Source organism: Micromonospora sp. NPDC049139, assembly GCF_055586845.1.
In genome coordinates this window covers 449,708-505,964 of the sequence record NZ_JBVJHK010000002.1, presented here as the reverse complement: position 1 = coordinate 505,964, position 56,257 = coordinate 449,708, and the positions used below count along the sequence as shown (strand labels likewise).

General features: G+C 72.5%; 49 protein-coding genes and 1 pseudogene (2 of these 50 cut by a window edge). 26 read left to right on the top strand and 24 right to left on the bottom strand.

Annotated features, from left to right (window positions below):
• A protein-coding gene (locus ACZ6Q9_RS05865; protein ID WP_396827960.1) for a M1 family metallopeptidase crosses the window boundary here: on the top strand, nt 1-413 show its 3' end. 1,057 nt of this gene lie to the left of the window's left edge; only the last 413 of its 1,470 coding nucleotides appear in the window; its start codon lies off the left edge, out of view; its stop codon occupies nt 411-413.
• 6 nt (nt 414-419) lie between these two features.
• Here ACZ6Q9_RS05865 and ACZ6Q9_RS05860 read toward each other — a convergent pair whose 3' ends face one another.
• Nucleotides 420-1,547, bottom strand: coding sequence for an LCP family protein (locus ACZ6Q9_RS05860; RefSeq protein ID WP_396827958.1), 1,128 nt, complete (start codon nt 1,545-1,547; stop codon nt 420-422).
• 135 nt (nt 1,548-1,682) lie between these two features.
• Here ACZ6Q9_RS05860 and ACZ6Q9_RS05855 point away from each other — a divergent pair, with 135 nt between their 5' ends.
• Both ACZ6Q9_RS05855 and guaA read left to right on the top strand, forming a co-directional pair.
• Nucleotides 1,683-3,380: an FAD-dependent oxidoreductase gene (locus ACZ6Q9_RS05855; protein ID WP_396827956.1), complete on the top strand. Its 1,698-nt coding sequence runs from the start codon at nt 1,683-1,685 to the stop codon at nt 3,378-3,380.
• A 144-nt stretch (nt 3,381-3,524) separates the two neighbouring features.
• Entirely contained in the window at nt 3,525-5,078 is a 1,554-nt protein-coding gene (guaA, locus tag ACZ6Q9_RS05850; protein ID WP_393450611.1) for a glutamine-hydrolyzing GMP synthase, read from the top strand.
• Between the two features lie 7 nt (nt 5,079-5,085).
• Here the strand turns inward: guaA and ACZ6Q9_RS05845 are convergent, their stop codons facing one another.
• Nucleotides 5,086-5,418 (bottom strand): PspC domain-containing protein, encoded by a 333-nt coding sequence (locus ACZ6Q9_RS05845; protein ID WP_393450614.1) that lies wholly within the window; start codon nt 5,416-5,418, stop codon nt 5,086-5,088.
• Between the two features lie 144 nt (nt 5,419-5,562).
• On the opposite strand from ACZ6Q9_RS05845, the gene ACZ6Q9_RS05840 reads away from it, so the two are divergent.
• The 3 genes from ACZ6Q9_RS05840 (at nt 5,563) to ACZ6Q9_RS05830 (ending at nt 8,883) form a co-directional block, all read left to right on the top strand.
• Nucleotides 5,563-6,510: an NUDIX domain-containing protein gene (locus ACZ6Q9_RS05840; RefSeq protein WP_393261507.1), complete on the top strand. Its 948-nt coding sequence runs from the start codon at nt 5,563-5,565 to the stop codon at nt 6,508-6,510.
• A 122-nt stretch (nt 6,511-6,632) separates the two neighbouring features.
• Entirely contained in the window at nt 6,633-7,541 is a 909-nt protein-coding gene (locus tag ACZ6Q9_RS05835; protein WP_393261699.1) for an NUDIX hydrolase, read from the top strand.
• A gap of 424 nt (nt 7,542-7,965) precedes the next feature.
• Complete coding sequence (locus tag ACZ6Q9_RS05830; protein ID WP_393261504.1) at nt 7,966-8,883, top strand: CDP-alcohol phosphatidyltransferase family protein; 918 nt, start codon at nt 7,966-7,968, stop codon at nt 8,881-8,883.
• 71 nt (nt 8,884-8,954) lie between these two features.
• Here ACZ6Q9_RS05830 and ACZ6Q9_RS05825 read toward each other — a convergent pair whose 3' ends face one another.
• The 3 genes and pseudogenes from ACZ6Q9_RS05825 to ACZ6Q9_RS05815 form a co-directional block, all read right to left on the bottom strand.
• Nucleotides 8,955-10,208, bottom strand: a complete 1,254-nt coding sequence (locus ACZ6Q9_RS05825; protein ID WP_393261501.1) for a phosphatidylserine decarboxylase — start codon at nt 10,206-10,208, stop codon at nt 8,955-8,957.
• Nucleotides 10,209-10,787: 579 nt separating this feature from the next.
• Nucleotides 10,788-10,971 (bottom strand): annotated as a pseudogene (locus ACZ6Q9_RS05820) (hypothetical protein); the annotation flags it as partial.
• Nucleotides 10,968-12,629: a PspC domain-containing protein gene (locus ACZ6Q9_RS05815; protein WP_396827952.1), complete on the bottom strand. Its 1,662-nt coding sequence runs from the start codon at nt 12,627-12,629 to the stop codon at nt 10,968-10,970. The gene ACZ6Q9_RS05815 and the pseudogene ACZ6Q9_RS05820, both read right to left, overlap by 4 nt.
• 172 nt (nt 12,630-12,801) lie before the next feature.
• On the opposite strand from ACZ6Q9_RS05815, the gene ACZ6Q9_RS05810 reads away from it, so the two are divergent.
• From ACZ6Q9_RS05810 to ACZ6Q9_RS05800, 3 genes are all read left to right on the top strand, one after another.
• A complete protein-coding gene (locus ACZ6Q9_RS05810) occupies nt 12,802-14,067 on the top strand; it encodes a PspC domain-containing protein (protein ID WP_393261495.1) in 1,266 nt (421 codons plus the stop codon).
• Nucleotides 14,067-14,753, top strand: coding sequence for a response regulator transcription factor (locus ACZ6Q9_RS05805; RefSeq protein ID WP_350704013.1), 687 nt, complete (start codon nt 14,067-14,069; stop codon nt 14,751-14,753). The genes ACZ6Q9_RS05810 and ACZ6Q9_RS05805 overlap by 1 nt, the downstream gene beginning before the upstream one ends.
• Before the next feature lie 189 nt (nt 14,754-14,942).
• The gene (locus ACZ6Q9_RS05800; protein WP_396827950.1) at nt 14,943-16,097 is read left to right on the top strand and encodes a thioester domain-containing protein; all 1,155 of its coding nucleotides are present in this window, start codon (nt 14,943-14,945) and stop codon (nt 16,095-16,097) included.
• A gap of 76 nt (nt 16,098-16,173) precedes the next feature.
• Here ACZ6Q9_RS05800 and ACZ6Q9_RS05795 read toward each other — a convergent pair whose 3' ends face one another.
• Nucleotides 16,174-16,908: a PIG-L deacetylase family protein gene (locus ACZ6Q9_RS05795; protein ID WP_393261488.1), complete on the bottom strand. Its 735-nt coding sequence runs from the start codon at nt 16,906-16,908 to the stop codon at nt 16,174-16,176.
• A gap of 429 nt (nt 16,909-17,337) precedes the next feature.
• On the opposite strand from ACZ6Q9_RS05795, the gene ACZ6Q9_RS05790 reads away from it, so the two are divergent.
• The 5 genes from ACZ6Q9_RS05790 to ACZ6Q9_RS05770 all read left to right on the top strand — a co-directional run bounded on the left by ACZ6Q9_RS05790 (nt 17,338) and on the right by ACZ6Q9_RS05770 (nt 23,162).
• Nucleotides 17,338-18,981, top strand: coding sequence for a peptide ABC transporter substrate-binding protein (locus ACZ6Q9_RS05790; RefSeq protein WP_393450626.1), 1,644 nt, complete (start codon nt 17,338-17,340; stop codon nt 18,979-18,981).
• 146 nt (nt 18,982-19,127) lie between these two features.
• The gene (locus ACZ6Q9_RS05785; RefSeq protein ID WP_357455435.1) at nt 19,128-20,054 is read left to right on the top strand and encodes an ABC transporter permease; all 927 of its coding nucleotides are present in this window, start codon (nt 19,128-19,130) and stop codon (nt 20,052-20,054) included.
• Nucleotides 20,055-20,129: 75 nt separating this feature from the next.
• Entirely contained in the window at nt 20,130-21,107 is a 978-nt protein-coding gene (locus tag ACZ6Q9_RS05780; RefSeq protein WP_350704004.1) for an ABC transporter permease, read from the top strand.
• A gap of 26 nt (nt 21,108-21,133) precedes the next feature.
• A complete protein-coding gene (locus tag ACZ6Q9_RS05775; protein ID WP_393261696.1) occupies nt 21,134-22,156 on the top strand; it encodes an ABC transporter ATP-binding protein in 1,023 nt (340 codons plus the stop codon).
• Nucleotides 22,149-23,162 carry an ABC transporter ATP-binding protein gene (locus tag ACZ6Q9_RS05770; RefSeq protein ID WP_393261481.1) on the top strand — a complete coding sequence of 338 codons (1,014 nt, stop codon included), beginning with the start codon at nt 22,149-22,151 and terminating at the stop codon, nt 23,160-23,162. Before ACZ6Q9_RS05775 ends, ACZ6Q9_RS05770 begins: the two co-directional genes overlap by 8 nt.
• 137 nt (nt 23,163-23,299) lie before the next feature.
• Here the strand turns inward: ACZ6Q9_RS05770 and ACZ6Q9_RS05765 are convergent, their stop codons facing one another.
• On the bottom strand, nt 23,300-23,689 hold the full coding sequence (locus ACZ6Q9_RS05765) for a chorismate mutase (RefSeq protein ID WP_393261478.1): 390 nt from the start codon (nt 23,687-23,689) through the stop codon (nt 23,300-23,302).
• A gap of 265 nt (nt 23,690-23,954) precedes the next feature.
• Nucleotides 23,955-25,805: a bifunctional metallophosphatase/5'-nucleotidase gene (locus ACZ6Q9_RS05760; protein WP_393261475.1), complete on the bottom strand. Its 1,851-nt coding sequence runs from the start codon at nt 25,803-25,805 to the stop codon at nt 23,955-23,957.
• A 326-nt stretch (nt 25,806-26,131) separates the two neighbouring features.
• Between ACZ6Q9_RS05760 and pcrA the strand changes: the two genes are divergently transcribed.
• Nucleotides 26,132-28,537, top strand: coding sequence for a DNA helicase PcrA (gene pcrA, locus ACZ6Q9_RS05755; RefSeq protein ID WP_393261472.1), 2,406 nt, complete (start codon nt 26,132-26,134; stop codon nt 28,535-28,537).
• A gap of 58 nt (nt 28,538-28,595) precedes the next feature.
• On the opposite strand, the gene ACZ6Q9_RS05750 is transcribed toward pcrA, so the two are convergent.
• Both ACZ6Q9_RS05750 and ACZ6Q9_RS05745 read right to left on the bottom strand, forming a co-directional pair.
• Nucleotides 28,596-29,345, bottom strand: coding sequence for a M23 family metallopeptidase (locus ACZ6Q9_RS05750; RefSeq protein WP_396827944.1), 750 nt, complete (start codon nt 29,343-29,345; stop codon nt 28,596-28,598).
• A 296-nt stretch (nt 29,346-29,641) separates the two neighbouring features.
• Nucleotides 29,642-30,337 carry a M23 family metallopeptidase gene (locus ACZ6Q9_RS05745; RefSeq protein WP_393261466.1) on the bottom strand — a complete coding sequence of 232 codons (696 nt, stop codon included), beginning with the start codon at nt 30,335-30,337 and terminating at the stop codon, nt 29,642-29,644.
• Between the two features lie 442 nt (nt 30,338-30,779).
• Here ACZ6Q9_RS05745 and ACZ6Q9_RS05740 point away from each other — a divergent pair, with 442 nt between their 5' ends.
• The 3 genes from ACZ6Q9_RS05740 (at nt 30,780) to sucD (ending at nt 33,752) form a co-directional block, all read left to right on the top strand.
• Nucleotides 30,780-31,184, top strand: coding sequence for a cobalamin B12-binding domain-containing protein (locus ACZ6Q9_RS05740; protein ID WP_350684229.1), 405 nt, complete (start codon nt 30,780-30,782; stop codon nt 31,182-31,184).
• 499 nt (nt 31,185-31,683) lie between these two features.
• The gene (gene sucC, locus ACZ6Q9_RS05735; protein ID WP_396827942.1) at nt 31,684-32,862 is read left to right on the top strand and encodes an ADP-forming succinate--CoA ligase subunit beta; all 1,179 of its coding nucleotides are present in this window, start codon (nt 31,684-31,686) and stop codon (nt 32,860-32,862) included.
• 2 nt (nt 32,863-32,864) lie between these two features.
• On the top strand, nt 32,865-33,752 hold the full coding sequence (sucD, locus tag ACZ6Q9_RS05730) for a succinate--CoA ligase subunit alpha (protein ID WP_350684227.1): 888 nt from the start codon (nt 32,865-32,867) through the stop codon (nt 33,750-33,752).
• Nucleotides 33,753-33,798: 46 nt separating this feature from the next.
• Here sucD and ACZ6Q9_RS05725 read toward each other — a convergent pair whose 3' ends face one another.
• Nucleotides 33,799-34,065: a hypothetical protein gene (locus tag ACZ6Q9_RS05725; RefSeq protein WP_357694308.1), complete on the bottom strand. Its 267-nt coding sequence runs from the start codon at nt 34,063-34,065 to the stop codon at nt 33,799-33,801.
• Between the two features lie 156 nt (nt 34,066-34,221).
• Here ACZ6Q9_RS05725 and ACZ6Q9_RS05720 point away from each other — a divergent pair, with 156 nt between their 5' ends.
• On the top strand, nt 34,222-35,526 hold the full coding sequence (locus ACZ6Q9_RS05720) for a cell division protein PerM (protein ID WP_396827939.1): 1,305 nt from the start codon (nt 34,222-34,224) through the stop codon (nt 35,524-35,526).
• Between the two features lie 64 nt (nt 35,527-35,590).
• Here the strand turns inward: ACZ6Q9_RS05720 and ACZ6Q9_RS05715 are convergent, their stop codons facing one another.
• The gene (locus ACZ6Q9_RS05715; RefSeq protein WP_396827937.1) at nt 35,591-36,253 is read right to left on the bottom strand and encodes a hypothetical protein; all 663 of its coding nucleotides are present in this window, start codon (nt 36,251-36,253) and stop codon (nt 35,591-35,593) included.
• A gap of 20 nt (nt 36,254-36,273) precedes the next feature.
• Nucleotides 36,274-36,576 (bottom strand): CD225/dispanin family protein, encoded by a 303-nt coding sequence (locus tag ACZ6Q9_RS05710; RefSeq protein ID WP_393261458.1) that lies wholly within the window; start codon nt 36,574-36,576, stop codon nt 36,274-36,276.
• Nucleotides 36,577-36,758: 182 nt separating this feature from the next.
• Here ACZ6Q9_RS05710 and purN point away from each other — a divergent pair, with 182 nt between their 5' ends.
• Both purN and purH read left to right on the top strand, forming a co-directional pair.
• Complete coding sequence (gene purN / locus ACZ6Q9_RS05705) at nt 36,759-37,379, top strand: phosphoribosylglycinamide formyltransferase (protein WP_393261457.1); 621 nt, start codon at nt 36,759-36,761, stop codon at nt 37,377-37,379.
• Complete coding sequence (purH, locus tag ACZ6Q9_RS05700) at nt 37,376-38,947, top strand: bifunctional phosphoribosylaminoimidazolecarboxamide formyltransferase/IMP cyclohydrolase (RefSeq protein WP_357455469.1); 1,572 nt, start codon at nt 37,376-37,378, stop codon at nt 38,945-38,947. Before purN ends, purH begins: the two co-directional genes overlap by 4 nt.
• Nucleotides 38,948-39,084: 137 nt before the next feature.
• On the opposite strand, the gene ACZ6Q9_RS05695 is transcribed toward purH, so the two are convergent.
• The 5 genes from ACZ6Q9_RS05695 to ACZ6Q9_RS05675 form a co-directional block, all read right to left on the bottom strand.
• Nucleotides 39,085-40,113 (bottom strand): ABC transporter ATP-binding protein, encoded by a 1,029-nt coding sequence (locus tag ACZ6Q9_RS05695; RefSeq protein ID WP_393450644.1) that lies wholly within the window; start codon nt 40,111-40,113, stop codon nt 39,085-39,087.
• Nucleotides 40,097-41,134, bottom strand: coding sequence for an ABC transporter ATP-binding protein (locus tag ACZ6Q9_RS05690; RefSeq protein ID WP_393261449.1), 1,038 nt, complete (start codon nt 41,132-41,134; stop codon nt 40,097-40,099). Before ACZ6Q9_RS05690 ends, ACZ6Q9_RS05695 begins: the two co-directional genes overlap by 17 nt.
• Before the next feature lie 173 nt (nt 41,135-41,307).
• Nucleotides 41,308-42,264: an ABC transporter permease gene (locus ACZ6Q9_RS05685; protein WP_393261445.1), complete on the bottom strand. Its 957-nt coding sequence runs from the start codon at nt 42,262-42,264 to the stop codon at nt 41,308-41,310.
• 63 nt (nt 42,265-42,327) lie between these two features.
• A complete protein-coding gene (locus ACZ6Q9_RS05680) occupies nt 42,328-43,266 on the bottom strand; it encodes an ABC transporter permease (RefSeq protein ID WP_393450647.1) in 939 nt (312 codons plus the stop codon).
• Between the two features lie 85 nt (nt 43,267-43,351).
• The gene (locus tag ACZ6Q9_RS05675; protein WP_357694326.1) at nt 43,352-44,956 is read right to left on the bottom strand and encodes a peptide ABC transporter substrate-binding protein; all 1,605 of its coding nucleotides are present in this window, start codon (nt 44,954-44,956) and stop codon (nt 43,352-43,354) included.
• Between the two features lie 429 nt (nt 44,957-45,385).
• Between ACZ6Q9_RS05675 and ACZ6Q9_RS05670 the strand changes: the two genes are divergently transcribed.
• On the top strand, nt 45,386-46,246 hold the full coding sequence (locus ACZ6Q9_RS05670; protein WP_393261439.1) for a bifunctional methylenetetrahydrofolate dehydrogenase/methenyltetrahydrofolate cyclohydrolase: 861 nt from the start codon (nt 45,386-45,388) through the stop codon (nt 46,244-46,246).
• A 185-nt stretch (nt 46,247-46,431) separates the two neighbouring features.
• A complete protein-coding gene (gene mdh / locus ACZ6Q9_RS05665; protein WP_350703967.1) occupies nt 46,432-47,382 on the top strand; it encodes a malate dehydrogenase in 951 nt (316 codons plus the stop codon).
• A 59-nt stretch (nt 47,383-47,441) separates the two neighbouring features.
• On the opposite strand, the gene ACZ6Q9_RS05660 is transcribed toward mdh, so the two are convergent.
• Nucleotides 47,442-48,248 (bottom strand): MBL fold metallo-hydrolase, encoded by an 807-nt coding sequence (locus ACZ6Q9_RS05660; protein WP_396827931.1) that lies wholly within the window; start codon nt 48,246-48,248, stop codon nt 47,442-47,444.
• A 137-nt stretch (nt 48,249-48,385) separates the two neighbouring features.
• On the opposite strand from ACZ6Q9_RS05660, the gene ACZ6Q9_RS05655 reads away from it, so the two are divergent.
• The 3 genes from ACZ6Q9_RS05655 to ACZ6Q9_RS05645 all read left to right on the top strand — a co-directional run bounded on the left by ACZ6Q9_RS05655 (nt 48,386) and on the right by ACZ6Q9_RS05645 (nt 51,457).
• Nucleotides 48,386-49,603, top strand: coding sequence for an NADP-dependent isocitrate dehydrogenase (locus ACZ6Q9_RS05655; protein ID WP_350703963.1), 1,218 nt, complete (start codon nt 48,386-48,388; stop codon nt 49,601-49,603).
• A gap of 237 nt (nt 49,604-49,840) precedes the next feature.
• Nucleotides 49,841-50,827 carry a LysR family transcriptional regulator gene (locus ACZ6Q9_RS05650; RefSeq protein WP_396827928.1) on the top strand — a complete coding sequence of 329 codons (987 nt, stop codon included), beginning with the start codon at nt 49,841-49,843 and terminating at the stop codon, nt 50,825-50,827.
• Between the two features lie 105 nt (nt 50,828-50,932).
• Nucleotides 50,933-51,457: a DapH/DapD/GlmU-related protein gene (locus ACZ6Q9_RS05645; RefSeq protein WP_393450661.1), complete on the top strand. Its 525-nt coding sequence runs from the start codon at nt 50,933-50,935 to the stop codon at nt 51,455-51,457.
• A 347-nt stretch (nt 51,458-51,804) separates the two neighbouring features.
• On the opposite strand, the gene galT is transcribed toward ACZ6Q9_RS05645, so the two are convergent.
• The 5 genes from galT to ACZ6Q9_RS05620 form a co-directional block, all read right to left on the bottom strand.
• On the bottom strand, nt 51,805-52,932 hold the full coding sequence (gene galT, locus ACZ6Q9_RS05640; RefSeq protein ID WP_396827926.1) for a galactose-1-phosphate uridylyltransferase: 1,128 nt from the start codon (nt 52,930-52,932) through the stop codon (nt 51,805-51,807).
• On the bottom strand, nt 52,929-53,744 hold the full coding sequence (locus ACZ6Q9_RS05635) for a DeoR/GlpR family DNA-binding transcription regulator (RefSeq protein WP_393261426.1): 816 nt from the start codon (nt 53,742-53,744) through the stop codon (nt 52,929-52,931). The genes galT and ACZ6Q9_RS05635 overlap by 4 nt, the downstream gene beginning before the upstream one ends.
• 127 nt (nt 53,745-53,871) lie before the next feature.
• The gene (cysC, locus tag ACZ6Q9_RS05630) at nt 53,872-55,401 is read right to left on the bottom strand and encodes an adenylyl-sulfate kinase (protein WP_393450664.1); all 1,530 of its coding nucleotides are present in this window, start codon (nt 55,399-55,401) and stop codon (nt 53,872-53,874) included.
• A gap of 114 nt (nt 55,402-55,515) precedes the next feature.
• Entirely contained in the window at nt 55,516-56,070 is a 555-nt protein-coding gene (locus ACZ6Q9_RS05625) for a DM13 domain-containing protein (RefSeq protein ID WP_393450667.1), read from the bottom strand.
• Nucleotides 56,071-56,157: 87 nt separating this feature from the next.
• On the bottom strand, nt 56,158-56,257 hold the 3' end of the coding sequence (locus tag ACZ6Q9_RS05620) for a glycosyltransferase family 2 protein (RefSeq protein ID WP_393450670.1). The gene runs 1,415 nt beyond the window's last position; only the last 100 of its 1,515 coding nucleotides appear in the window; its start codon lies beyond the right edge, outside the window; the stop codon is at nt 56,158-56,160.

Genomic DNA, 56,257 nt, shown 5'->3' with positions numbered 1-56,257 from the left:
CGCTGGCGAGGTGGCAGGACATCTGGCTCAACGAGGGGCTCGCCACGTACGCCGAGTGGCTCTGGGCCGAGCACGACGGCGGGCGCACCGCCCAGCAGGCGTTCGACGACCGGTACGCCGGGTCGTCCGACCAGGTCTGGCGGACGCCGCCCGGCGAGCCGGGGGTGGCGAACCTGTTCAGCGAGTCGGTCTACCAGCGCGGCGGGATGACCGTGCACGCGCTGCGGGTGGCCGTCGGCGACAAGGCGTTCTTCGAGATCCTGCGGACGTGGGCGGCGCAGAAGCGGGACGCCAACGCCACCACGGCCGAGTTCGTCGCGCTGGCCGAGCGGGTCTCGGGCAAGAAGCTCGACGACCTCTTCGACGACTGGCTGCGCGGCACCGAGCGCCCCGCCCGGCCCGAGCCGCTGTGACGGCGGTCAGCCCTTGACGCGCAGCTCCGGGTGGGCGGCGAGGTACGCGTCCGCCCGGCCGGCGCGCAGCTCGGTGAGGAACTTTCGGCCGGTCGGCTCAAGCTGCTCGCCCCGGTAGGCGCTGCCCTGGCCCACCCCCTCGCCGGGCAGGCCGACCAGCACGAACCGGTCCGGCGACAGCCCGCCGAGGGCGTACGCGACGTCCACGATCCGCGGCCCGCCCGCGTAGACCAGCGTGTCGCCGAGCGCGTCCACCACCTGCTGGACGCGCTCCGGCTGCCGGGCCAGGTCCTCGTCGAGGATCTTGGTCACCAGCGCCTTGACCAACTGCTGCTGGTGGCGCTGCCGGGCGTAGTCGCCGCCGGTGATGTAGCGCTGCCGGGCGTAGTCCAGCGCCTGCCAGCCGGTGAGGTGCCGCTCGCCCTTCTCGTAGACCATCTGCGGCCCGACGTAGCCGCCGCCGCCCGGGGCGGGCTCCCGGTGCCGGCCGTCCGGGCGGCGGTGCAGCGAGACCACCCGCTGGTCGACGTAGAGGTCCACCCCGCCGAGGGTGTCCACCAGCTTGTCGAAGCCGTTGAAGGTGAGCACCGCGCCGGCGTCGATGCGCAGCCCGGTGTAGCCGCTGACCGTGCTGCGCAGCAGCTCGAACCCCTGGGCGGTGCTCGGCTGCTCGGGTTTGCCCGGCACCCGGCTGCCGTAGCTCATCGCGTGGGTGAGCTTGGTCCTCCCGCCGCCGTAGCCCGCCTTCGGGAAGGCGGGAATGTCGACCAGCAGGTCGCGGGGGAGGGAGAAGAGGTACGCCCGGTCGAGCCCCTTCGGCACGTGGACCACCAGCACGGCGTCGCCGTGCGGCTCCCAGCCGGGCACGCTGACCCGGGTGTCCACCCCGACCAGCAGGAGGTTGAGCGGGCCGGTGATGCCGGCGCCCGGCGGCGCCGTGGGGCTCGGGGTGGGATCCGCGTGCGGCGTGGCGCTCGCGGTCGGCGTGGCGGCGGTCGGGTCGGTCCGCCGTGACCCGTCGTCGCCGACGAGGCGGGTGACCACCAGCACGCCGGCGGCCACCAGCACCGCCGCCGCGAGGGCGGCGAGCCCCAGCACCCACCTCGGGCGCTGCGCCCCTGTCCCCTGAGCCATGCGACACCCCCGTGTGAGACAACGTTCGGACTCCGGGCCCGGGTTCGGGTGGGCGCCCCCGGATCGACGGACCGGAGCATGATCGCGCGGAAACCCGTGCTGGCGCGATGGCTACTCAGCGGTAATGATGCGTTCATGCGGTACGACGTGGTCGTCATCGGGTCCGGCTTCGGCGGCAGCGTCACCGCGCTCCGGCTGGCCGAGAAGGGCTATGCGGTCGGTGTGCTGGAGGCCGGGCGTCGCTTCGCCGACGACGAGTTCCCGCAGACCTCCTGGCGGCTGCGCCGCTTCCTCTGGGCGCCCCGCCTCGGCTGCTACGGCCTCCAGCGGATCACCCTGCTGCGGGCGGCCGACCGGAAGGCCGGCGGTGGGGTGCTGGTGCTCTCCGGGGCCGGGGTGGGCGGCGGCTCGCTGGTCTACGCGAACACCCTCTACGAGCCGCTGGACGCCTTCTACGCCGACCCGCAGTGGCGGGGCATCACCGACTGGCGCGACGAGCTGGCCCGCCACTACGACCAGGCGAAGCGGATGCTCGGCGTCACCGCGTACCCCGTCGTCACTCCTGCGGACCGGGCGATGCGGGCGGTGGCCGAGCGGATGGGGGTCGGGCACACCTTCCGCGCCACCCCGGTCGGCGTGCACATCGGTCGGCCCGGTCAGCGGGTCGCCGACCCCTACTTCGGCGGCGCCGGCCCGGAGCGCACCGGCTGCACGCACTGCGGCGCGTGCATGACGGGCTGCCGGTACGGCGCGAAGAACACCCTGGTCAAGAACTACCTCTGGCTGGCCGAGCGGCTCGGCGCCCGGGTGCACCCGCTGACCACGGTGACCGCCGTGCGCCCGGTCGAGGGTGGCGGGTACGCGGTGCACACCGTGCGCACCGGGGCCTGGCCGCGCGCCCGGCGGCAGGTGGTCCACGCCGACCAGGTCGTCTTCGCGGCCGGCGCCCTCGGCACGCAGCGGCTGCTGCACGCGATGCGGGCCGAGGGGGCGCTGCCCGCGCTCTCGCCCCGCCTCGGCGAGCTGACCCGGACCAACTCGGAGGCGATCCTCGGCGCCTCGGTGTCCCGCCGGCGGGCCCGCGCCGACGGGCTCGACTTCACCGAGGGGGTGGCGATCACCAGCTCGTTCCACCCCGACCCGCAGACCCACGTCGAGCCGGTCCGCTACGGGCGGGGCTCGAACGCGATGGGGCTGCTCCAGTCGCTGCTGGTCGACGGCGGCCCGCACCGGGTGCGTCGCTGGCTGGGCACGCTGCTGCGCCAGCCCGGCCCGGCGGCCCGGCTGCTGTCGGTGCGCGACTGGTCGGAGCGGACGGTGATCGCCCTGGTCATGCAGTCGGCGGACAACTCGCTGACCACCCGGTTGCGGCGCGGCCCGCTGGGGCGGCGCCTGGTCTCCGGGCCGGGGCACGGCGTGCCCAACCCGACGTGGATCCCCGCGGGCAACCGGGCGGCCCGGCTGCTCGCCGAGGAGATCGGCGGCACGCCCGGCGGGGCGCTGACCGAGCCGTTCGACATCCCGATGACCGCGCACATCCTCGGCGGGGCGGTGATCGGCGCCACCCCGGCCGACGGCGTGGTCGACCCGTGGCACCGGGTCTTCGGCCACCCGGGGCTGCACGTGGTCGACGGCGCGGCGGTCTCGGCGAACCTCGGGGTGAACCCGTCGCTGACCATCACCGCCCAGGCGGAACGCGCCATGTCCTTCTGGCCCAACAAGGGCGAGGAAGACCCCCGCCCGCCCCTGGGCTCCCCGTACGCCCGGATGGACCCGGTGCCCCCGCGCCACCCGGCGGTGCCTCCGCACGCCCCCGGCGCCCTCCGCCCCTGATCTCCCGCGATCGTGCACTTTCGGCCCCCGTTGTGCGGCTTTCGGGCCGCATGTCCGGGCGAAAGTGCAAGATCACGCGCGGCGGGGGTGACGTGTGGCGGGCCGTCGTGGGCGCGGGCGTGACGGTGGGTAGGCTTTCTGCACATGAGCACGCCTCGCCCCGTCCTCGTGGTGGACTTCGGAGCCCAGTACGCCCAGCTCATCGCGCGCCGGGTGCGCGAGGCCAACGTCTACTCCGAGATCGTGCCCCACTCGATGCCCGTCGCCGAGATGCTGGCGAAGGACCCGGCCGCGATCATCCTCTCCGGTGGTCCGTCCAGCGTCTACGCGCCGGACGCCCCGCAGATCGACGCCGGCATGTTCGACTCCGGGGTGCCGGTCTTCGGCATCTGCTACGGCTTCCAGGCGATGGCCCAGGCCCTCGGCGGCACGGTGGCCCGCACCGGCAACCGCGAGTACGGCGGCACCCCGCTGCGCGCTCGCCCGGAGGCCGGCGTGCTGCTCCGCGAGTTGCCGGATGACCTGCCGGTGTGGATGAGCCACGGCGACTGCGTCACCGAGGCCCCGGCGGGCTTCGCGGTGACTGCCGAGTCGGCGGGCGCGCCGGTCGCCGCGTTCGAGGACCTGGCCGGCCGCCGGGCCGGCGTGCAGTTCCACCCGGAGGTCGGGCACACCGCGCACGGCCAGGAGATGCTGCGCCGCTTCCTCTACGACATCGCCGGCATCGCGCCGACCTGGACGCCCGAGAACATCATCGACGAGCAGGTCGCCCGGATCCGCGAGCAGGTGGGCGACAAGGAGGTCATCTGCGGCCTGAGCGGCGGGGTCGACTCGGCCGTCGCCGCCGCGCTGGTGCACCGGGCCGTCGGCGACCAGCTCACCTGCGTCTTCGTCGACCACGGCCTGCTGCGCGCGGGCGAGGCGGAGCAGGTGGAGAAGGACTACGTCGCCGCCACCGGCATCAAGCTGAAGGTGGTCGACGCCGCCGACCGGTTCCTGGGCGCGCTGGCGGGGGTGACCGACCCGGAGCAGAAGCGCAAGATCATCGGCCGGGAGTTCATCCGGGTGTTCGAGGCCGCCGCGCGGGAGATCGCCGCCCACGGCGACGTGGAGTTCCTCGTCCAGGGCACCCTCTACCCGGACGTGGTCGAGTCCGGCGGCGGCACCGGCACCGCCAACATCAAGAGCCACCACAACGTCGGCGGCCTGCCGGAGGACCTGAAGTTCAGCCTGGTCGAGCCGCTGCGCACGCTGTTCAAGGACGAGGTCCGGGCGCTCGGTCTCCAGCTCGGGCTGCCGGAGGCGATGGTCTGGCGGCACCCGTTCCCGGGTCCCGGCCTGGCGATCCGGATCATCGGCGCGGTCGACCGGGAGCGTCTCGACCTGCTCCGCCAGGCCGACCTGATCGCCCGCGAGGAGCTGACCGCCGCCGGGCTGGACCGGGGCGTCTGGCAGTTCCCGGTGGTGCTCCTGGCCGACGTGCGCAGCGTCGGGGTGCAGGGCGACGGCCGCAGCTACGGGCATCCCGTGGTGCTGCGGCCGGTCTCCAGCGAGGACGCGATGACCGCCGACTGGTCCCGGCTGCCGTACGAGGTGATCGCCCGGATCTCCACCCGGATCACCAACGAGGTCGCCGAGGTCAACCGGGTGGTGCTCGACGTCACCAGCAAGCCGCCGGGCACCATCGAGTGGGAGTGATCCGGCCTCACGCCGCCGGCGGGTAGGTCGGCGGCGTGGGCTGCGCCACGGTCGGCTGCGTGGCGGTCGGCTGCGTCGCCGTGGGCGGCGCGGCCTGCGCCGGGTGCGGCCAGGCGGGGGCGTCGGCCGGCTCCTCGGGCATCAGGAACCACATGATCGGGTACGCGAGCAACGCGACCCCGGCGGTGAGCAGGCCGGCGACCGCGAAGACCACCCGGACGAGGGTGGGGTCGACGGCGAAGTAGCGGCCGAGGCCGCTGGCCACCCCGGCGACCATCCGGTCCGTGACGGGGCGGCGGAGCTGCTTGTACGGGGGCTGGGAAGAGGCGGTGGAAGTCATGCCTCCACCATCCGCGCGGCCGACCCGGCCGACCTCGGTGACCGCCCGGAGCCTTACCCTGACCTGCCCCTGAGGCGCGAGCATTGAGTCAGGAATCTGACTCTTTTCGATGCAGGTAACCGGGGCGGGGGAGAATTTGGCCCCGTGACCACCATGCTGGAGCCGCTCCGCAGGATCGCGGCATACGCAGTTTGTGCTGATTCAGTCGGCCGAGTGTTGCTGGTCCGCGCATCGGAGCGCTCCGGCACTCCCGGCACCTGGTCGCTGCCCGGCGGGGCGGTCGATCACGGTGAGGACCCGAACCACACCGTCGTCCGCGAGACCGCCGCCGAGACCGGCCTCTCCGTCACCGTCGACGGCCTGCACGACGTGCTGGCCGACATGCGGGCGCTGCCCGACCGGGGCATCACCATCCACACCGACCGCCTGATCTACCACGTCTCCGTCCGGGGCGGGACCCTCACCGACCGGGTCGACCGGCCGACCGACCTGGCCCGCTGGTGCACCCCGGAGGAGGCCCGCGAGCTGCCGCTGCGGTCGTTCACGGCGCGCGCCCTCGGGGTGCCCGCCTCGTCCGCCGACATCGTCCCGGAGGAGCCGCCGGAGTTCCCCTCGTTCTACGCCGTGCCCGGTCCGGACGGGCTGCACCGGGCCCAGCGCTTCGCCGCGTACGCCGTGGTGACCGACCCGGACGGGCGGGTGCTGCTCACCCGGGTCTCCGACGGCTACCCGGGCGCGGGCTGCTGGCACCTGCCCGGCGGCGGCACGGACTACGGCGAGCAGCCCGGCGCGGCCCTGATCCGGGAACTGGTCGAGGAGACCGGGCAGACCGGCCGCCTCGTCGAGCTGCTCGGCGTGGCCAGCCACCGGGACGCCGCGTCCCTGGGCCCGGAGGGTTACCCGATCGACTGGCACGGCGTCCGCGCGTTCTACCGGGTCGTGGTCGACAAGCCGGCCCCGCCCACCGTCGCCGACGTCGGCGGCTCCACCTGCGAGGCCCGCTGGTTCGCCCGCGAGGAGCTGGGCGCCCTCCCCACCGACCGCCTGACCGAGGTCACCGCCGAGGCCGTCCAGGCCGCCCGCCTGGCCTGACCCGCGCGCCCCCTTCTCCCACCCGTCCGCCGATCACGAGGTTGACCGGGCGGCACGTCGGCTCCGCTGCCGCTAACCTCATGATCGACGGAGCGGGTCGGCGCGGGCGGGAGTGCGGGCGGGTGGAGGAACGGCGGCGGGTCGGGGCGTACGGGGTGTGTCGGGGCGCCGACGGTCGGGTGCTGCTGGCCCGGGGTTCGGCCTCGTGCCCGTTCCCCGGTGTCTGGCAGCTGCCGGGCGGCGGGCTGGAGCACGCGGAGGATCCCGCGCACGCCGTGGTCCGTGAGTTCGCCGAGGAGACCGGCCTCACCGTGGAGGTGACCGGGCTCCGGGCCGTGCTCGCCGACGTGGCCACGTTCCATGACTCCGGCGTCGCGGTGCACACCGACCGCCTCGTCTTCGACGTCACGCTGCGTGGCGGCGAACCGCGGCCGGAGCCGGCCGGCGGCAGCGACGAGCTGGCCTGGTTCGCCCCCGACGAGGCGGCGGCGGTGCCGCTGATGCCGTTCACCGCCGAGGTGCTCGGCCTCCCCGTCACGCCCCTGCCGGCCGGCCTGCCCCGGGCGCTGCCCCGCGAGGGCGCGCCGTCGGCCGACCGGCGGCAGCGCTTCGGGGCGTACGGGCTGGTGACCGACCCGGCCGGGCGGGTGCTGCTCGCCATGATCGCCGACGGCTACCCGGGGGCCGGCCGGTGGCACCTGCCCGGCGGCGGCACCGACCACGGGGAGCAGCCGGTCGCCGCCCTGCTGCGCGAGCTGGTCGAGGAGTCCGGTCAGCTCGGCCGGGTGGTCGAGCTGGTCGGTGTCGACAACCTCCACAACCCGGCCGCGCTGGGCCCGGAGGGGCGCCCGCTGGACTGGCACGGCATCCGGGTGGTCTACCGGGTGGCGGTCGACGCGCCGACCGAGCCGCGGGTGACGGAGCTGGCCGGGGGCTCGACCGCCCGGGCCGCCTGGTTCACCCCGGAGCAGCTCGCCGGGCTGCGGCTCACCGAGATCGCCGCCCTGGCGCTGGGCCGGCTGTCCCGCTGACGACGGTCGCCGGCCCGCGCCCGGTACGCCCGGCCGGCTGTGACATCGATGACGGTCCGTAATCGGACATCGGGGCAGGCGGCGGTCGCTCGCCGAGCCGGTGGCGAGGGCGTCCGGTACATTCGATGTGGGGTTGGTGGAGGAAATGGGCGATGGAGCCCGGGTTGGGAATAAGAGGCGGTTCGCGCGGTTTAAGGGAGATATAAGTACCGCCGGCAGCTATCGCCAATCCCCGTTCCCCTATGCGATGGTGTACTCCGCAAAATGGCTGCCGGGCCAGAAAGGTCCGGCACGAGACAGCCGGACACCCGCCCCCGTGGCGGTCAGCCGATCCGGTGATGGAGGAAACGTGCCGAGAGCCCCATGGCGCCGGCGTCGTACCACTGACAGTCCGCGCCCCGCAGGGCGTCGCTGGGCGGGCCCCTTGCGCCGCAGCAGCACGTTCGCCCGGCAGGTGCTGCTGGTCCGGGTGGGCCGCCGCGACGGCGACCTGCGTGGTGCCACCGACCTGTCGCTGCCCGAGCACCGGTACGCCGACCGGCCGCGCCGCCGCTACGGTCTGAACCGGTTCGAGCGCGGCGACGTCGCGTCGATCGCCCCGGTCAGCCCCGCCCTTCCGCCGGCGGCCCCGGTCGACGAGCCGGCGATGGCGATCCCGCTGCTCCCCGGCGAGCGGACGGTCGCCCGCCGGATGAAGTTCGCGGTGGTCAACGCCTGCACGCTCAGCAGCCTGATGCTCGGCATGCTGGCGATCTTCCTCGCCATGCAGGGCGAGGTGCGGGTGGCCGCGCTGTGCCTGATCGCCTGCGTGGTGTTCGACGGCCTCGACGGCGCGCTCGCCCGCAAGTTCGGCGTGGCCAGCCCGTTCGGCGCGCAGATGGACTCGCTGGCCGACATGTGCTCGTTCGGCCTGGCCGCCCCCGTGGTGGTCTACGCCTCGCTGGCCGGGTCGGTGTCCACCGCGGCGGCGGCGGTGGCCTGCGCCCTCGTCGCGGCGTGCGCGGCCATCCGGCTCGCCCGGTTCAACGTCTCGCCGAAGGACGGCCGGTTCTTCTGCGGCGTGCCCACCACGATGGCGGCCGCCGTCCTCGCCCTCACCGTCGCCATCGGGCTGCCGGTGCCGGGCACGGTCCAGGTCGCCGGCGTGGCGCTGCTCGCCTTCGCCATGGTCTCCAGCTTCCCGTACGCGAAGCTGGCCCGCCTGGTCAAGCTGCCGCCGTGGGTGTGGCTGGCCCCGGTGATCGGCGCGCTGGTCGACATCCGGCTCACCTTCGCCCTGATCGTGGTCGGTTACCTGGTCAGCGGCCCGGTGCTCTGGCTCCGCCAGCGTCGCACCGCCTGACCCCCCACGTACGCCGAAAGGGGCGCCGCGATCCCGCGGCGCCCCTTTCGTGTCTGCCCGTGCCCGCCGGGTCAGCGCCAGCGGGCGATGACGGTGGAGCCGCCGACCACCTTGTCGCCGGGCCCGACGAGCGGCTCGGCGGCGTCGGCCGGCAGGTAGACGTCGGTGCGCGAGCCGAACCGGATCAGCCCGAACCGCTCGCCCCTGGCCAGCAGCGCGCCGATCGGTGCCCGCTGCACGATCCGCCGGGCGATCAGGCCGGTGCGCTGCGCCACGACCACCGTGCCGTGCGCGGTGTCCAGCACCGTGTACGCGGCGACGTTGTGCTCCGCCGCCGGCTTCATCGCGTTGGCGAAGCCGCCGTCGGCGACGAAGTAGTCGACCACCTTGCCGGCGACCGGGGCGCGGTTGACGTGCACGTCCAGCACCGAGAGGAAGACCGCGACCCGCAGCCACTCGCCCTCGCCGAAGCGCTCGTCGTGCAGCCGCTGGACCGACAGCACCTGGCCGTCGGCCGCGGCGACCACCGCCGACGGGTCCTCCGGCACGTCGCGCTCCGGGTCCCGGAAGAAGGCGGCCACCGGCGCGGCGGCCAAGGCGGGGAGCAGCCAGAGCTTCGACTTCGGCCGGGCGAGCCGGGCCAGCGCGGCCAGGCCGAGCGTGATGCCGGCGGCAGCCACCCCGTTGGAGTCGATGTGCATGCCGCGGGTCAGCGGCACGCTCGACGGGCGGTGCGCCGGGGCGAGCGACGCCGCCGAGGCGGCGTCGGCCGGGGTGAAGCGGAGCCGGTACACCCGCAGCGGCGGGTTGTTGCGCAGCACCAGGTCGGCGCCGACGCCGTACAGCGCGCCCTGCCGGTCCAGCTCCGCCGCCGCGCCCGCCGTGCGTCCCGGCGTGGCGGTCGTCGCCACGCTCAGCACCGCACCGTCGGTGAGGTACTTCGTCAGGCCCTCGACGGCGCCGCGGGTCTCGTCGGCCGTGCCCGTGAACGGCTCCCCGGCGATGACCACCGCGGCGGGCTCGGCCTCGGTGAGCGTGTCGACCACGCGGACCCGGTCGGCGACCCAGCGGCCCTGGGCGGTGACGTGCTCCCGCAACGCCCCGGGGCTGGTCGACCCGGCGGGCACCAGCGTGAGGGTGTCGCCGGGCAGCAGCGCGTCGATCGCCGCGGCCAGCACCGCGGACTCCGGCGTCGCGCCGACCAGCAGGGCGGCCTTCGGGTCGTTCATCCGGGCCAGCTCGGCGACGAGGGTACGGGCGGCTCGCTCGCCGATGCGGACCGGACCGGAGCGGCCGGCGGGGCGCACGGCGGGGGACTGCGTCATGTCGGACGGGCTCCTGACGGGGTAGAGACGGGAATCGCGGCGGGACCGCCACGGCGGCGCGGTCCGGCCGGCTCGGCGGCCAGGTCGGCGCGGGCCGGCCGGCGGAGGCGAGATCTCCACCGGCCAGCATAGGCGGCTGCGGAGGCGGGCCGCACCGCTGTGGTCAGCCGCGCGGGCGCTCCTCGCCGGACGGCACGCCGCCGACCGGGCCCGGCCGGTCGTCCTCGTCGGCGGGCCGGTCCTCGACCGCGTCCGTGCGGGCGTCGGTGACCGCCTCGGTGGGCGACTCGTCGGCGTCGTCCCCGGTCCGTGGGCCGGCCGTCGGCGCGCCCGACATCGGCGCGGACACCTCCCACTCGGACGGCCCGCCCCATTCGGACCGCTGGCCCCAGTCGGACCGCCCGGTGCCCCATGCCGCCGGCTCGTCGGCCGGGGCCGGCCGGTCGAGGTCCCACCGGGTCGGGTCGACGTCGGCGGTGTGCCGGTCCGGCTCGTCACCGGCGGGTTCGGCGGCCGGCTGGGCGGAGGTGGGCCCGACGCCGTCCGGGGTGGGGGCCGTGTCCTTGCCGGTCGTGGCGGAGCGCCCGGAGCGCAGCGCGCCCACCAGGCCCAGGAGACCGATCACGATCAGCGCGCCGGCCAGGAACCAGCCGACGGGTGGCAGGGCGAGCCCGAGCAGCTTGGCGAGCAGCCACCACGCGGCGAGCCCGACGAAGATCAGCCCGAAGGCGAACGACACGATGTCGGTGCGGTGGGCCTTCACCGGGTCACCTCCAGGTTGCCGGCGTTCACGTGGACGTAGAGGCGCAGCGTGCCGCCGCCGGCGCCGTCGGCGCCCAGGTCGGTCGTTTCCCGGAGCGGGCCGTCCAGCCCGCCGGAGCGCTTGCCGAAGACGACCGCGTCTCCGGCGTTGACGTCGGTCACCGTGGTGACGTCGACGTTCGGCGGCACCACCACGGTGCACTCGCCGAAGTTGACGGAGACCGTGATCTCGGTGTTCTTCTTGTCGAAGTCGACCGCCCGCAGGTCGAGGGTCGCGTCGCCGAAGCTGTTCTCGTAGCGGACGGCGAGGTCGCGGTGGTCGGTGGGGGCCCAGGTCACGTTGCCGTCGACGCCCCGGACCCGGTCGTAGGACTCGGCCACGGTGGCCACCCCGAGGGCGGCGGCGGCCACCACGCCGAGCGCGATCAGCCACCGGGCCCGCCCGAACCAGGTGCCGACCAGCAGGCCGAGCCCGATGGTGGCCAGGGTGGCGGCGAAGTACGCCGACGCCCCGACGTCGAAGACGTCCAGCAGGTCGACGACGGCGACCACGCCGAGGGCGAGGAAGATCAGCGAGAAGGTCACCGCGCCGAGCGGGGAGCGCTCACGCGGGCGCTTCGGCGGCTTCGCCGGTCGCGGTGGTGGCGGTGGCAGCGGCGGGACGCCCGCCTGGCCGGCGTACGGGCCGTGCGGGGCGAACGGGGGCCGGTAGCCCGGCGGCAGGGGCGCGGGGCGGGCCGGTGCGCCCCCCGAGGTCGCGGCGGGCCAGCCCGACGTGGGCGCGGCCGGCGTACCCGCGGAGAAGGGGGCGGGCGCGGGCGGGACGGCCGGCGCGGGCGGGGCGGCCGGCGGCCAGGCGGGCAGCTCGGCGGTCGGCTCGGCCGGCTGGCCGGCGACCGGGAAACCAGTGGCGTGCGCGGCCGGGGCCGGGGTCCCGCCGGGGGCCACGGCCACGCTCGGCGGGGCCTGGTACGCGGCCGGCGCGGGATAGCTGACCGGCGGCACCGGGCCGGGCGGGGCGGCCGGCGCGGGCGGGACCGTACCGGCCGGCGTGGCCCCGGTGCCCCGGTTGTCCCGGTTGAGCATCAGCGCCCCGCCGATCAGGATCGTGGCGCCGAGCAGCACCGCCCGGAACGCGTCGGTGACGATGTAGCCGAAGCTGACCGCGACCAGGATGCTGAGCACGATCACGGTGATCGGGGACATGCTGGAGCGGCCCCGACCGAGCATCGACTCCACGGGGGAGGCGCTGTCCCCCTCGCCGGGGATGATCAGCCAGGCGGTGACGTAGACCAGGATGCCGATGCCGCCGAAGAAGCCGAGCACGGCGAGGAGCACCCGCCAGAGCACCGGGTCGGTGTTGGTGGCCCGGCCGATCGCCGCGCAGACGCCGGCCAGGTAGCGGCCGTCGCGGGGGCGGACCAGCCCGTACCGGGAGGTGAAGCCGACGCCGCCGGACGGCGGCTGCGGCCCGGCGCCCGGATCCACGCCCGGCCCGGCGCCGGGCGGCGGCGTCCACCCGACGGCGCCCGGCGCGGCCACCGGCGGCGGCGCCCCGGAGGCGGTGGACGCGGTCCCGTCGGCGGGCGTCGCGGCGGGCGGCGGTCCACCGGGCTGTGCCGCCCCGGGACGGGGGGACTGGGCAGCTTCCTCGGTCATGCCCTCGATCCTGCTGCCCCGACCGCCCGGACGGCCTCAGGACCTGACCCTGACCCCACCCTGAGATCCCGGCGGCCGGAATGTCGGGGGCGTCCCCGTGGTCGGGTGGCGGCGCAGCGTGTGACGATCGAACCGGCGCCGGCAGCGGACGGTCGCCCGCCCCGTGCCCGTCGTGACCAGGGAGCCTCCGATCGACGCCGTGACCCAGCCACCTCGCCTCTACCGCGCCCCCGAGCACCGGATGGCCGCCGGGGTGGCCGCCGGCATCGCCGACCACCTGGGCATCTCGGTGCGCCGGGTGCGGGTCGCCTTCATGGTGCTGCTCGGGTTGAGCGGTCTCGGCCTGCTGCTCTACGCGGCCTTCTGGGCGGTCGTGCCGCTGCGGCCCGGCGACACCGCCGCACCGCCCCGCCGGGACGTCGCCCAGCTGCTGCCGTTCGTGGCGATCGGCCTCGGCGTGCTGCTGGCGCAGATGGTGGTCTTCGACTCGGTCGGCGCGGCGGGCACCGCCGGGTGGCTCGTCGCGATCATCGCGGTCGGCGCCGGGGTGATCTGGCACCAGTCGGCCCCGGAGCGGCGGCGACAGTGGGGTGACTCCATGCCGGTGCCGTGGCTGGGCGCGGTGGTGGAGGAGAGCGACCGGCGGGCGTTCGTGCTCCGGTTCATCGGCGGCGGGGTGCTGGTCGCGGTCGGCATCATCGGCGTCGCCGCGGTCTACTCCCCGGCGCAGAACTTCGACGCGGTGCTCAACGGCGTGATCTTCGCCCTGGTCGGGCTCGCCGGGGTCGGGGTGGTGGCCGCGCCGGTGCTGTGGCGGACGTTCAACCAGCTCCGCTCGGAGCGCGAGGGGCGCATCCGCGAGCAGGAGCGGGCCGAGCTGGCCGCGATGGTGCACGACCAGGTGCTGCACACCCTGGCCCTGATCCAGCGCAACGCGGCCGACGTGAAGACGGTCCAGCGACTCGCCCGTGGGCAGGAACGCTCCCTGCGCAACTGGCTCTACAAGCCCACCGGATCGCCGACCGAGCGCTTCGCCGCCGCGCTGGAGCAGGCCGCCGCCGAGGTCGAGGACACCTTCGCGATCACCGTCGAGGCGGTGGTGGTCGGCGACCGGGAGACCGACGAGCGGGTCGGCGCGCTGGTCGCGGCCGGGCGCGAGGCGCTGGTGAACGCCGCCCGGCACGCCGGGGTGCAGACGGTCTCGCTGTACGCCGAGGTCGAGCCGGACCAGGTCAGTGTCTTCGTCCGGGACCGGGGGAAGGGCTTCGACCCGGATACGGTGGAGGATCACCGGCACGGCGTCCGGGGCTCGATCATCGGGCGGATGAAGCGGCACGGCGGCCGGGCGGAGATCCGGTCCGGGCCGGGGGAGGGGACCGAGGTCCGGTTGATCCTGCCGATCTCCCGGGACTCGTCCACGGCGGAAAGGGACAAGTGATGACCGAGCAGTCGATGGAACCGGTCGAGGGAGCGGGTGCCGGCGCGGAGCGGCTGCGGGTCTTCCTCGTCGACGACCACGCCATGTTCCGCGCGGGGGTCCGCGCCGAGCTGGGCGCGCACGTCGAGGTGGTGGGGGAGGCGAGCACGGTCGGCGAGGCGGTCACCCGGATCGCCGCCACGCTGCCCGACGTGGTGCTGCTCGACGTGCACATGCCGGACGGCGGCGGTCGCGCGGTGCTGGAGGCGATGCGGCGTACCCATCCGCAGGTCAAGTTCCTGGCATTGAGCGTCTCGGACGCGGCGGAGGACGTGATCGGGCTGATCCGGGCCGGCGCGCGGGGCTACGTCACCAAGACGATCTCCCCGGAGGAGTTGGCCGCCGCGATCCGCCGGGTGGCCGACGGCGACGCCGTGTTCAGCCCCCGGCTGGCGGGGTTCGTGCTGGACGCGTTCGCGGCCCGTCCGGACGCGCCGGTGGCCGATCCGGAGCTGGACCAGCTCACCAACCGCGAGCGCGAGGTGCTGCGGCTGCTCGCCCGGGGGTACGCCTACAAGGAGATCGCCAAGGAGCTCTACATCTCGATCAAGACGGTCGAGACGCACGTGTCGAACGTGCTGCGCAAGCTCCAGATGTCCAACAGGTACGAGTTGTCCCGCTGGGCGGCCGACCGTCGGCTCGTGTGATCCACCTCTTTTCCCCACCATTTCGGGCGGAAGCGACGAATCTGGCCGGCAGGGGCTGACAAACGATCAATTCCCGTCCCATAATGCCCCGTCGCGTTCTCGCGTGCGGGTGGTGCGAACCCGCGGGAACGGCGGCTTCGCTCACCCGCCGTTCGGCGGGTCACCCCTGGGGAGAGGTACGCGAATCTGATGTTCGGACAACGAGGACGGCGCTGGGCGCGGATCGCCCTGGCGACCGTCGCCGGTGGTGCGCTGGCGCTCGGCTTCGCCGCGCCGGCCGCCGCCGAGACGACCGGCGTGGCCAAGTCGGTGGGCGGCAGTGTCAAGCTGCTGCTCGACGGAAAGCCGAAGAGCGCCGGCGCGCTGGCGCTGAAGATCGACGGGAAGCTCGTCCCGGCCTTCTGCATCGACTACCACACCAACGTGGCGATCGACGGCAGGTACAAGGAGGGCACCTGGGACGAGTCCCAGGTGAAGAACCTCGGCAAGGTGCAGTGGGTGCTCACCCACGGCTACCCGAACGCCGACTCGGCGACGCTGCTGGCCGCCGCCGGCGCCACCGTCCCGGAGAAGGCCGACGCCAAGAAGTTGCTCTACTTCGGCACCCAGACCGCCATCTGGCACTTCAGTGACGGGATCACCCTCGGCGACTGGGTCAAGGACAAGGGCCTGCTCGGCAAGCAGCAGTACGACGTGGTCAAGAAGGTCCACGACCACCTCGTCGCCAACGCCACCGACCAGCCCGAGCCGAAGGCCGAGCTGAGCGTCGACCCGGCCAGCGCCAAGGCCACGGTCGGCGACAAGGCCGGCCCGTTCACGGTCAAGGGCCCGGCCGGCGACATCGCCGTCGCGGTCAGCGGCGGCTCGGCGGTCGACGCCGAGGGCAAGCCGGTCACCACGACCACCAACGGTGGGCAGTTCTGGCTGACCGCGGACGGCGCGGGCGAGGTCGAGGCGACCGTCTCCGCCAAGGGCTCGGTCTCCTTCGGCCGGGTCTTCCTCTTCACCGGCGAGAAGGCCGCGCAGAAGCTGATCCTCGGTGGCAGCACCGGTGAGACCGTGACCGCCAAGGCCCAGGCCACCTTCGCCGCGGCCCCGGCCGAGTCGCCGTCGCCGAGCGCGCCGGCCGAGTCGCCCTCGCCGAGCGTCCCGGCGGAGTCGCCGTCGCCGAGCGCCCCGGTCGAGAGCCCGGCCCCGTCGACCTCCCCCGCCAGCAACGGCGGTGACCTGCCGCTGACCGGCTCCCCGATCGCCGCCGCGATCGCGGCCGGTGTGGCGCTGCTGGCCGCGGGTGCGGTCACCGTGCTGGTGGTCCGCCGCCGCAAGCTGCGCTTCACGGCCTGACCGACGTCCGTTCCGCGGCTCCGGCCCCGGCACCCGCTCCGCGCGGTGCCGGGGCCGGACCCGTCCGGCGGTCAGGTCACCCGGTACGCAGCACGGTGAACGCCTCGGCCAGCCGGCCGGCCGGCAGCCCGGCCTCGTCGGCCGCCGTGGTGAGCTGGTCCCGAACCCAGGTCTCCACGTCCATCCGCGCGGTCTGCGAGCGGTGCGCGCGCATCGCGGCGACCTTGCGCGCGTACTGCCCGGTGACGTCCACGGTGTGGTCCGGCGCCGGGCCGCCGGCGTACCAGATCTCCCGGACCACCCATGGCTGGAGCCCCTCGGCCAGCAGCTCGGGGTGGGCGCACGGGTTGCGCGCGTCCGGGTAGACCGCGCAGGTCGTGGCCTCGCCCACGGCGAGGTGGTCGGGGTGGCCCGGCCCGGCGAGGTGTTCCCATCGGCGCAGCGGCGAACTGGTCAGCACCCGGTCGGGCCGGTGCCGGCGGATCGCCGCGGTGACGTCCCGGCGCAGGTCGAGCGTCGGGGCGAGGGCGCCGTCGACGTACCCGTCGAGGAACTCCACCTGCCGTACGCCGACCGCGGCGGCCGCCGCCCGCTGCTCCTCCTCCCGCAGCCGGGTCACCGACCCGCGCCCGGTGCCGTCGCACCCGCCCGCCTCGCCCCGGGTGACGATCAGGTACGCGACGTCGATGCCCTCCTCCACCCAGTTGGCCGTTGTGCCCGCACAGCCGAAGTCGATATCGTCCGGATGGGCAAAAACTGCCAGCGCCCGGACGACGTCCGAAAGTGCGGGTGCGGACGCGGGGAAGCTCACAAGCGTCGAGCGTACGCCCGGGGTGTTGATCCCGCAGAACCGTGTCTTTCCTGCTCAGAGCAGTACGACCGGCACCGATCATGATCTTTTTTCAAGTATCGGCAACGTGGCAAGCAACTAACGGCTTGATAACGGCACCTTCACGGAACGGGCCGGTAAGTGTCACAGTGGCAGCACCTCACCCCTCGAGTGAGGCACTCCGTACGGCCTGACGACCACGGCCGCCGTCTGTGAACGGTGTTCCGTGGTGGTCTCGCGTGCGCGGTGCCGAGCCCGGCGGGCGGGGCGGCCCGGCGGATCGGTACAACATCTTGTCCCGTTTCACTGCGGTGAAACCGGCGTCCCGCGCTGCGGGCCGGCGGACGTGTCACCCCCTTGCGTGCGTGAAACCCACGACGGAACCAGGTTAGAAAGAGGAGGCCCCTCGGAATGAGAGTCTCGAAGCGGGCAAGCAGCGCGGTCGCGCTGGGCGCGGCGTTCGCGCTCGTCGCGTCCGGTTGCTCGAGCAGCGACAGCGACGGCGGCGACGCCGGCGCCAGCGCCGACGGCGCGATCACCATCGAGGGCACCCAGCCGGAGAACGGCCTGGTCCCGTCGAACACCACCGAGACCGGTGGCGGCAAGATCATCGACTGGATGTGGACCGGTCTGGTCGAGTACCCGAACGACGGCAGCGCTCCGCGCAACGCTCTCGCCGAGTCGATCGAGACGACCGACTCCAAGGTCTACACCATCAAGATCAAGAAGGACACGAAGTTCCACGACGGCACCGTCGTCAAGGCCAAGAACTTCGTGGACGCCTGGAACTGGGGCGCCTACTCGCCGAACGGCGCGCAGAACGGCAGCTTCTTCGCCGACATCCAGGGCTTCGGGGACGTCAACACCGAGGACCCGGACGGCGCCGAGGGCCCGCAGAAGGCCCCCGAGCCCAAGGCCAAGGAGATGTCCGGCCTGAAGGTCGTCGACGACTGGACCTTCGAGGTCACCCTCGCCGCGCCGACCGCCGTGTTCCCGACCAAGCTCGGCTACAGCACCTTCATGCCGCTGCCGGACGCGTTCTTCACCCAGGGCGCCGAGGCGTTCGGCAAGAAGCCGATCGGTAACGGCCCGGTCAAGTTCGTGTCGTGGGAAGACGACGTCCAGATCAAGCTGACGCGCTTCGACGACTACACGCTGCGCGACAAGATGAAGATCAAGGACGTCACCCTCAAGATCTACCAGGATGACACGGCGGCCTACAACGACCTGCTCGCCGGCAACATCGACTTCATGCAGCAGGTTCCGGTCTCCTCGCTCGCGGGCGACAAGTGGAAGCAGGACCTGACCGACCGGGCGATCTCCTCGACCACCCCGTCGACCGGCATCATCGCCTTCCCGATCTACGACAAGCGCTTCCAGAACGCCAAGCTGCGCAAGGCGATCTCGATGTCGATCAACCGCCAGGAGATCAGCGACAAGATCTTCTTCGGCAACCGGAAGCCGGCCGACAGCTGGGCCAACCCGCTGACCCCGGGCGCCAAGCCGGGGAACTGCACCGCCTGCCAGTTCAACGTCGACGAGGCCAAGAAGCTCCTGGCCGAGGCCGGCGGCTTCACCGGCGAGCTGGTCATGTACTACAACGCCGACGCCAGCCACAAGGAGTGGATGGAGGCCGTCGCGCAGCAGGTCAAGACCAACCTGGGCATCAACGCCCGCGCCGAGGGCATGCCGACCTTCGCGGTGTTCCGTCAGAACATCAACGCCCACAAGATGAAGGGCATGTACCGCGCCGGCTGGCAGCAGGACTACCCGGACGTCGAGAACTGGGTCAACCCGCTCTACGTGAAGGGTGGCTCCTCGAACGACGGTCTGTACAGCAACCCGCAGGTCGACGCCCTGGCCAAGGAGGCCAGCTCCGCGCCGAGCCTGGAGGCCGCGCACGAGAAGTTCGCTCAGGCGGTCGCCATCATCGACCAGGACGTTCCCACGGTCCCGATCTACTTCGGCGGCCAGCAGTCCGGTCACTCGGAGAAGATCAAGAAGCTCGAGCTGACCAACGTCGGCGAGCTGGACCTCACCTCGGTCGAGCTCTGATCCGAACGGTCTGACCCCGGGTCGGGCTCACCTACCGGTGGGCCCGACCCGGGCCGTTCCGTGAGGGAGTGTTACAACAGTCCCTCGCCACGTCCGTCATCCCCGTGTCGGCCGTCCGACGCGCCCCCTGTCTGGAGGACCACCCCATGGGCCGTTATCTGTTGAGACGGCTGCTCCAACTCATCCCGGTCTTCATCGGAACGACGTTCCTGATCTACTGGCTGGTCTGGTCGGTGCCCGGCGACCCGTTCGCCGGCAAGTGCGGCGAACGCGCCTGCCCGGACGCCTACGTCAACATGATGACCGAGAAGTTCAAGCTGGATCAGTCCATTTGGGTGCAGTACGGCAACTACATGCAGAACCTGTTCCGGGGCGACTTCGGGCAGACGTTCGGCGGCCGGGAGATCGGCGACATCATCGCCACGTCGTACCCGAACACCTTGAAGCTGGCCCTGGTGGCCCTCGTCATCGAGGCGGTCATCGGCCTCACCGCGGGTGTGCTGACCGGCCTGCGCCGTAACGGCTTCCTGGACAACCTGGTCCTGGTCTCCAGCCTCTTCCTGATCGCGCTGCCGATCTTCGTCATCGGCTTCGTGCTCCAGTGGGTGCTCGGCGTGCAGTGGGGCGTCATCAAGCCCACCGTCTCCAGCGAGATGCGCATCTCGGAGCTGATCGTGCCCGGCTTCGTGCTGGGTAGCGCCTCGATGGCGTACATCGCCCGGGTCGCCCGGACGAGCATCGCGGAGAACCGGCGCGCCGACTACGTCCGCACCGCGATCGCCAAGGGCCTGCCGATGCGGCGGGTGGTCGGGGTGCACCTGCTGCGCAACTCCCTCATCCCGGTGGTCACCCTGCTCGGCACCGACCTCGGTGCCCTGATGGGCGGCGCGATCGTGACCGAGGGCATCTTCCAGATCAACGGGATCGGTCGCCAGGTCTTCCGCGCGATCGTCACCAAGGAGAGCGCTACGGTTGTCTCCATCGTGGTGGTCCTGGTGCTGGTCTACCTGGTCATGAACCTCGTGGTGGACCTGCTCTACGCCGCCCTGGACCCGAGGATCCGCTATGAGTGAGCGCAGCGAACGAAACCTGGTCATTGCAGCGTGCCCGGGCACCCACGCCCGGGTCGAGCGGAGCGAGGTGCCGGCATGAGCGACCCCAGTGCCGCGTCGATCGTCAGTACGCCCCCGGCCACCGCGCCGACCGAGCTGGGCGCGCCCACCAACGCGGGCCAGCCGGAGAACGCCCGCAAGGAGAAGCCGCGCGGCCTGCTCGGCGACGCCTGGCTCATCCTGCGTCGCAAGCCGCTGTTCTGGATCTCCGCGACGTTCATCGTCATCTTCCTGGTGATGACCGCCTTCCCGTCGCTGTTCAGCTCCGGCGACCCGGCGAACGGCGACCTGAAGAACAGCCTCGTCGGCCCGTCGTCGGAAGCCTGGTTCGGCTACGACTTCCAGGGGCGCGACGTCTACGCCCGGGTGATCTACGGCGCCCGCGCCTCCATTGTGGTCTCCGTGCTCTCGGTGCTCGGCGTGCTGCTGATCGGTGGCGCGATGGGCATCATGGCCGGCTACCGGGGCGGCTGGGTGGACGCCCTGCTCTCCCGCGTCGCCGACGTCTTCTTCGGCCTGCCCTTCGTGCTGGGCGCCATCGTCATCCTGACCACCTTCAACGGCTCGGGCACGAGCAACAGCAAGGCCGAGATCATGGCCCTGGTGAGCATGTCCCTGGTCGTGCTGGGCTGGCCGGTCGTGATGCGGCTGATGCGCTCCTCGGTGCTGGCCACCAAGGAGGCCGACTACATCGTCGCCGCCCGGGCGCTGGGTGCCGGCACCGGCCGGATCATCCTCAAGCACCTGCTGCCGAACAGCCTCGCGCCGCTGCTGGTCTACGGGACGATCCTGGTCGGCTCGTTCATCGGCGCCGAGGCGACGCTCTCCTTCCTGGGCGTCGGCCTGAAGAGCCCGGTGGTCTCCTGGGGCATCATGATCAACGAGGCCCAGTCCCTCATCCGGGTCGCGCCGTACCTGCTCTTCTTCCCGGCCGCCTTCCTCGTCACCGCCGTGCTGAGCTTCGTGGTGCTCGGTGAGACGGTCCGCGAGGCCCTCGATCCGAAACTCCGCTAGGGGCGATTCAGTTGTCCGACATTCTCGTGTCCGAGCAGTCCGCGGCGGGTACCTCCGGTCGCCCCTCCGGCCGTCTGCTCGAGGTCGACGACCTCCGCGTGGAGTTCCGCACCCGGGACGGCGTCGCGAAGGTCATCAACGGGGTCACGTACCACGTCGACGCGGGGGAGACCCTCGCCGTGCTCGGCGAATCCGGCTCCGGCAAGAGCGTCACCGCGCAGACCATCATGGGCATCCTGGACACGCCGCCCGGTTTCGTCACCGGCGGCCAGGTCCGCTTCCACGGCAAGGACATGCTGAAGATGTCCTTCGAGGAGCGTCGCCGCATCCGCGGTGAGGGGATCGCCATGATCTTCCAGGACGCGCTCTCCGCGCTCAACCCGGTTTTCACCGTCGGCTTCCAGATCGCCGAGCAGTTCCGGGTGCGGCGCGGCATGAGCCGTGCCGACGCCAAGAAGCGCGCGATCGAGATGCTCGACCAGGTCAAGATCCCGAACGCCAAGGGCCGGTTCAGCAACTACCCGCACCAGTTCTCGGGTGGCATGCGGCAGCGCGCCATGATCGCGATGTCGCTGGCCCTGGACCCGGAGGTGCTGATCGCGGACGAGCCGACCACCGCGCTGGACGTGACGGTGCAGGCCCAGATCATGGACCTGCTCGCCGAGCTCCAGCGGGAGCGGCAGATGGGCATGATCCTGATCACCCACGACCTCGGTGTGGTCGCCGACGTCGCGGACCGGATCGCGGTCATGTACGCGGGTCGCATCGTCGAGGAAGCCAACGTGTACGACCTGTACGCCAAGCCGGCGCACCCGTACACGATCGGTCTGATCAACTCGATTCCCCGGCTGGACGAGAAGGGGCAGCAGCTCCGGACCATCAAGGGCCTCCCGCCGAACCTGATGAACATCCCGCCGGGCTGCCCGTTCAACCCGCGCTGCCCCATGGCGCAGCCGGTCTGCCGGGAGAAGATCCCGCCGCTGCTGCAGGTGGGTGCCGGCCGGGCCAGCGCCTGCCACTTCGCCGAGGAGCTGGTGAACCGTGACTGAGAAGATCCTCGAGGTCCGTGACCTGGTCAAGCACTACCCGGTGACCCGGGGTGTGGTCTTCAAGAAGACCATCGGCCAGGTCAAGGCGGTGGACGGGGTCTCCTTCGACCTCAAGGCCGGCGAGACCCTGGGTGTGGTCGGCGAGTCCGGCTGCGGCAAGTCGACCCTGGCCCGGGTCCTGATGAACCTGGAGCGGCCGACCTCCGGCAGCGTGCTCTACAAGGGCCAGGACATCTCCAAGCTCTCCGGCGGGGCGCTGCGGCGGCTGCGCCGGCAGATCCAGCTGGTGATGCAGGACCCGTACACCTCGCTGAACCCGCGGATGACGGTCGGCGACCTCATCGGCGAGCCGTTCGAGATCCACCCGGAGGTGGCGCCGAAGGGCAGCCGCCGGGGCAAGGTGAAGGAACTGCTCGACCTGGTGGGCCTGAACCCGGAGCACATCAACCGGTACCCGCACCAGTTCTCCGGCGGTCAGCGGCAGCGCATCGGCATCGCCCGGGCGCTCGCCCTGCGGCCCGAGATCATCGTCTGCGACGAGCCGGTGTCGGCCCTGGACGTGTCGATCCAGGCACAGGTGATGAACCTGCTGGAGCAGCTCCAGGGCGAGTTCGGCCTGTCGTACGTGTTCATCGCGCACGACCTGTCGGTGGTCCGGCACCTGTCGGACCGGGTCGCGGTGATGTACCTCGGCAAGATCGTGGAGATCGGCACCGAGGACGAGATCTACGAGCGGCCGACCCACCCGTACACCCAGGCGCTGCTGTCGGCGGTGCCGGTGCCGGACCCGACCGTCCGCGAGAACAAGGCGATCATCCGCCTCACCGGTGACGTGCCGTCGCCGGTCAGCCCGCCCTCGGGCTGCCGGTTCCGGACCCGCTGCTGGAAGGCGCAGGACGTCTGCGCCGAGCAGGTCCCGCTGCTGGAGATCCGGTCGGGCTCGGACCACCCGAGCGCCTGCCACTTCGCCGAGAAGCGGGAGATCGTGCAGACGCACGAGGTGTGACACCCACGGGACCGCCTGCCGACGTCACCGCGACGACGGCAGGCGGTCCCGTCGTTTCCGGGGCGGGCGCGGCGGCCGGCGGCCAGGACGCGACCACCGCGCCGCACGGTCCGCCCGCCGCGCCGCCCCCGTACGCCTCACAGGGGGCCGCGGCCGGCGCGGAGCAGCAGCAGCGCGAGCTGCGTGCCGTCGGCGCCGAGGGCGACCCGGAAACGCTCCAGGATCTCCCGTTCCCGGGAGAGCACGAGCCGGGTGCCGCCGGAGGCCATCCGGGTCGCCCCGACCTCCTGAGAGAGGCGGGCCCGCTCCTGCCACAGCTCGATGAGCGCCCGGTCGATCTCGTCGATCCGTTCCCGGATCTCCACGATCCGGGCGGCCGCGCCCGGCTCCGCGGTGCCGGTGCGCGCCTCCGGCTTCGCGTCGTCGGCGCCGCCCGCCGCGTCGACCTGGCCGGATGCCCCCGGGTCGGGTCGGCCCGCCCCGGGCCGCGTCAGGCTGCCGTTGGACTCCACCACGTCTGTCATCATCGGGTACCCCTCGTCGTCAGGTGCCCGGTGCCCGGATCCCGGGACGGAAAAGCCCCGGGCTCCAGGAGCCCGGGGCTTTTCGTAGGTCTGTTGATCAGGCGCGACCCACGGCTGCCGGACTCCCGGGGCCGTAGTAAAAGTAGAAGCGCTGCCCGAACACGTCGTCGAGTATGCCGACCCGGGGCCGGCGCGCGCAAGGATTCGGCCGGACACGTGGCCGGCGGCACGGTCCCGGCGCCGTCGGCGACGCCGGGACCGTGCCCGGTCAGCCGAGGCGGGTGATGCGGTCGGCCGGCCCGGGGGCGACCGGCTCGCCGGCACCCAGGTACGCGATCAGCGCGTCGACGTCGAAGCCGGGGGCCGTGGTGCGGCCGGTGCCGGCGCGCAGCTCGGTGAAGCCGTCCCCGCCGTTGGCCAGGAAGTCGTTCGTGGTGACCCGGTAGCTGGCCGCCGGGTCGACCGGCACGCCGTCGAGCGCCAGGGCGCTCACCCGCGAGCCCGCCGGGGCGGTGGTGTCGTAGGAGTAGGTCAGCCCGGCGGAGACCTGGAGGATGCGCTGGGTGGTCTGCCCGTTGAAGCCGACGAACTGCTGCTCCAGCACGTTGCGTAGCTGGGCACCGGTGAGCGTCTGGGTGACCACCAGGTTGTTGAACGGCTGGACGGTGAACGCCTCGCCGTACGTGATCTCACCCGGCGCCTCGCCGCCGGCGGAGGCGGCGTACGGCAGCGACGCCCGGATGCCGCCCGGGTTCATCAGCGCGATCTGCGCCCCGGCCGACCGGGTGTACGCGAGCTGCGCGTCGGCGATCACGTCACCGAGCGGGCTCTCGCCGTTGGGGCGGGCGTCGCGGACGACGTCGGCCGATACCCGTCCCACCACCCGGTTGGCGATGGGCGCCACGGCCGTCCGGTACTTGTCGGCCAGCGCCTTGGCGGCCGGGTCCACCAGGTCGGGGTTGCGCACGTACGTGCCCGGCGCGCTCTGCTGCCAGGTGCCGTCCGGGTTGCGGACGCCGTTCTCGACGACCACGTTGCGGGCGGAGATGCCGGTGAACCGGCCGGTGCGCCGGTCCAGCGAGTAGTCCACGTCGGTGATCAGCTGGCCGTTGTTGCCGGCGCTGGTGACGACGCTCTGCGCGCCGGAGGAGTTCGGCAGGGAGCAGGAGTAGAAGCGGTGCGTGTGGCCGGAGACGACCAGCCCGAACTCCGGCCGCAGGCCGCGGACGATGTCCACGATCGGGCCCGAGAAGTTCGCGCAGTCCGAGACGCCCGGGGTGGCCGGCGGCGGCGACTGCGCGCCGCCCTCGTGCACCAGCAGCACCATCGCCTTGACGCCGAAGAGCTTGAGCAGCCCGCCCCACTTGTTGGCGGTCGCCACCTCGTCGGTGAACCGCACCGAGGCGATGCCGGCCGGGTTGACGATGTCCGGGGTGCCCTCCAGGGTCACGCCGACGAAGCCGACCGGCACGCCGCCGACGAACTTCACGTCGACCGGGGGCAGGATCGGCAGCCCGGTCTTCCTACTGACGGTGTTGGCGGCGAGGTACGTGAACTTCGCGCCGGCGAAGCCGTCCCCGTCCTGGCAGCCGTCGACCGGGTGGCAGCCGCCCTTGTTGATCCGGATCAGCTCGTCGACGCCCTCGTCGAACTCGTGGTTGCCGACCGAGCTGACCTCCAGCCCGATCTCGTCCATCAGCTCGATGGTCGGCTCGTCGTGGAAGGCGGCGCTGACCAGCGGGGTGGCGCCGATCAGGTCGCCGGCCCCGACGGTGGTGGTGACCCGCCCCTCGGCGGCGGCCTCGGCGCGCAGCCGCTTCAGCCAGGTGGCGAGGTACTCCACCCCGCCGGCCGGGGTGCCGTTGACCACCGCGCCGTTGCCGCCGGGCGGGTCGATGGCGCCGTGGAAGTCGTTGTAGCTGAGGAAGTTGCCCTTGACCTCCCCGCCCGTGGGGGTGGCGTAGGAGACCGAGACGGGGGCGAGGGCGGCCCACGGGTCGTCGGCGGGGGCCGGGGCGGGCCGGGAAGCGGTGGGCAGCGTGGCGACGACGGCCAACGCGAGGGCGGGCGCGGCGAGGTGACGCAGCGCCGCCCGACCGCGCGAACGCGGCTGAGTCATGGTCGTTCTCCCAGTCGTGTGCGGGGGAAGGAGCCGGATTTTCACCGTCATCGTTCTGTACCCGGGCCGGCGGCACCAGATGGGACAGGGTGACATCTTCGTCTCAACCTGGCCCGCCCCGCCGGATCCTCCTGGCCGCCCTGCCGGATCCTCCTGGCCGCCCTGCCGGATCGGCCCGCCGCGCCGGATCGGCCCGCCCGGTCGCTCGGGCGGTCGCTCGGGCGGGTCCGGGCCCTCGGCGCGGCCGGTCCGCCGATGACGGCTCGGTCGCGCCGGGGTCCACGCGGCGGGGAAGTGTCCGGCCGGCGGCATAGACTCGCCGTGCGATGCATCCTCTCTTCGACATCCCCGTGTCCCCGCCCGCGCCGGCGCCTGCCCCGACCCCGCCGCACCGGCCGGGGTCCGCCGCCGCCCGCCTCGACCCGCAGGCCCTGGTCGAGGGCCTCAACGGGCCGCAGCGCGACGCCGTCACCCACGCCGGCTCGCCGCTGCTGATCGTGGCCGGCGCCGGTTCGGGCAAGACCCGGGTGCTCACCCACCGGATCGCCTACCTGCTGGCCGCCCGGGACGTGCACCCCGGCGAGATCATCGCGATCACCTTCACCAACAAGGCCGCCGGCGAGATGAAGGAGCGCGTCGCGCACCTCGTCGGCCCGCGTGCCCGGCTGATGTGGGTGTCGACGTTCCACTCCGCGTGCGTGCGCATCCTGCGCGCCGAGCACGAGCACGCCGGGCTGAAGTCGACCTTCTCGATCTACGACGCGGACGACTCCCGCCGGCTGATGCAGATGGTCGCCCGGGAGCTCGACCTCGACCCGAAGCGCTACCCGGCGCGCGGGCTCGCCGCCCAGGTCTCCAACCTGAAGAACGAGCTGGTCGACCCGGAGGAGTTCGCGGGCCGCGCCAAGGGCCCCAACGAGCGGGCGCTGGCGGAGGCCTACACGCTCTACCAGCGGCGGCTGCGCGAGGCGCACGCGCTCGACTTCGACGACCTGATCATGACGACGGTGCACCTGCTCCAGTCCCACCCGCACGTCGCGGAGAGCTACCGCCGACGGTTCCGGCACGTGCTGGTCGACGAATACCAGGACACCAACCACGCCCAGTACGTGCTGATCAAGGAGCTGGTCTCGGGCACGGAGGGGGTCGAGCCGGCGGAGCTGTGCGTGGTCGGCGACGCCGACCAGTCCATCTACGCGTTCCGCGGCGCGACGATCCGCAACATCCTGGAGTTCGAGCGCGACTTCAGCGACGCCCGCACGATCCTGCTGGAGCAGAACTACCGCTCGACCCAGACGATTCTCAACGCCGCCAACGCCGTGATCGACCGCAACACCTCGCGCAAGCCGAAGCGGCTGTGGAGCGAGGCGGGCGCCGGCGAGCGGATCGTCGGCTACGTGGCGGACACCGAGCACGCCGAGGCCGACTGGGTGGCCCGGGAGATCGACCGGCTGGTCGACGCCGACGAGACCCGCCCCGGTGACGTGGCCGTCTTCTACCGCACCAACGCCCAGTCCCGGGTCTTCGAGGAGGTGTTCATCCGGGTCGGCCTGCCCTACAAGGTGGTCGGCGGGGTGCGCTTCTACGAGCGCAAGGAGGTCCGCGACGCGCTGGCCTACCTGCGCGCGGTGGTCAACGACGACGACACGGTCAGCCTCCGCCGGATCCTCAACACCCCCCGACGGGGCATCGGCGACCGCGCCGAGGCGTGCGTGGAGGCCCTGTCCAGCCGGGACCGGATCTCCTTCGGCGCGGCGCTGCGGCGGGCGAAGGACGCGCCGGGCATCTCCACCCGGGCGGCCAACGGCATCGCGGACTTCGTCGACCTGCTCGACGGCGCCCGCGAGCTGGCCGAGACCGGCACCCCGGAGGAGGTGCTGGAGGCGCTGCTGACCCGCTCGGGTTACCTCACCGAGCTGGAGGAGAGCCTCGACCCGCAGGACGCCGGTCGGGTCGACAACCTCCAGGAGCTGGTCAGCGTCGCCCGGGAGTACACGGAGCGGATCGAGGCGACCGGCGAGGAGGGGGAGCGGGCCACCGTGGCCGGCTTCCTGGAACAGGTCGCGCTGGTCGCCGACGCCGACCAGGTGCCGACCGACGACCCGGACCACCAGGGTGTGGTCACCCTGATGACGCTGCACACCGCCAAGGGGCTGGAGTTCCCGGTCGTCTTCCTGACCGGCCTGGAGGACGGCGTCTTCCCGCATCTGCGCTCGCTCGGCGACACCCGGGAGCTGGAGGAGGAGCGCCGGCTGGCGTACGTGGGCATCACCCGGGCCCGCCAGCGCCTCTACCTCTCCCGGGCGGTGACCCGCTCGGCGTGGGGGCAGCCGTCCTACAACCCGCCGTCCCGGTTCCTGGAGGAGCTGCCGCCGGAGCTGGTCCGCTGGGAGCGCACCGAGGGGTCGTACACCTCGTGGGCCGGCGGGGGCGGCGGCGTCGGGGGCCGCGCGGACCGGGTGCCCGGCGGGCGCGGCGGCTTCAACGGCGGCACCCCCAAGGCCGCCCAGTTGGCGAAGCGGCTCGGCGTCGACGCCAGCCGGCTGACCACGGCGAGCGAGCTGCCGCAGGGGCCGAAGGTGTCCGCCGGCGACCGGGTCAACCACCAGCGCTACGGCCTGGGGCGGGTGCTCGCGGTGGAGGGGCACGGCCCGGGCGCCCGGGCGCAGATCGACTTCGGCGACCAGACGATGTGGCTGGTGCTGCGGCACGCGCCGATCGACAAGCTCTGAGACGGCCACGGCCCGGCCCGGCGGCGCGCCGGACCGGGCCGTCCCGGTCGGGTACGGGTCAGCAGGCCACGTCGATGCCCCGGGCGCGCAGGAACGGCGCCGGGTCGATCTGGTTCCACATCTGGCCCTGGTGGACCTCGAAGTGCAGGTGCGGCCCGGTCGAGTCGCCGGTGGAGCCCTCCAGGCCGATGGTCTCGCCGGCGCCCACCTTGTCGCCCACGCCCACCTTGGCGGTGCTGAGGTGGGCGTAGTGGGTCAGGTAGCCGTTGCCGTGGTCGACGACGACGGAGATGCCGTACCCGTCGCCGACGTCGCCGGCCTTGGTGACCGTGCCGCCGAAGGCGGCGCGGACCGGGGTGCCGGCGGGCAGCGCGAAGTCGATGCCGGCGTGCAGGGTGCCCCAGCGCGGGCCGTAGCAGGAGGTGATCGCGGCGCCCTTCATCGGGACGACCCAGCTCGGCTTCGGCTCGCTGGTCTTCTTCGGCGTCGGCTTGGCGGTGGTCGCCTTCGGGCTGGGCTTCGCCGACGGGCTGGCCGTCGTGGGGCTCGGCGTCGGGCTGGCCGGGGCGGCCGACTCGCGCGCGGACCGGTCGGCGCGGTCGGCGGCCTCGGCGCGGGCCTGCGCGTCGAGGGAGACGGCGGCCGGGACGGAGGGCTCGTCGTTGCCGGTGGCCGCGAAGGCGGCGCCGCCGAGACCGAGGCCGACCAGGGCCGCCGCGGCGACGATCACTCGGGTGCGGCCGCCGGCCCGCAGCCGGTGCCGGGCGGGGGCGTCGGGGGTGTTCTCGTTCTGAATGTCTTCCTGCACGGCGGACCTTCGCTGATCGAGGGGGCACTTGACCTCGAAATACTGGTGTCGGCGGGGTCGGCAGCGGGTAGGGGGACCGGGTCGGGACGGAGCGACGGTGGCCGGTGCCGTCCGTTAACTCCCAACTTGGGCCTTTGATAGCGATAAGTGATCATGGTCGGCCGTGGCGCCGGTCACATCCGCGCCTGTGACCCGGTAGACTTTCGCCTGTCGCCGGCCGACGAAAAACCGCCCGGATCGACAGATCCGGGCGGTCAACGGTCGGTACGTGGCGTCAGGAGGCGGCTACTTCGCCGTTAGAATGCCTCGGTTTGTAGCTTGATGTCCACGTTGCGCTCCTGGAGCCACGGCACCGGGTCGAGCGGCTCGCCCTTGACATGCACCTCCAGGTGCAGGTGGGAGCCGTAGGAGTGGCCGGTGTTGCCGACCAGGCCGAGCTGGTCGCCCGCCTTGACCTGCTGCCCCTCCTGCACGCTCAGCGCGGAGGAGTGGCCGTAGATCGCCTCGCTGCCGTCGGCGTGCTGGACGATCACGGTGTAGCCGTAGCCGCCGAACCAGCCGGCCTTCGTGACCGTGCCGGCGTGGATGGCGACGTAGGGCGTGCCCTCGGCGGCGACCAGGTCGATGCCGGTGTGCAGCTTGCCCCAGCGCATGCCGTAGGGGGTGTTGAACTCGTAGTCCTGGAGGGGGAGCCGACAGACCTCGGTCTCGGCGGTCTCCTTGGCCCCGGCGCGGTCGCTGTCGCGAGAGGCGCGGTCGGCGGAGTCGGCGCGGGCCGCGGCGTCCTGGTTGACGGTCGAGGCGGCCTTGAGCTCGTCGAGGACCGACGGGCTGACGCTCTTGGCGTCCGGCATGGCTCCCGCGCCGAGAGCGACGATGCCGGCCCCGACGAACGCGGTGGTGACGACGGCGGCGTAGCGGCTACGCGGGGGGGTGGGTACGCGGCGGCGACCGCGATATCGATCGGGCTCAGACGACAGGCGCTGGCGCACGCACACCCTCCGTTGTCGGGGATCCGATGCGGCTTCCTCGACGCTCGTGAAGCTCCGATGAACGTCGGCTGGCCGCGTCGTCACCCGTCCGTGGACCTGATGACAACCGTGGACACGTTAGCCAACCACCAGGCCCGTCACAAGCCGAAGCGCCGAATTGCTACTGCGTTCTGTCCCTTTGCGTCCGTGATTGTCATGCCTCGTTCCCGTCGAACGGCGCCCCCGTAACTGCCCGTTCGTCGCGCAGCGTGACCGAACGGCGGAGTCGTCCGGCTTGACGGCGTTGATCATCTACGGCAGGCGTACCGTCTGCGGCGGCAGCCTCCCCCGGGTGCCGCCGGCCGGTGTGCCGTGCGCTTCGCCGCCCGGATTTCCCGGGCCGGGCGGGGCGGGTTACCGTTCGTTCAGGTGAAGCCGCGGAGCCGGTGAAAGGGATGCGCAGATGAGCTCTCGTGTTCGGGTCGTCGTCGCCAAGCCGGGCCTGGACGGCCACGACCGTGGCGCCAAGGTCGTCGCGCGTGCCCTCCGGGACGCCGGTATGGAGGTCATCTACACCGGCCTGCACCAGACCCCGGAGCAGATCGTGGAAACCGCGATCCAGGAGGACGCCGACGCGGTCGGTCTCTCCGTGCTGTCCGGGGCGCACATGACGCTCTTCCGGCGGGTGGTGGAGCTGCTCGGCGAGCGGGACGCCCGCGACATCGTCGTCTTCGGCGGCGGCATCATTCCCGACGCGGACATCCCCGAGTTGCAGAAGCTGGGCGTCGCCAAGATCTTCACGCCGGGCGCCACCACCGCCTCGATCGTGGAGTGGGTCCGGGAGAACGTCGCGCAGCCGGTCGCCTGACTGTCGGTCGGCATCCCGCCAGAGGGCGAGGATGCGCTGTTCGCGGACTCAGGCGGTCGACGGGTCACGGACGACTCGGGCCGGTCGACGGCTGACGTCGGACAGGGGGAGGGGCCGGACGCACCCCTCACACGTCCGGCCCCTCTATGCACGATGCCCCGCCGCCACCCCTCGACCGACAGGGCATCGGCCGTCTCCCGTCGCCGCGCTGCATCAGCGCTCCGACACCTGACTCAACGACGCCCCCGCGGAGGGGTTACGCAGCCCGGACAACATCGTCCGGACGGCTGACGTCGGGGGCCGAAGTCGCGGAAAGGCCGCGCGACGCCGCCGGCTGTGCATTACCGCACACCGCGCACCCGCTCGGTTGCGGCCGGTGTCCACCTCGCTAGGCTGCGCCCAATGGCCTGTTTCAACTGATGACAGGCGTCAAACTGTTTTCCATAACGCTGGTGGCGGCGCGACGGCGCGCCGCGGAGACGGGACGGGACGCGCAAACGTGGACCTGTACGAGTACCAGGGGCGGGACCTGTTCGAGCGGCACGGCTTGCCCGTGCTCGCCGGCGGCGTCGCCACGACCCCGGAGGAGGCCCGCGCGATCGCCGAACGCCTCGGCGGTCGGGTGGTCGTCAAGGCGCAGGTGAAGGTCGGCGGCCGGGGCAAGGCCGGTGGCGTGAAGCTGGCCGAGGGCGCGGATGAGACGGTGGCCCGGGCCACCGACATCCTCGGCATGGACATCAAGGGTCACACGGTCCACAAGGTCATGATCACCGTGACCGCGGACGTGGCCGAGGAGTACTACTTCTCCTACCTGCTCGACCGGGCGAACCGCACCTTCCTCTGCATCGCCAGCGTCGCGGGCGGCATGGACATCGAGCAGGTCGCCGCCGACACCCCGGAGAAGGTCGTCAAGGCCCCGATCGACGCCAACACCGGCGTCGACGAGGCGAAGGCGCGTGAGATCGTCGCCGCCGCCGGCTTCCCGGCCGAGGTCGCCGACCAGGTCGTCGAGGTCGCCGTGGGCCTCTGGAAGGCCTTCGTCGCCGAGGACGCCACGCTGGTCGAGGTGAACCCGCTGGCCAAGACCGGCGAGGGCAAGCTGCTGCTGCTCGACGCCAAGATCACCCTGGACGAGAACGCCGGCTTCCGGCACCCGGACCACGAGGCGCTCGTCGACCAGGCCGCGGTGGACCCGCTGGAGCAGGCCGCCAAGGAGAAGGACCTCAACTACGTCAAGCTCGACGGCGAGGTCGGCATCATCGGCAACGGCGCGGGCCTGGTCATGTCGACCCTCGACGTGGTCGCGTACGCCGGCGAGCGGCACCGCGGCGTCAAGCCGGCCAACTTCCTCGACATCGGCGGTGGCGCGAGCGCCGCGGTGATGGCGAACGGGCTGGAGATCGTCCTGTCCGACCCGTCGGTGAAGAGCGTCTTCGTCAACGTCTTCGGCGGCATCACCGCCTGCGACGAGGTCGCCAACGGCATCGTGCAGGCGCTGGCCCTGCTCGAGCAGCGCGGCGAGAAGGTCACCAAGCCGCTGGTCGTCCGCCTCGACGGCAACAACGCCGAGGCCGGCCGGGCGATCCTCGACGGCGCGAACAACCCGCTGGTCCAGCGGGTGGACACGATGGATGGCGCGGCCGAGCGGGCCGCCGAGCTGGCGGCTGCGGGGGTCTGACAATGGCTATCTGGCTGACCAAGGACTCGAAGGTCATCGTCCAGGGGATGACCGGTTCCGAGGGTTCCAAGCACACCCGGCGGATGCTCGCCGCGGGCACCAACGTCGTCGGTGGCGTCAACCCGCGCAAGGCGGGCCAGACCGTCGACTTCGACGGCACCGAGCTGCCGGTCTTCGCCAGCGTCGCGGACGCGATGGCGCAGACCGGCGCCGACGTGACCGTGATCTTCGTGCCGCCGCAGTTCACCAAGGGCGCGGTCGTCGAGGCGATCGACGCCGGGATCGACCTGGCCGTGGTGATCACCGAGGGCGTGCCGGTGCACGACACCGCCGCGTTCTGGGCGTACAACGTGGCCAAGGGCGAGCGGACCCGGATCATCGGGCCGAACTGCCCGGGCATCGCCTCGCCGGGCGCCTCCAACGCCGGGATCATCCCGGCCGACATCACCGGCACCGGCCGCATCGGCCTGGTCAGCAAGAGCGGCACCCTGACCTACCAGATGATGTACGAGCTGCGCGACATCGGCTTCTCGACCTGCGTCGGCATCGGCGGTGACCCGATCATCGGCACCACCCACATCGACGCGCTGGCCGCGTTCGAGGCCGACCCGGACACCGACGCGATCGTCATGATCGGTGAGATCGGCGGCGACGCCGAGGAGCGGGCCGCCGAGTTCATCAAGGCGAACGTGACCAAGCCGGTGGTCGGCTACATCGCCGGCTTCACCGCGCCTCCCGGCAAGACCATGGGGCACGCCGGCGCGATCATCTCCGGCTCGGCCGGCACGGCCGAGGCCAAGAAGAGCGCGCTGGAGGCCGTCGGCGTCAAGGTCGGCAAGACGCCGACCGAGACCGCCAAGCTGATGCGGGAGATCATGTCCGCCGGCTGATCCAGGCTGGTGTACGACCAGGGGGCCGACCGTTCGCGGTCGGCCCTCAGTCGTTGTAGAGCGGGTAGTTGCCGCCGGCCCAGAGGATGCCGCTGCCGATGATGTTGAGCACGCCGAAGGCGATCGCCAACCAGCCGAGCACCGGCGACTGACCGAAGCGCTTGGCGTCCCGGATCGACAGGTAGCCGAAGACGATCCCCAGGATGCCGCAGCAGAGCAGGCCGAGGATGATGCCGAGCACGCCCCAGAGCGTGGTGCGGTCCTGGCCGGCCGCGGGCGGTGGCGGCGGTGGCGGCGGGTACGGAGCGTTCACGGCTTCCCTCCGGACGTCGGTGCCGCGACTTCGGTCGCGTCCCTGGGCCGAGGCTAGACCGGATCGGGGGCGGGAGACGGTGGATCACGGAACTCGCCGCCGCTCGGGGGCGGTATCGGACTGCCACCGCGCCCGCGGCATGCCAGAGTAGACCCGATGTCCTCCGTCACCCCTGATCAGCCGAGCCGCCCCGGCGTCGAGGCCGGCACCGACGCCCGGCCGGCCGCGCCCGGCGGGCGCGGCCGGCGGGTGCCCGCGCCGCGCAGCGGCGAGCCCCCTCGCAGCCGCGCCCCGCTGGCCGTCGCCGCGGCGGTCGCCGCCGGCTGGGCGGCGCTCACCTCGTGGCTGCCGGTGGTGGTCGTGCTCTGGCTGTTCCAGCTCAGCGAGGACGCCGCCGCCGTGCCGAGTGCGCTCCGCGCCGGGCTGGCCGGCTGGCTGCTCGGGCACGGCGTCCCGCTCGACACCGGCGCCGGCCCGCTCGGGCTGGCCCCGCTGGCGCTGACCGCGTTGGTGGTCTGGCGACTGACCCGGGCCGGCGTGCACACCAGCCGGGCGATCGGCGCGCGTGGTGGGGGGTCGCCCCGGCAGGCGCTCGTCGCGGCCGGCGCGGTCGGCATCGCGTACGCGGTGATCGGCGTGCTCGCGGCGGTGCTGGCCGGTGCGGGCGGCCCCGGGGCGTCACCGGTCCGCGCCGGGGTCACCCTCGCGGTGCTGGGCACGCTCGCCGCCCTGGTCGGCTCGGTCCGGACGACCCGCGTCGCCGGCTTGCTGGCCGCGCGGTCCCCGGAGCCGCTGCGTGACGGGATCCGCACCGGGCTGGTCGCCGGGCTGCTGCTGCTCGCCGCGGGCGGCGGGGCGGCGGGGCTCGCCGTGGCCACCGGAGGCGGTGACGCCGCCGACCTCATCGGGGCCTATCGCACCGGGGTCGCCGGGCAGGCCGGGATCACCCTGGTCAGCCTCGCCTACGCGCCCAACGCCACCATCTGGTCGGTCAGCTACCTGCTCGGGCCGGGTTTCGCCGTCGGCACGGACACGGCGGTCCGCACCAGCGAGGTGTCCGTCGGCGCGCTGCCGGCCGTCCCGCTGCTGGCGGGGCTGCCGCGCGGCCCGGTCGACGGCATCGGGGCGGCCCTGCTCGCGGTGCCGGTCCTCGCCGGGATGGCGGCGGGCTGGCTGCTGGCCCGCCGGCTGCTCCGGCTCGCCGCCGACGACCGGACGCCGCTGCGCTGGGGCCCGCTGCTCGGGCCGGCGGCGCTCGCCGGGCCGGTGGCCGGCGTGCTGCTGGGCGCCGCCGCAGCGGCCTCCGCCGGGTCGTTGGGTGGCGGCCGGCTGGCCGAGGTGGGGCCCGTCGCCTGGCAGGTGGCCGGCGTGGCGACCGCGGTCATCGCGGTGGGCGCACTGCTGGGCGCCGCCGCGACCCGGGCGCTCTCCCGCCCCGCCGACCCGCCCCGCGCCCGCTGAGGCCCGCCGGTACGCGGAAGGGGCGCCCCGGCCGAGCCGGGACGCCCCTTCCGTGCCGTGCCGGTCAGGGCTGGTAGGTGACCCCGAAGATCAACAGGGCGATCTGGAGCAGGCCCAGCGCGGCGCCGATGGCGCCGCAGATCAGGCCGGCGAGGGCCTGACCCTGGTTGTCGGCCAGCCCCTGGGCGGCCTTCTGCTTGCCCATCCAGCCGGTCACCCCGGCGGCGATGCCCAGCGGGATGCCGAGATAGCAGCAGACCAGCGGGATCGACACGATGCCGAGGATCATCGACACCAGGCCGAGGGTGTTCTGCTGCTGCCCCGGCCCCTTGCCGGCGAACCCGGCGTTCGGGTACATGGGCGGCGGCGGGTACGCCTGCTGGGCGTACGGATCCTGGTACGGCTGCTGCCCGTACGGCTGGCCGGAGGTCGGCGGCTGGCCGTACGGCTGGCCGGAGGTCGGCGGCTGCCCGTAGGGCTGGCCGGAGGTCGGCGGCTGGCCGTAGGGCTGGCCGGAGGTCGGCGGCTGGCCGTAGGGCTGGCCCGAGGTGGGCGGCTGGCCGTAGGGGTTCTGCGGTGCGGCGTACGGGTCGTTCGGCTGCCCGGAGGTGGGCTGCTGACCGTACGGCGCCGCCGCCGGCGGGGCGTACGGGTCGTGGTGCGGCGCGGTCGGGTCCTGGTGCGGCTGCTGACCGTAGGGATCCTGACCGGGGTAACCGGGCTGCATGCGAACTCCTCGCAGTTCTGTCAGTAGGTGCTGGCCGAGCTGCCGCCGCCAGCCAATCCGGCGAGGCCACCGAGCAGGCAGCACACCAGAACGATCACGTACCAGCTGATGCCGACGATCAGCGCCCACTTGGACCACTTCTTCGACTCGGCGGCCGCGGCCTGGGCCCCGGCGTAGTCGCCCTGCTGCAGCAGGGTGTTCACCTTCGAGGCGTTGATGATGGCCGGGATGGCCAGCGGCCAGAAGAGGAAGATGGCGACGATCGACATCGCCATGTTGTTGTTGACCGGCGGTTGCTGCTGCGGCTGGTATCCGGGCTGCATCTCGGCGTACTCCTCATTCCACTCGACACCCCTGGGGTGCCGGATCACTGACGGGTGCGGGCCGGACGCGTGCGCCGGTCCCGAGCGACCGGCAGCGTACCCGGTTCTGCCCAATCACGTCGTCGGTGAATGTCGCGCTGCCCAGCGGATGGAACCGTCGGCCTGCCCGATAGGCTGGTCAGGTGACCGAGCCCGCGTCCGCCGCCCGCATCGTCGTCCTCGTCTCCGGCTCCGGGAGCAACCTCCAGGCCCTGCTCGACGCCTGCGCCGATCCGGCGTACGGGGCCCGGGTGGTCGCCGTCGGGGCCGACCGCGACGGCATCGCCGGGCTGGACCGGGCCGCCGCGGCGGGTGTGCCGACCTTCGTCGAGCGGGTCGCCGACCATTCCACCCGCGAGGACTGGGACGCCGCGCTGACCGCCCGCGTCGCCGAGTACCGGCCCGACCTGGTCATCTCCGCCGGCTTCCTCAAGCTGGTCGGCCCGCGCTTCCTGGCCGCCTTCGGCGACCGCTACCTGAACACGCACAACACGCTGCTGCCGGCGTTCCCCGGCATCCACGGTCCGCGCGACGCCCTCGCCTACGGCGTGAAGGTCACCGGGGCGACGTTGTTCTTCGTCGACGCCGGAATGGACACCGGCCCGATCGTCGCGCAGGTCGCCGTGCCGGTGCGCGACGACGACGACGTGGAGACGCTCACCGAGCGCATCAAGGACGCCGAGCGGCACCAGCTCGTCGAGCAGGTGGGCCGCCTGGTCCGCGAAGGTTGGACGATCACCGGAAGAAAGGTCACGGTCCCGTGAGTTCCACTCAGGACGAACGCCGCCCGATCAGGCGGGCGCTGGTCAGCGTCTACGACAAGACCGGCCTGGTCGAGCTGGCCCGGGCGCTGCACGCGGCCGGGGTGGAGATCGTCTCGACCGGCAGCACGGCCTCGACCATCGCCGAAGCCGGAGTGCCGGTGACCCCGGTGGAGGCGGTGACCGGCTTCCCGGAGATCCTCGACGGCCGGGTCAAGACGCTGCACCCGAAGGTGCACGGCGGGCTCCTCGCCGACCTGCGCAAGGACTCGCACGCCGCCCAGCTCGACGAGCACGGCATCGCGGGGATCGACCTGCTGGTCTCCAACCTCTACCCGTTCCAGGCCACGGTCGCCTCCGGCGCGGGCGTCGAGGAGTGCGTCGAGCAGATCGACATCGGCGGGCCGGCGATGGTCCGGGCGGCTGCCAAGAACCACGCCTCGGTCGCCGTGGTGACCGACCCGGCCGCGTACCCGGCCCTGCTCGCCGCGCTCGACGAGGGCGGCTTCACCCTGGCCCAGCGCCGCGTGCTGGCCGCCCAGGCGTTCGCGGTCATCGCCGAGTACGACGTGGCGGTGGCCGAGTGGTGCGCCGCCGTGCTGGCGCCCGAGCAGGACGGCTGGCCGGGCTTCGCCGGGCTGGCGCTGCGCCGCTCGGCGGTGCTGCGCTACGGCGAGAACCCGCACCAGGCGGCGGCCCTCTACGTCGACCCGTCCAGCCCCGCCGGGCTCGCCCAGGCGGAGCAGCTGCACGGCAAGGAGATGTCGTACAACAACTACGTCGACGCGGACGCCGCGTGGCGGGCGGCCAACGACTTCGCCGACCAGCCGGCGGTGGCGATCATCAAGCACGCCAACCCGTGCGGCATCGCCGTCGGCGCCGACGTGGCCGACGCGCACCGCAAGGCGCACGCCTGCGACCCGGTGTCCGCGTACGGCGGGGTGATCGCGGTCAACCGGCCGGTCTCGGTCGAGCTGGCCCGGCAGGTCTCGGAGATCTTCACCGAGGTGCTGGTGGCGCCCGGTTTCGACGAGGGCGCCGTGGAGGTTCTCCAGGGCAAGAAGAACATCCGGCTGCTGCGCGCGCCGGCCTTCGACCCGCTGCCGGCCGAGTGGCGGCAGGTCACCGGGGGCGTGCTGGTGCAGATGGCGGACCGGATCGACGCCGACGGCGACGACCCGGCCAACTGGCGACTGGCCGCGGGCGAGGCGGCCGACGAGGCGACCCTGCGTGACCTGGCCTTCGCCTGGCGGGCGGTGCGCGCGGTGAAGAGCAACGCGATCCTGCTGGCGAAGGACGGGGCGACCGTCGGCGTCGGGATGGGCCAGGTCAACCGGGTCGACTCGGCGCAGCTCGCGGTCAGTCGGGCCGGGGCGGAACGCGCCCGCGGCGCGGTCTGCGCCTCCGACGCGTTCTTCCCGTTCGCCGACGGTCCGAAGATCCTCATCGACGCGGGCGTCCGAGCGATCGTCCAGCCGGGCGGCTCGATCCGTGACGAGGAGGTGATCGCCGCTGCCAAGCAGGCCGGCGTCACCATGTACTTCACCGCCACCCGCCACTTCTTCCACTGACCCCCCAGCCCTCTACCTCCCCCGCCCCTCACCCCCTCGCTTCCCGGCGATCTTGCACTTTGTGCCCCGGCATACGGGACGAAGCACGCGATTCGCGGGCACAAAGTGCAAGATCGCGGCGGCGGGGGCGGGGTGGGTCAGGGGGTGGGGCGGAGTTCGGCGAAGTGGCACGCCGAGGGGTGCGGGTCCGCGGCGCGGAGCACCGTGTGCGGCTCCTCGCGGGCGCAGACCTCCTGGGCCTTCCAGCAGCGGGTGCGGAAATGGCAGCCGCTCGGCGGGTCGGCCGGGCTCGGCACGTCCCCGGTGAGCCGGATCATGGTGCGCCGGTCGCGGGCGTCCGGGTCCGGCACCGGCACCGCCGACAGCAGCGCCTGGGTGTACGGGTGGGTGGCCCGCTCGTAGATCTCGTCCTCGGTGCCGATCTCCACGATCTTTCCGAGGTACATCACCGCGACCCGGTCGGAGATGTGCCGGACCACCGACAGGTCGTGGGCGATGAAGACGTACGACAGGCCGAACTCGTCCTGGAGCTGCTCCAGCAGGTTGATCACCTGCGCCTGGATGGACACGTCGAGCGCGGAGACGGGCTCGTCGCAGACGATGATCTCGGGCCGCAGGGCGAGCGCCCGGGCGATGCCGATGCGCTGCCGCTGACCGCCGGAGAACTGGTGCGGGTACCGGTTGATGTGCTCCGGGTTGAGGCCGACCACGTCGAGCAGTTCCTGCACCCGCTGCCGCCGGCTGCCCTTCGGCGCCGCGTCGGGGTGGATCTCGAACGGCTCGCCGATGATGTCGCCGACCGTCATCCGTGGGTTCAGCGAGGTGTACGGGTCCTGCATGACCATCTGCATGTTGCGCCGCAGCCGGCGCAGTTCGGCGCCGGAGGCCTTGAACAGGTCCCGGCCCTCCAGGGTGGCCCGGCCCGCGGTCGGCGTCTCCAGCCGCATCAGCAGCCGGGCCAGGGTGGACTTGCCGCAGCCGGACTCGCCGACCACCCCGAGCGTCTCGCCGCGGCGCAGCTCGAAGCTGACCCCGTCGACGGCCTTGACCGCGCCGACCTGCTTCTGGAACAGCACGCCCTGGCGGATCGGGAAGTGCTTGACGAGGTTGTCGACGGCGAGGATCGTCTCGCCCCGGACCTTGGTCGGGCTAGCGGGCGCTGTCATCACGGACCTCCTGCGCGAAGTGGCACGCGCTGGTCCGGCCGTCGCCGAGGACCAGGTCGTGCGGCACCACGTCCACGCAGACCTGCTGCACGTACGGGCACCGGGGGTGGAAGGGGCAGCCGGACGGGATCCGCATCAGGTTGGGCGGCAGCCCCTTGATGGTGGAGAGCTGCTGACCCCGCACGTCCATCCGCGGGATCGACTCCAGCAGCCCCTTCGTGTACGGGTGGGCCGGCGCCCGGTACAGCGAGCGGACGTCGGCGTGCTCGACGATCCGGCCGGCGTACATGACGGCGATCCGGTCCGCGACGCCGGCGACCACGCCGAGGTCGTGGGTGATCAGGATCATCGCCATGTCGAGATCGCGACGCAGGTCGGCCAGCAGGTCCATGATCTGGGCCTGCACGGTGACGTCCAGCGCCGTGGTCGGCTCGTCGGCGATCAGCACCTTCGGGTTCATGGCCAGCGCCATCGCGATCATGACGCGCTGGCGCATGCCGCCGGAGAACTGGTGCGGGTAGTCCCCGAGCCGGTTGGCGGCGGCCGGGATCTTCACCAGGTCCATCAGCTCGACGGCCCGCCGGCGGGCGTCCGCCTTGGACATGCCCTCGCGTTGGCGCAGCGTCTCGCCGATCTGCCAGCCCACCGGGAAGACGGGGTTCAGCGCGGAGAGGGCGTCCTGGAAGATCATCGCGATCTCCTTGCCCCGCACCTGCCGGCGCTGCTCCTCCGACAGCTTCAGCAGGTCCCGACCCTGGTAGAGGATCTGACCGGAGCGGATCAGCGCCGGGGGAGTGTCGAGGATGCCCATGATCGCCTGCGCCGTGACCGACTTGCCGGAGCCGGACTCGCCGAGCACGGCGAGCGTCTCGCCGGGGTCGAGGTGGTACGAGACCCCGTTGATCACCTTGGCCACGCCCTCGCCGGTGCGGAACTCGACGTGCAGGTCCCGTACGTCCAACAGGTGCCCGCCCTCGGGTGTCGGGGAGGCCGGCGTCGGCCGGACAGCGGACTGGCTCACGGTGCCTGCCTTTCGCTCGCGACTGCGGGGCTCGCTGCGCTCACTCCTCGCGCTCGCACGGGTTCCTGCCTTTCGCTCGCGACTGCGGGGCTCGCTGCGCTCACTCCTCGCGCTCGCACGGGTTCCTGCCTTTCGCCCGCGAACGCGGGGCTCGCTGCGCTCGTTCGCATCCGTCACCGCAGCTTCGGGTCGAACGCGTCGCGGATCGCGTCGCCGAGCATGATGAACGCCAGCACGGTCAGCGCGAGGAACGTCGAGGGGACGACCAGCGGGGTGGCCGACTCCCGCATGTGCACCCGGCCGGCGTCGATGTCGATGCCCCAGGAGATCGTCGGCGCCTTCAGGCCGATGCCGAGGAAGGAGAGCGTCGCCTCGGCGGCGATGAACGAGCCGAGCGCGATGGTCAGCACCACGATCGCCGGGGCGAGCGCGTTCGGCAGGATGTGCCGCAGCATGATCCGGCCGTCGCCGGCGCCGAGCATCCGGGCCGCCGCCACGTAGTCCTGCTCCTTCGCGGTGATCACCGAGGAGCGGACGACGCGGGCCGCGGTGGTCCAGCCGAGGATCGCCAGCACGAAGATCACCGCGCCGATCCGGACCGCGGAGCTGTCGCTGTTCACCCGCTTCAGCAGCACGATCGCGGCGAGCAGCAGCGGGATGCCGAGCACGATGTCGATCACCCGGGAGAGCACCGCGTCGACCCAGCGGCCGAAGTAGCCGGCGACCATCCCGACGACGAGCGCGATCAGGCCGGTGAGCAGCGCGGAGAGGGCACCGACCAGCAGCGACGCGCGGGCGCCGTAGACCGCCCGGGAGTACGTGTCGCAGCCCTGGAAGTCGTACCCGAAGATCGCCCCGCCGGACGGGCCGGCGTGCTGGCGGGCCAGCACGCAGTCGCGGGGGTCGTTCGTGGTGAACAGGCCGGGCACGGCGGCCATGGCGGCGACCAGCACCACCAGGGCGAGGCTGATCCAGAAGATCGGGTTGCGGCGCAGGTCGCGCCAGGCGTCGCCGGCCAGGCTGCGCGGCTTCTGCGGTACGCCCGCCTGACCCGGCGCGCCCGGCTCGCCCGACGGCCCCCGCCGCGCGGCCTGGTTCTCCGAAGCAGCGACAGTCTCGAAGTCACTCATGCCAGCACCTCGCTGCGCTCGGCGCCGGCACGGAACGCCGCGTTGATGATTCGTTCGCTGCGCTCACTCATAGCGGATCCTCGGGTCGAGTACGGCGTACAGGACGTCCACCACCAGGTTGGAGACGAGATAGACCACGACGAGCACGCTGACGATGCCCACCACCAGTGGGCCGTCCTCGGTGCGGATGCCGCGGAAGAGGTTGAAGCCGACACCGGGGATGTTGAACACGCCCTCGGTGATGATCGCGCCGCTCATCAGGTTGCCCAGTTCGACGCCGAGGAAGGTGACCACCGGGATGAGGGAGTTGCGCAGCACGTGGACGCTGACGATGCGCCGCCTGGCCAGCCCCTTCGAGCGGGCGGTCCGGACGTAGTCGGCGCGCAGGTTCTCCGCCACCGAGGTCCGGGTCAGCCGCAGCGCGGTGGCCAGCGAGAGGGAGCCGAGCACGATGCCGGGCAGCAGCAGCGCGTACAGGTCGGGGTCGGCGCCGGCGGTGGGCGGGAAGAGCTGCCACTTGACGCCGAGCAGGTACTGGGCGAGGGGGGCGAGCACGATCGTGGGGATGCCGAGCACCAGCAGGGTCAGCAGCAGCGTCGAGTTGTCGAAGATGCTGGCCCGCCGGATGCCGGCGAGGACACCCGCGGTGACCCCGAAGACGATGGTGACGGCCATGGCGATCAGCGCCAGCTTGACCGTGACGGGCCAGGCGGCGGCGAGGATGTCGCCGATCGAGCGCCCGGTGAGCGACTGCCCGAGGTCGCCCTGCAGGAGGTTCTTGATGTAGTCGAAGTAGCGGTAGAAGAAGCCGCCGACCCCGGTCTGGTCGAGGTGGAACTTCTCCGTCAGGTATGCCCGCTGCGCGGCCGTGACCGGGCGCTCCCCGGCCAGCGCCTGGATGGGGTCGCCCTGGCCGGCGAACATCAGCGCGTAGACGATCAGCGTGGTCCCGAAGAACGCGAGGACCATCTGGAGCAGACGCCTCAGGATGAAGCGGAACATACTTGGCAGTCTCTCTGAAAAGGGGTGAAGAGGATGGCGGGTCGGGTCACCGTCCGTCGGTGACCCGACCCGTCGTGCCGCGCTGTTACTTGACGGCCTCGATCTTCAGCAGGTCGACCCGGTCGAAGAGGTCCATCTCCACGTTCTTGACCTTGGTCGAGTGGCCGAAGTTGTTCTGGCCGTACCGCAGCGGGATGACCGGCAGGTCCTTGGCGAGCAGGTCCTCCGCCGCCTGGTACTTCTTGACCGCCTCGTCCTCGTTCGCGGCGCTGGCGCCCTCGGCGAGCAGCTTGTCGAACGCCGGGTTGCTGTAGCCGTAGTAGTTCGACGAGCCGTTGCTGCTGTACAGCGGGCCCAGGTAGTTCTCCATGGACGGGTAGTCCATGACCCAGCCCATCCGGAACAGGCCGACCGGCTGCTTGGCCTTGAGCTTGGTCAGCAGGTCCGCGAACTTCGGCTCGGCGTTGCCCACGCAGTCCACGCCCAGGTTGGCCTTGAGCTGGTTGCAGGTCGCGTCGATCCAGTCCTTGTGGCCGCCGTCGCCGTTGTAGGACAGCTCGATCTTCGCCGGGCCGCCCGCGGCCTGGTACAGCGCCTTGGCCTTGGCCGGGTCGAACTCGCCGGCCTCGCCGATGGTGTTGTCGCGGTAGCCCGCGACGACCGGCGAGACGAACGAGCGGGCGGGCTGCTGCGAGTCCTTGAAGATCGACTTGGTGATCTCGTCCCGGTCGATCGCCATCGAGATCGCCTTGCGCACGTCCGGGTTGCTGAATTCCTTCTGGAACGTCGGGAACGCCAGCACCTGGAGCGACGAGGCCGGGCTCTGCTTGAACCGGTCACCGAGGTCGGTGCCGGCCGTCGACAGGTTCTCGGTCGGGATGGTCTTGATGACGTCCAGGTTGTCCGACAGCACGTCCGCGTACGCGGCGGTCGGCTGCTGGTAGATCCGGAACTCGACGCCGGCCACCTTCGGCTTCTCGCCGGGGAAGGCGTCGTACTTCTCGACCTCGACCTTGGCGTCGTGCTGCCAGGTCCCCTTCATCTTGAACGGGCCCTGGCCCACCGGCGCCTGCTCGTACCCCTCGGCCAGCACGCCGGGCGCGGAGAACGCGGCCTTCGGCATCGGGTAGAAGGCGGTGTAGCCGAGCATGGTCTTGAACTCGCTGTACGGCTCGGAGAGCGTGACGGTGAAGGTCAGGTCGTCGACCTTCTTCAGGCCGGTCAGCGTCTTGGCCTTCGGCGTCTCGCCCTGCAGGTCCTCGTAGCCGGCGATCTTCTCGAAGAAGTAGCTCGAGTTCTGCCCGTTCGGCGCGTAGGCGCCGTAGTTCCAGGCGTCGAGGTAGTTGTCGGCGGTGACCTTCTCGCCGTTGTGGAAGGTGTAGCCGTCCTTGAGCTTGACCGTCCAGGTCGTGTTGTCCTCGGACGTCACCGACTCGGCCGCCACCTCGTACGGCTTGTTGGCCTCGTCGTAGTCGACCAGCGGGCTGAACAGGGCACTGAGCACCTGCGAGCCGCTCGTCTCGTTGGTGTTGGTCGGCACCAGGTGCTGCGGTTCGGCGATCTCGATCCGCACGGCCGCGTCGGGGTTGCTCTCGCCGGATCCGCCGTCGCCGCCCGAGCCGCAGGCCACCAGGCCCAGGGTCACCGCGAGCGGGAGGGCGGTCCAGGTAGCGAGCCTGCGCACGCGCATGTAGCCTCCTCATCTCCTCACGCTGCGCAGTCAGACCCGGCGCTGGGTTTACGCTACGCAACGTTGGGCAACGGTAGGTCGCGGGTTGGCGTTCGACAACGAGCGCGTTGCGAAGCGATAACGGAGCGGGCCCCGGGGCCTTGCGGCGGCCGATCTCTCCTGCTATAGCCGTCGGGTCGACAAATGTCGCCTCACCTGCGGGCTGTCGCGAGGCGGGTGGCTGTCGCCGCCGCCTATCGGCCCTCCCGCGCCGCCCCGTCCCTGCTGTCCGGCGCCGTCCCCGTCGCGGTCGCGGCGTCCGGATGCGGCTGTGACCGAACCCACGCGCAGTAACTCACAGTGATGAAATGCACGTCACTCTTCGTGGTCGGCCGGCTGGCTGGCGCAGGTCGTCGGATCACCGGGCTTCGACCGTGAGACGATCTGGGCGTGACGGCGACGCTTCTGGACGGCAAGGCGACCGCGGCCCAGATCAAGGACGAGCTGCGGACACGGGTCAAGGCACTGGCGGAACGCGGCATCACTCCCGGGCTGGGCACCGTCCTGGTCGGCGCCGACCCCGGGTCCCAGGCGTACGTCAACGGCAAGCACCGCGACTGCGCCGAGGTGGGCATCGCCTCGATCCGCCGGGAGCTGCCGGCCGACGCCACCCAGGAGCAGGTCGACGCGGTGCTCGCCGAGCTCAACGCCGACCCGGCCTGCCACGGCTACATCGTCCAGCTGCCGCTGCCGGGTCACCTCGACACCCAGCGGGTGCTGGAGCTGATCGACCCCGACAAGGACGCCGACGGCCTGCACCCGGTCAACCTCGGCCGGCTCGTCCTCGGCTACGAGGGCCCGCTGCCCTGCACCCCGCGCGGCATCGTCGAGCTGCTCCGCCGGCACGACGTGGCGCTGCGTGGGGCGAAGGTCGCCGTGGTCGGCCGGGGCAACACGGTCGGCCGCCCGCTCGGCCTGCTGCTGACCCGGCGCAGCGAGAACGCCACCGTGACGCTGTGCCACACCGGCACCCTCGACCTCGCCGCGCACACCCGCGCCGCCGACATCGTCATCGTGGCCGCCGGGGTGCCGGGCCTGCTCACCGCCGACATGGTCACGCCGGGCGCGGTGGTGGTCGACGTGGGCATCACCCGGGTGATCGGCCCGGACGGCAAGGGCCGCTACACCGGCGACGTCGCCCCGGAGACGGCCGAGGTGGCCGGCAAGCTGGTGCCGATGCCGGGCGGCGTCGGCCCGATGACCCGCGCGATGCTGCTGACCAACGTCGTCGAGCGCGCCGAACGCGACTGAGGCGTTAGGAAGGGCACCTTCCTAACGCCTGAGGTAGAGGAAGGGTCCCTTCCTTACACCTGCGGGGGCGACTGCGCCCGCGCGTACGGCCCATCGGGGTCATAACCGTCCGCCCCTGACCGGATCGGTGCCAGGATGACTGATACGGTCCGGAAAACCGACTGGTAGCAGGGAGTGGGACGACCATGGGTAAGAAGGTCACTGTCGTCGGGGCCGGCTTCTACGGCTCCACCACCGCGCAGCGCCTGGCCGAGTACGACGTCTTCGACACCGTCGTGATCACCGACATCGTGGAGGGCAAGCCCGCGGGTCTCGCCCTGGACCTCAACCAGTCGCGCGCGGTCGAGGGCTTCGAGACCAAGGTCGTCGGCGTGACCACGGGCCCGAACGGCGAGGGCTACGAGGCGATCGAGGGCTCGGACGTCGTGGTGATCACCGCCGGCCTGCCGCGCAAGCCGGGCATGAGCCGGATGGACCTGCTGGAGACGAACGCGAAGATCGTCCGCCAGGTCTCCGAGAACGTCGCCAAGTACGCCCCGAACGCCGTCGTCATCGTCGTGTCCAACCCGCTGGACGAGATGACCGCGCTGGCCCAGCTCGCCACCCAGTTCCCGAAGAACCGGGTGCTCGGCCAGGCCGGCATGCTGGACACCGCCCGGTTCACCAACTTCGTCGCCGAGGCGCTGAGCGTACCGGTGAAGTCGGTGAAGACCCTGACCCTCGGCTCGCACGGCGACACGATGGTGCCGGTGCCGTCGAAGAGCACGGTGAACGGCAAGCCGCTGCGCGACGCGATGCCGGCCGAGCAGATCGAGGAGCTGGTCGTCAAGACCCGCAACGGCGGCGCCGAGGTGGTCGCGCTGCTCAAGACCGGCTCGGCGTACTACGCCCCGTCCGCCGCCGCCGCCCGGATGGCCAAGGCCGTCGCGGAGGACTCCGGCGAGGTCATGCCGGTCTGCGCCTGGGTCGACGGCGAGTACGGCATCTCCGGCGTCTACCTGGGCGTCGAGGCGGAGATCGGGGCCGAGGGCGTCAAGCGGGTCGTCGAGACCGACCTGGACGCCGACGAGCTGGCCAGCCTGAAGGAGGCCGCCGAGGCCGTCCGCGCCAAGCAGGCCGACGTCGCCAACATGTGATCCGTCACGCGACGAGGGGGCACGCCGGTCCGCCGGCGTGCCCCCTCGTCGTCGCGCCCCTACAGCGCCACGAACGCCTCGCCTAGGTGCGGGGTGGCGAGCACCGCGGGGCCGCGCGCGGCCAGGTCGCGCAGCAGCGCCAACCGCGACGCGCGGGCCGCCGCGGCGTCCTCCTCGTGGGCGTACGCCAGCTCCGGGGCGACCAGTTGCACGGCGTGCACCAGCAGGTCGCCGGTGACCAGCAGCCGCTCGTCGTCGACCTCCAGCAGCACCGACTGGTGTCCGGGCGTGTGCCCCGGCGTCGGCAGCAGCCTTACCGTCGGATCGAGCCGCACCTCGCCGTCGACCACCCGGAGCTGGCCGGCGGCGCGTAACGGCGCGGCCAGCCCGGCCGGCAGTCCGGGGTTGATGCTCTCCACGGCGGCCAGCTCGGCCCGTTGGAGCACGTAGTCGGCGTTCGGGAAGTATGGCGTGCCCGGCGAACCGGTGACCGCCCAGCCGATGTGGTCGGTGTGCAGGTGGGTGAGCACCACCGTGCGCACGTCGGCCGGGTCGATGCCGGCGGCGGCGAGTTCGGCCGGCAGCCGCCCGGGCACCGGCGCCCAGCTCGACGCGGGGGCGTCGGCCGGGCCGATCCCGGCGTCGACCAGGGTCACCGGGCCGTCCCCGGCGCGGATCGCGAAGCTGCGGAACGGCAGCCACCACCGCCCGTCGGCGGTCACCGTGGCCGGGTCCCGCCGGTCGGCCGCGCGCCAGTGTTCCGGCGTGGCGTCCGGGAACGCCTCGGCGCGGGGCTGGAAGAACGGGCCCTCGCCGTCGGTGAGCGCGGTGACCGTGATAGACCCGAGGGTGCGGCGCGGTGGCATCGGGCGATGGTGCCAGCGCGGTCCCGTGCCGTGCCACCCCGTTTTTCCGGCCGACCGAGGCCGGCTGGGGACTGCAAGCCAGTTTCCAGTACGCTCGTACTGCTTGAGCACGAGTCCCCCGAGAGGAGCGCCGGCCGATGGCGAAGATCAAGGTAAACAACCCGGTCGTGGAGCTCGACGGCGACGAGATGACCCGGATCATCTGGAAGCAGATCCGGGAGCAGCTGATCCTGCCCTACCTCGACGTCGACCTGCACTACTACGACCTGTCGATTCAGTACCGCGACGAGACCGACGACCAGGTCACCGTGGACGCCGCCAACGCCATCAAGCAGCACGGCGTCGGCGTCAAGTGCGCGACCATCACCCCCGACGAGGCCCGGGTCGAGGAGTTCGGCCTGAAGAAGATGTGGCGGTCGCCGAACGGCACCATCCGCAACATCCTCGGCGGCGTCGTCTTCCGCGAGCCGATCATCATGTCCAACGTGCCGCGGCTGGTCCCCGGCTGGACCAAGCCGATCATCATCGGCCGGCACGCCCACGGCGACCAGTACAAGGCCACCGACTTCGTCGTCCCCGGCCCGGGCACGGTGACCATCACCTACACCCCGACCGACGGCTCCGCGCCCGTGGAGATGGAGGTCGCCAACTTCCCCGGCGGCGGCGTCGCCATGGGCATGTACAACTTCGACGAGTCGATCCGGGACTTCGCCCGCGCCTCGATGCGCTACGGCCTGGACCGCGGCTACCCGGTCTACCTGTCGACGAAGAACACCATCCTCAAGGCGTACGACGGCCGGTTCAAGGACATCTTCGCCGAGGTGTTCGAGAACGAGTTCAAGGCCGAGTTCGAGGCCGCCGGCATCAGCTACGAGCACCGGCTGATCGACGACATGGTCGCCGCCGCGCTGAAGTGGGAGGGCGGCTTCGTCTGGGCCTGCAAGAACTACGACGGTGACGTGCAGTCCGACACCGTCGCGCAGGGCTTCGGCTCGCTGGGCCTGATGACGTCGGTGCTGATGACCCCGGACGGCCGTACGGTCGAGGCCGAGGCCGCACACGGCACCGTCACCCGGCACTACCGGCAGTACCAGAAGGGCGAGAAGACCTCGACCAACCCGATCGCCTCCATCTACGCCTGGACCCGGGGCCTGGCCCACCGGGGCAAGCTGGACGGCACCCCGGCGGTCACCGAGTTCGCCAACACCCTGGAGCAGGTCATCATCGACACCGTCGAGGGTGGCCAGATGACCAAGGACCTCGCGCTGCTCATCTCGCGGGACGCCCCGTGGCTGACCACCGACGAGTTCATGAACGCCCTGGACGAGAACCTGGCGCGCAAGCTCTCCGCCTGATCCTCCAGGCGCCCCTTGGCGGCACCGTCGTGGTGCTGCCGCCGGGTCACACAGGAGCCCGCCGGCACCCGCCGGCGGGCTCCTGCCCTTCCTCCCGGAGCCCTCTCCGCCTGTCGCTCTCCCCGCCTTCCCGACTCCTCGCCCGCCCCTCGTCGGGGCCCGTCACGCCGGAGCCTGGTCGAACAACCGGCCCACGGCGAGCCACAACGATCAGTTGTGCGCGCCTAGGGTGAACCGGTGGACACCGAGGCGTTGCGATCGTTCGTCCGGGCGGCCGAGCTCGGACAGTTGCAGCGCGCGGCCGAGGAACTGGGCGTCACGCAGCAGGCAGTCTCCAAGCGGATCGCCGCCCTGGAGCGCGAGCTGGAAGTCCGTCTGTTGACACGTACCGCCCGAGGGGTCGAGCTGACGCTCGACGGTCGGGCGTTTCTCCCCCACGCGCGGAGCATCGTCGCGGGTGTCGAGCGCGCCATCACCGCGGTCAGGCCGGGCTTCCGGGCCCTTCGGATCGACGTTCTCGGCCTGCGAAGCGCGCAGGCCGTCGTGCTGCACGACTACTGGCGGTCGCATCCCGAAATCAACCTCGACGTGGTGACCCTCCGGGTCGACGACCCACGCGTGGCGGTCGCCGCCGTCGAAGCGGGCGACGTCGACGCCTCGTTCCGTTCCGTCACCGCCCTGGACGCACTGCCGCCCGACGTGCAGATGATCCACGCGTTCGACTCTCCGCTGGAACTTCTCGTCGGCCCGGGGCATCCGCTCGCCTCCGCGCGAAGACTGACGCCACCGCAGTTGCGCAGGCACCGGATATGGGTGCCGGGGATCGCGCCCCGAAGCGAATGGGCGGATTTCTACGATCAGCTCACCACCGAATTCGACCTGCGCATCGACGCGGCAGGCCCGCACTTCGGCGACGAAGTGCTCCTGGACACCCTCGCGGCCTCCGCGGACGTGGCCACTCTCGTGGGGGCACGCGACCGGTACGTCTGGCCGACGAACCACGACCTACGCCGCATCCCTGTCGTGGGTCCGACCCTCGCGTACCCGATCTCTCTCATCCTCCCCAGAACGAATCCACATCCCGGGATCCGGGGAGTCATCACCCACCTCCGAGCCCTGCCCGCGCTCCCTGGGACGGTCTGGCGCCCGTCCTGGGCGACGACGTCACGCAGCGGCGACAGCGGCAGCGCAGACGCTCGCCGGTCCCGGCCCCGACAAGGATGACCCGATCGGCTGCTGGCAGCAGTCGTCGCGTCACCAGCGCGCCCGGTGAGTCCTGTCCGGTCACCGGTACACCAGAAAGGATCCTGCATGTCCAGCGACCGTCTCATGCGCATCCACGGCGCCGAGTTCCAGGCCATGGCCGAGAGGGTCCTGCGGGTCACCGAACTCACCTCCCGCCTGAACGTCCTGCCCTTCGACGACGAAGCGGGCAGGGCGGAACTGTTCGAACAGATCTTCGGCAGGCCGCTGTCGAGGAGAGTCACGATCTATCCGCCCTTCTACACGGACCACGGCCTTCACCTGGACCTCGCGGAGCGCGTGTTCATCAACCAGAACTGCACGTTCCTGGACTACGCCGGCATCCGGCTCGGCGAGCGCGTGATGGTCGGACCAAGGGCCACGTTCATCACCGTCGGTCATCCGGTCGATCCTGCGGAGCGACGGGGGTGGCTGAGCGGCGGGCCCATCGATGTGGCGGAGAACGTGTGGATCGGCGCCGGTGCCACGATCCTTCCCGGCGTCAGCATCGGCCGTGACGCCGTGGTCGCCGCCGGCGCGGTCGTGACCGACGACGTTCCGGCGGCGAGCCTGGTGACCGGCCGGAAGGCAACCGTACGACGACGGTGGTGACGACCTGTCCGGGGCCACACCGAGCCCCGCTCACCGCCGAGTTTCCGCTGCCGACGACGCCGTGGCCAGCGACATCCGGGGCCCTGGGCATTCGGGGCGGCGGCGTGTCGGGGGTGACACGCCGCTGGCGTCACCTGCTTCGGCGCGCCTCGTTGACCTGGGTGGACGAGATGCCAGTCGCGTCCAGGAAGGTTGACCGCGGTCGCCTCGCGGCAAGCGTGCCGATCAGCCAACCTTCCCGGCTGTCGCGCACAGCCAGCCGTCCCTTCCCTGCGGGGGGCCCTGTCCCGGGCCCCCCGCGCCCTGTCTGCACCACCTTTTGCCTGACGCGCTGGTGCCACCAGACGTTAGGAAGGGGCCCTTCCTCTACCGTGGGCGTTAGGAAGGTGCCCCTCCTTTCGAACGGTGCGCAGGAGGTCGGCGGCGCGTTCCGGGGCGATGTCGTTGATGAAGACGCCCATGCCGGACTCCGAGCCGGCCAGGTACTTCAGCTTGTCCCGGGCCCGCCGGATGCTGAACAGCTGCAGGTGCAGGTGGCCCAGCTCGCGGTCGACGCGTACCGGGGCCTGGTGCCAGGCGGCGATGTAGGGCATCGGCAGGTCGAACAGCCCGTCGAAGCGGCGCAGCACGTCGAGGTAGAGCGGGCCGAAGGCGTCCCGCTCGGCGTCGTCGAGCGCCGGGATGTCCGGCACCGGCCGGTGCGGGGCCACGTGCACCTCGAACGGCCAGCGCGCCGCCGCCGGGACGTACGCGGTCCAGTGTTCGTTGGCGGCGACCACCCGGTCGCCCGCGGCCCGTTCGGCGGCGAGCACGTCGGCGTAGAGGTTGCGCCCGCCGGTGCGGTCGGCGTGCCGGCGGGCGGCGGCCAGCATCGCCCGGGTGCGTGGCGTCACGAAGGGGTACGCGTAGACCTGACCGTGCGGGTGGTGCAGCGTCACCCCGATCTCCACGCCCCGGTTCTCGAACGGGAAGACCTGCTCCACGCCGGGCAGCTCGCTCAGCACGGCGGTCCGGTCGGCGAGCGCGTCCAGTACGGTACGCACCCGGCGCGGCGGCAGGCCGGCGAAGGAGGCGTTGTGGTCGTCGGTGAAGCAGACCACCTCGCAACGGCCCCGGCCGGGCCGGACCGGGGTGAACGGCGTGATCTCGGCCGGCTCGTCGGCCACCCGGCCGCTCAGCGAGGGGAACCGGTTCTCGAAGACGGCGACGTCGTAGTCGGGGGCGGGGATCTCGCTGAGCCGACCGGCGGTGGTGGGGCAGAGCGGGCACTGGTCGGCCGGCGGGAGGAAGGTGCGGGTCTGCCGGTGCACGGCGACCGCCACCCACTCGTCGGTCAGCGGGTCGTGGCGCAGCTGCGACGCGGGCGGCGGCGGGGGCAGTTCGCGCCGGTCCGGCTGGTCGCGGACGACGTCGTCCCGCTCGTCGAAGTAGATCAGTTCGCGGCCGTCGGCCAGCTCGATCGCGGTGCGTTTCATCGCGCCACCCCCGTCGGCGTGGCCGCCCGCGCCCCGTCCGCCGCCGGCACGACCACCAGTTCGCCCACCCGGTCGCCGAGCGACCGCCGCGCCTCGGGAGGCAACCGGTCGTCGGTGACCAGCACGTGGGCGGCGGAGAGCTCGACGATGGCGGAGATGCCGACCGTGCCCCACTTGGTGTGGTCGGCGAGCACCACCAGCCGGTCGGCGGCGGCCACCAGCGCCCGGTCGGTCTCCGCCTCCATCAGGTTGGGCGTGGTGAACCCGGCCCGCTCGCTGATCCCGTGCACCCCGAGGAAGAGCAGGTCCAGGTGCAGCGACCGGATCGCGCCGACGGCCAGCGGCCCGACCAGGGCGTCGGAGGGCGTACGCACCCCGCCGGTGAGCACCACGGTCTGGTCCGGGCGGCCCCCGACGTGCAGGATCTCGGCCACCGGCAGCGAGTTGGTGACCACGGTCAGGCCCGGCACGTCGACCAGCCGGCGGGCCAGCTCGGCGGTGGTGGTGCCGGCGGACAGGGCGATCGCCGCGCCCGGCCGGACCAGTTCCGCGGCCCGCCCCGCGATGGCCGCCTTCTCCGCCAGCTGCCGCACCGACTTGGCCCGGAACCCCGGCTCGTCGGTCGAGCCGGGGCCGGCGACCGTGGCGCCGCCGTGCACCTTGGCCAGCAGGCCACGCTCGTGCAGCGCCTCCAGGTCGCGCCGGATGGTCATGTCGGAGACGCCGAACTCGACGGCCAGGTCGGTGACCCGTACCCCGCCCGTGGCGCGTACCCGGTCCAGGATGGCCGCCTGGCGCTGCTGAGCCAGCATCCGTCGCACCTCCGTGCTCCCCGCGCCCTCACGCGGTCAAACGTGTTCGAACAAAGACGAACACTAGCGCGGAGGAATGACCCACGGAAGGAACAGGGGCGGATCAACGGAAGGAAACGGGGGCGGCTCAGATGGACTGGAGCCGGGGTTCCACCCAGCCCGTCTCGGTCAGGTGGTGCAGGACGGCCTGGACCGCCTCGTCGACCGTCAGGTCACTGGTGTCGACCACCAGGTCCGCGTCGGTCGGCTCCTCGTAGGGGTCGTCGATGCCGGTCATCCCGGTGAGCAGGCCCGCCCGGGCCCGGGCGTACAGGCCCTTGCGGTCGCGCTGCTCGCAGACCTCCAGCGGGGTCGCGACGTGCACCAGCAGGAAACCGGCCCCGGCGGCCAGGGCCATCTCCCGGGCGGTCGCGCGCGCCTGTGCGTACGGGGCGATCGGGCAGCAGATGCCGACACCGCGGTGCCGGGCGATCTCGGCGGCCACCCAGCCGATCCGCCGCACGTTGAGGTCGCGGTCGGCCTTGCCGAAGCCCAGGCCGGCGGAGAGCTCCCGGCGCACCACGTCGCCGTCGAGCAGTGTGATCGTCCGGTCGCCCTGCTCGCGCAGCGCGTCGGCGAGGCCGCGCGCGATCGTCGACTTGCCGGAGCCGGAGAGCCCCGTCAGGAAGACCACCAGGCCCCGGTGCCGTCGGGGCGGACGGGCCCGGGCCAGCTCCCTCGCCACCGCCGGCGGGGTGTGCCACTCGGGCAGCGGGAAGCCCCGGTCCAGCAGGTCGTCGATCTCCGCCTGCGTCAGGGCCAGGCGCCGGTTGCGCGGCGGGATGTCCTCCCGCCAGCGCCACTGCCCGTCGCGGTTGTCGTAGGCCAGCTCGCGCGGCACCAGCACCCGCAGGCCCGCGCCCGAGAGCATCTCACCGGTGGAGAGCAGGTGCGTCACCCCGTACGCCGCCGACACCCGGGCCCGCAGCAGCGCGTCGCTGATCTCGTCGCGGCGCCGGCTGAGTGGCACGGCGACCAGCGTGGCCGGCGGCATCCGGTCCCGGGCGGCGAAGATGCCGCGCACCAGCGCCTCCGGGGGCAGCCCACCGACGCCGTCCTCGCCGACGGGGATCATCACCAGCAGGTGGGCGCCGAGGGTGCGGGCGGCGTGGGCGATCTGGGCGAGCTGCGGCCGGTGCAACGGGCGGTCGGCGACCACCCCGAGCACCCGGCCGGGCGGCAGCAGCGCGCGTACCTCCTCGGGGGTGCGGCGCAGCCGCTGGAACGGGCCGTGACCGCCGTCGCCGAGCCGGCGGACCGTGCCCCCGACACCCGCCACCCCGTCGCGGACCTGCCAGGCGTCGGCGACCTCCAGCACCGCGACCGGCGCGCCCTCGCCGTCGGTCAGCACCAGGGTGCGGCGCGCCTCGTCGCGCGGGTCCAGGCCCTGGGCGAGCGCCGAGGGCACCTGGAGCGTCACCGGCACTGGCCACGGGGTGCCGTCGGCGAGCCGGCCCCGGCGGCTCACCGAGACCAGGTCGGCGCGGGTCATGAAGCCGGTCAGCGGGGCGTACGCCCCGGTCAGCAGCAGCTCCAGGTCGGCGAGCTCGCCGGGGCGCGGCGTGTACGCCGGCGCGTCCCGGAGCACCTCGTCGGGCACCACCCAGCCGTTGCTCATCCATCCCCCAACCCGCTGACCGGCACACAGTTTCTCAGCCTGTCGGCGATCGGTCGAGAGCGCCACTCCACGCCACGCCACGCCGCGCCGCGCCGGCGGCCGGCGGCCGGCGGATCAGCGGAGCGGAGCCAGCGGTGCCGCGCCGAACGAGACGGCGAACCGCTTGCACCAGATCGAGACGCTGGTCACGCCGGTCAGGTCGACCTCGGCCGGGATGTCGTACCCCTGGTCGCCCCTGTTGCCCTTGAGCCGGCCCAGTTCGACCCACCGGCCGTCGTCGAAGACCCGCCAGCCGGCGGTGCCGGTCCGCACCGGTTGGTCGGTGAGCCAGACCCGCAGGTCCGGGCCGTTGGAGGTGGCCAGCCCGACCAGTTCCAGCCGGTGCCGCCCGTCAGGGGTACGGACGATCCGGGCGGTGCCCGAGGTGTCGTGCTCGTGGGTCACGAACTCGCCCCGGCTGATCAGGACCGGCCCGGTGGGGGAGGCCGTGGCGCCGGTGGTGGGAGCCGTCGGGCCCGGTGCCGCCTCCACGGTCGAGAGCGTCTCGTCGACCTCGTCGTCGGTGACCAGTTTCCAGGGCTGGAACCAGTAGAGGCCGAACGCCGACCCGGCGACGAGGACGACGGCCACGACCCAGGTCAACGGTGTGCGGAGCAGTCGCGTGAGCATGTGGACAGTCTGTCGGGCCAGTGCCGTCCTGTCACCGGTCGATGTCCTGCCGACCCGCCCGAGCCGGCCTCAAGCTGCCCCGGCCGGTCAGCGCCGCCTGATCCGGCGCCGCACGGCCCGGCGCAGCCGGTGCCAGAGCGCCCGCTCGTCCTCCACCACCGGGGCGGCGCCGTCGGCGGCGCAGCGC

Coding starts and splice junctions, on each gene's coding strand:
- ACZ6Q9_RS05715 (WP_396827937.1), bottom strand. CDS start 36,253: ATGCAGCCCGGTTACCCCGGTCAGGATCCCTACGGTCAGCAGCCGCAC.
- ACZ6Q9_RS05740 (WP_350684229.1), top strand. CDS start 30,780: ATGAGCTCTCGTGTTCGGGTCGTCGTCGCCAAGCCGGGCCTGGACGGC.
- ACZ6Q9_RS05790 (WP_393450626.1), top strand. CDS start 17,338: ATGAGAGTCTCGAAGCGGGCAAGCAGCGCGGTCGCGCTGGGCGCGGCG.
- ACZ6Q9_RS05860 (WP_396827958.1), bottom strand. CDS start 1,547: ATGGCTCAGGGGACAGGGGCGCAGCGCCCGAGGTGGGTGCTGGGGCTC.
- ACZ6Q9_RS05765 (WP_393261478.1), bottom strand. CDS start 23,689: ATGATGACAGACGTGGTGGAGTCCAACGGCAGCCTGACGCGGCCCGGG.
- ACZ6Q9_RS05660 (WP_396827931.1), bottom strand. CDS start 48,248: ATGCCACCGCGCCGCACCCTCGGGTCTATCACGGTCACCGCGCTCACC.
- ACZ6Q9_RS05760 (WP_393261475.1), bottom strand. CDS start 25,805: ATGACTCAGCCGCGTTCGCGCGGTCGGGCGGCGCTGCGTCACCTCGCC.
- cysC (WP_393450664.1), bottom strand. CDS start 55,401: ATGAGCAACGGCTGGGTGGTGCCCGACGAGGTGCTCCGGGACGCGCCG.
- ACZ6Q9_RS05710 (WP_393261458.1), bottom strand. CDS start 36,576: ATGCAGCCCGGATACCAGCCGCAGCAGCAACCGCCGGTCAACAACAAC.
- ACZ6Q9_RS05675 (WP_357694326.1), bottom strand. CDS start 44,956: ATGCGCGTGCGCAGGCTCGCTACCTGGACCGCCCTCCCGCTCGCGGTG.
- galT (WP_396827926.1), bottom strand. CDS start 52,932: ATGAAACGCACCGCGATCGAGCTGGCCGACGGCCGCGAACTGATCTAC.
- ACZ6Q9_RS05695 (WP_393450644.1), bottom strand. CDS start 40,113: ATGACAGCGCCCGCTAGCCCGACCAAGGTCCGGGGCGAGACGATCCTC.
- ACZ6Q9_RS05785 (WP_357455435.1), top strand. CDS start 19,128: ATGGGCCGTTATCTGTTGAGACGGCTGCTCCAACTCATCCCGGTCTTC.
- sucD (WP_350684227.1), top strand. CDS start 32,865: ATGGCTATCTGGCTGACCAAGGACTCGAAGGTCATCGTCCAGGGGATG.
- ACZ6Q9_RS05680 (WP_393450647.1), bottom strand. CDS start 43,266: ATGTTCCGCTTCATCCTGAGGCGTCTGCTCCAGATGGTCCTCGCGTTC.
- ACZ6Q9_RS05805 (WP_350704013.1), top strand. CDS start 14,067: ATGACCGAGCAGTCGATGGAACCGGTCGAGGGAGCGGGTGCCGGCGCG.
- ACZ6Q9_RS05645 (WP_393450661.1), top strand. CDS start 50,933: ATGCGCATCCACGGCGCCGAGTTCCAGGCCATGGCCGAGAGGGTCCTG.
- ACZ6Q9_RS05855 (WP_396827956.1), top strand. CDS start 1,683: ATGCGGTACGACGTGGTCGTCATCGGGTCCGGCTTCGGCGGCAGCGTC.
- ACZ6Q9_RS05625 (WP_393450667.1), bottom strand. CDS start 56,070: ATGCTCACGCGACTGCTCCGCACACCGTTGACCTGGGTCGTGGCCGTC.
- ACZ6Q9_RS05780 (WP_350704004.1), top strand. CDS start 20,130: ATGAGCGACCCCAGTGCCGCGTCGATCGTCAGTACGCCCCCGGCCACC.
- ACZ6Q9_RS05685 (WP_393261445.1), bottom strand. CDS start 42,264: ATGAGTGACTTCGAGACTGTCGCTGCTTCGGAGAACCAGGCCGCGCGG.
- ACZ6Q9_RS05825 (WP_393261501.1), bottom strand. CDS start 10,208: ATGACGCAGTCCCCCGCCGTGCGCCCCGCCGGCCGCTCCGGTCCGGTC.
- ACZ6Q9_RS05800 (WP_396827950.1), top strand. CDS start 14,943: ATGTTCGGACAACGAGGACGGCGCTGGGCGCGGATCGCCCTGGCGACC.
- ACZ6Q9_RS05655 (WP_350703963.1), top strand. CDS start 48,386: ATGGCGAAGATCAAGGTAAACAACCCGGTCGTGGAGCTCGACGGCGAC.
- ACZ6Q9_RS05720 (WP_396827939.1), top strand. CDS start 34,222: ATGTCCTCCGTCACCCCTGATCAGCCGAGCCGCCCCGGCGTCGAGGCC.
- pcrA (WP_393261472.1), top strand. CDS start 26,132: ATGCATCCTCTCTTCGACATCCCCGTGTCCCCGCCCGCGCCGGCGCCT.
- ACZ6Q9_RS05815 (WP_396827952.1), bottom strand. CDS start 12,629: ATGACCGAGGAAGCTGCCCAGTCCCCCCGTCCCGGGGCGGCACAGCCC.
- ACZ6Q9_RS05845 (WP_393450614.1), bottom strand. CDS start 5,418: ATGACTTCCACCGCCTCTTCCCAGCCCCCGTACAAGCAGCTCCGCCGC.
- mdh (WP_350703967.1), top strand. CDS start 46,432: ATGGGTAAGAAGGTCACTGTCGTCGGGGCCGGCTTCTACGGCTCCACC.
- guaA (WP_393450611.1), top strand. CDS start 3,525: ATGAGCACGCCTCGCCCCGTCCTCGTGGTGGACTTCGGAGCCCAGTAC.
- ACZ6Q9_RS05635 (WP_393261426.1), bottom strand. CDS start 53,744: ATGCTGGCTCAGCAGCGCCAGGCGGCCATCCTGGACCGGGTACGCGCC.